General features: G+C 48.6%; 45 protein-coding genes and 1 riboswitch (1 of these 46 running past the window's edge). Of the genes, 39 read left to right on the forward strand and 6 right to left on the reverse strand.

From position 1 onward, the window contains the following. Positions 1-105 precede the first annotated feature (105 nt). Positions 106-912 carry a hypothetical protein gene (locus MKY85_RS01080; protein ID WP_342571579.1) on the forward strand — a complete coding sequence of 269 codons (807 nt, stop codon included), beginning with the start codon at positions 106-108 and terminating at the stop codon, positions 910-912. 214 nt (positions 913-1,126) lie between these two features. Here the strand turns inward: MKY85_RS01080 and pdxA are convergent, their stop codons facing one another. From pdxA to MKY85_RS01100, 4 genes are all read right to left on the reverse strand, one after another. After that, positions 1,127-2,128, reverse strand: a complete 1,002-nt coding sequence (gene pdxA / locus MKY85_RS01085; protein ID WP_192136204.1) for a 4-hydroxythreonine-4-phosphate dehydrogenase PdxA — start codon at positions 2,126-2,128, stop codon at positions 1,127-1,129. Then, positions 2,125-3,420, reverse strand: coding sequence for a four-carbon acid sugar kinase family protein (locus MKY85_RS01090; protein ID WP_339239050.1), 1,296 nt, complete (start codon positions 3,418-3,420; stop codon positions 2,125-2,127). Before MKY85_RS01090 ends, pdxA begins: the two co-directional genes overlap by 4 nt. 89 nt (positions 3,421-3,509) lie before the next feature. Further along, positions 3,510-4,496 carry a 2-keto-3-deoxygluconate permease gene (locus MKY85_RS01095; protein ID WP_339239051.1) on the reverse strand — a complete coding sequence of 329 codons (987 nt, stop codon included), beginning with the start codon at positions 4,494-4,496 and terminating at the stop codon, positions 3,510-3,512. 167 nt (positions 4,497-4,663) lie between these two features. Further along, entirely contained in the window at positions 4,664-6,346 is a 1,683-nt protein-coding gene (locus MKY85_RS01100; protein ID WP_342571580.1) for a PrpR N-terminal domain-containing protein, read from the reverse strand. A gap of 225 nt (positions 6,347-6,571) precedes the next feature. Here MKY85_RS01100 and MKY85_RS01105 point away from each other — a divergent pair, with 225 nt between their 5' ends. The 29 genes from MKY85_RS01105 (at position 6,572) to MKY85_RS01245 (ending at position 43,047) form a co-directional block, all read left to right on the forward strand. Then, positions 6,572-6,790, forward strand: coding sequence for a hypothetical protein (locus MKY85_RS01105; RefSeq protein ID WP_342571581.1), 219 nt, complete (start codon positions 6,572-6,574; stop codon positions 6,788-6,790). Positions 6,791-6,892: 102 nt separating this feature from the next. Next, positions 6,893-7,846 carry an alpha/beta hydrolase gene (locus MKY85_RS01110; RefSeq protein ID WP_342571582.1) on the forward strand — a complete coding sequence of 318 codons (954 nt, stop codon included), beginning with the start codon at positions 6,893-6,895 and terminating at the stop codon, positions 7,844-7,846. Between the two features lie 197 nt (positions 7,847-8,043). Further along, on the forward strand, positions 8,044-8,748 hold the full coding sequence (locus MKY85_RS01115; RefSeq protein WP_339258287.1) for a PspA/IM30 family protein: 705 nt from the start codon (positions 8,044-8,046) through the stop codon (positions 8,746-8,748). 36 nt (positions 8,749-8,784) lie between these two features. Beyond that, a complete protein-coding gene (locus MKY85_RS01120) occupies positions 8,785-9,816 on the forward strand; it encodes a TFIIB-type zinc ribbon-containing protein (protein WP_342571583.1) in 1,032 nt (343 codons plus the stop codon). Next, positions 9,813-10,610 (forward strand): TPM domain-containing protein, encoded by a 798-nt coding sequence (locus MKY85_RS01125; RefSeq protein WP_342571584.1) that lies wholly within the window; start codon positions 9,813-9,815, stop codon positions 10,608-10,610. The genes MKY85_RS01120 and MKY85_RS01125 overlap by 4 nt, the downstream gene beginning before the upstream one ends. A gap of 47 nt (positions 10,611-10,657) precedes the next feature. Continuing rightward, positions 10,658-11,698, forward strand: coding sequence for an SPFH domain-containing protein (locus MKY85_RS01130; protein WP_339258291.1), 1,041 nt, complete (start codon positions 10,658-10,660; stop codon positions 11,696-11,698). Positions 11,699-11,946: 248 nt separating this feature from the next. After that, a complete protein-coding gene (locus tag MKY85_RS01135) occupies positions 11,947-12,174 on the forward strand; it encodes a DUF896 domain-containing protein (RefSeq protein ID WP_339242865.1) in 228 nt (75 codons plus the stop codon). A 148-nt stretch (positions 12,175-12,322) separates the two neighbouring features. Continuing rightward, entirely contained in the window at positions 12,323-13,279 is a 957-nt protein-coding gene (locus tag MKY85_RS01140) for a ring-cleaving dioxygenase (protein WP_339239059.1), read from the forward strand. 40 nt (positions 13,280-13,319) lie between these two features. Then, positions 13,320-14,408: a low temperature requirement protein A gene (locus tag MKY85_RS01145; RefSeq protein ID WP_339239061.1), complete on the forward strand. Its 1,089-nt coding sequence runs from the start codon at positions 13,320-13,322 to the stop codon at positions 14,406-14,408. Between the two features lie 227 nt (positions 14,409-14,635). Then, positions 14,636-17,419 (forward strand): glycoside hydrolase family 3 C-terminal domain-containing protein, encoded by a 2,784-nt coding sequence (locus tag MKY85_RS01150; RefSeq protein WP_342571585.1) that lies wholly within the window; start codon positions 14,636-14,638, stop codon positions 17,417-17,419. 187 nt (positions 17,420-17,606) lie between these two features. Next, positions 17,607-17,798 (forward strand): hypothetical protein, encoded by a 192-nt coding sequence (locus tag MKY85_RS01155; protein ID WP_339239064.1) that lies wholly within the window; start codon positions 17,607-17,609, stop codon positions 17,796-17,798. A gap of 225 nt (positions 17,799-18,023) precedes the next feature. Continuing rightward, positions 18,024-19,064 (forward strand): sialidase family protein, encoded by a 1,041-nt coding sequence (locus MKY85_RS01160; RefSeq protein ID WP_342571586.1) that lies wholly within the window; start codon positions 18,024-18,026, stop codon positions 19,062-19,064. A 173-nt stretch (positions 19,065-19,237) separates the two neighbouring features. Then, complete coding sequence (locus MKY85_RS01165) at positions 19,238-19,966, forward strand: copper homeostasis protein CutC (RefSeq protein ID WP_342571587.1); 729 nt, start codon at positions 19,238-19,240, stop codon at positions 19,964-19,966. 77 nt (positions 19,967-20,043) lie between these two features. Beyond that, positions 20,044-21,525 carry an alpha-L-fucosidase gene (locus MKY85_RS01170; RefSeq protein ID WP_342571588.1) on the forward strand — a complete coding sequence of 494 codons (1,482 nt, stop codon included), beginning with the start codon at positions 20,044-20,046 and terminating at the stop codon, positions 21,523-21,525. After that, the gene (locus MKY85_RS01175; RefSeq protein WP_342571589.1) at positions 21,506-23,287 is read left to right on the forward strand and encodes a beta-galactosidase; all 1,782 of its coding nucleotides are present in this window, start codon (positions 21,506-21,508) and stop codon (positions 23,285-23,287) included. Before MKY85_RS01170 ends, MKY85_RS01175 begins: the two co-directional genes overlap by 20 nt. A gap of 105 nt (positions 23,288-23,392) precedes the next feature. Further along, on the forward strand, positions 23,393-24,259 hold the full coding sequence (locus MKY85_RS01180; RefSeq protein ID WP_342571590.1) for a sugar phosphate isomerase/epimerase: 867 nt from the start codon (positions 23,393-23,395) through the stop codon (positions 24,257-24,259). 255 nt (positions 24,260-24,514) lie between these two features. After that, a complete protein-coding gene (locus MKY85_RS01185; RefSeq protein WP_342571591.1) occupies positions 24,515-25,573 on the forward strand; it encodes a Gfo/Idh/MocA family oxidoreductase in 1,059 nt (352 codons plus the stop codon). Positions 25,574-26,293: 720 nt separating this feature from the next. After that, positions 26,294-27,706 (forward strand): alpha-L-fucosidase, encoded by a 1,413-nt coding sequence (locus tag MKY85_RS01190; protein WP_342571592.1) that lies wholly within the window; start codon positions 26,294-26,296, stop codon positions 27,704-27,706. 379 nt (positions 27,707-28,085) lie between these two features. Next, positions 28,086-29,063 (forward strand): ABC transporter permease subunit, encoded by a 978-nt coding sequence (locus MKY85_RS01195; protein ID WP_339239074.1) that lies wholly within the window; start codon positions 28,086-28,088, stop codon positions 29,061-29,063. Between the two features lie 15 nt (positions 29,064-29,078). Beyond that, entirely contained in the window at positions 29,079-29,987 is a 909-nt protein-coding gene (locus MKY85_RS01200) for a carbohydrate ABC transporter permease (protein WP_339239075.1), read from the forward strand. Positions 29,988-30,115: 128 nt separating this feature from the next. Beyond that, positions 30,116-31,753 (forward strand): ABC transporter substrate-binding protein, encoded by a 1,638-nt coding sequence (locus tag MKY85_RS01205; protein WP_339239076.1) that lies wholly within the window; start codon positions 30,116-30,118, stop codon positions 31,751-31,753. Between the two features lie 178 nt (positions 31,754-31,931). Next, a complete protein-coding gene (locus tag MKY85_RS01210) occupies positions 31,932-34,151 on the forward strand; it encodes a helix-turn-helix domain-containing protein (protein WP_342571593.1) in 2,220 nt (739 codons plus the stop codon). A gap of 50 nt (positions 34,152-34,201) precedes the next feature. Beyond that, the gene (locus tag MKY85_RS01215; protein ID WP_342571594.1) at positions 34,202-36,514 is read left to right on the forward strand and encodes a glycoside hydrolase family 3 N-terminal domain-containing protein; all 2,313 of its coding nucleotides are present in this window, start codon (positions 34,202-34,204) and stop codon (positions 36,512-36,514) included. Continuing rightward, complete coding sequence (locus MKY85_RS01220; protein WP_342571595.1) at positions 36,511-39,618, forward strand: alpha-mannosidase; 3,108 nt, start codon at positions 36,511-36,513, stop codon at positions 39,616-39,618. Before MKY85_RS01215 ends, MKY85_RS01220 begins: the two co-directional genes overlap by 4 nt. 17 nt (positions 39,619-39,635) lie before the next feature. Next, on the forward strand, positions 39,636-40,511 hold the full coding sequence (locus tag MKY85_RS01225; protein ID WP_342571596.1) for a sugar phosphate isomerase/epimerase family protein: 876 nt from the start codon (positions 39,636-39,638) through the stop codon (positions 40,509-40,511). A 12-nt stretch (positions 40,512-40,523) separates the two neighbouring features. Beyond that, positions 40,524-41,396: a sugar phosphate isomerase/epimerase gene (locus tag MKY85_RS01230; protein ID WP_339239081.1), complete on the forward strand. Its 873-nt coding sequence runs from the start codon at positions 40,524-40,526 to the stop codon at positions 41,394-41,396. Positions 41,397-41,583: 187 nt separating this feature from the next. Further along, on the forward strand, positions 41,584-41,811 hold the full coding sequence (locus MKY85_RS01235; RefSeq protein WP_062837704.1) for a hypothetical protein: 228 nt from the start codon (positions 41,584-41,586) through the stop codon (positions 41,809-41,811). Positions 41,812-41,890: 79 nt separating this feature from the next. Then, positions 41,891-42,451: a hypothetical protein gene (locus MKY85_RS01240; protein WP_339239083.1), complete on the forward strand. Its 561-nt coding sequence runs from the start codon at positions 41,891-41,893 to the stop codon at positions 42,449-42,451. Positions 42,452-42,618: 167 nt separating this feature from the next. After that, complete coding sequence (locus MKY85_RS01245; protein WP_339258317.1) at positions 42,619-43,047, forward strand: VOC family protein; 429 nt, start codon at positions 42,619-42,621, stop codon at positions 43,045-43,047. 100 nt (positions 43,048-43,147) lie between these two features. Here MKY85_RS01245 and MKY85_RS01250 read toward each other — a convergent pair whose 3' ends face one another. Continuing rightward, positions 43,148-44,005, reverse strand: a complete 858-nt coding sequence (locus MKY85_RS01250; protein ID WP_342571597.1) for a hypothetical protein — start codon at positions 44,003-44,005, stop codon at positions 43,148-43,150. Between the two features lie 223 nt (positions 44,006-44,228). On the opposite strand from MKY85_RS01250, the gene ytxJ reads away from it, so the two are divergent. The 7 genes from ytxJ to MKY85_RS01285 all read left to right on the forward strand — a co-directional run bounded on the left by ytxJ (position 44,229) and on the right by MKY85_RS01285 (position 54,471). After that, entirely contained in the window at positions 44,229-44,768 is a 540-nt protein-coding gene (gene ytxJ / locus MKY85_RS01255) for a bacillithiol system redox-active protein YtxJ (protein ID WP_339239087.1), read from the forward strand. Between the two features lie 417 nt (positions 44,769-45,185). Beyond that, positions 45,186-46,865 carry a potassium-transporting ATPase subunit KdpA gene (kdpA, locus tag MKY85_RS01260; protein ID WP_342571598.1) on the forward strand — a complete coding sequence of 560 codons (1,680 nt, stop codon included), beginning with the start codon at positions 45,186-45,188 and terminating at the stop codon, positions 46,863-46,865. Between the two features lie 208 nt (positions 46,866-47,073). Beyond that, positions 47,074-49,074, forward strand: a complete 2,001-nt coding sequence (gene kdpB, locus MKY85_RS01265) for a potassium-transporting ATPase subunit KdpB (RefSeq protein ID WP_342573242.1) — start codon at positions 47,074-47,076, stop codon at positions 49,072-49,074. A gap of 99 nt (positions 49,075-49,173) precedes the next feature. Further along, on the forward strand, positions 49,174-49,734 hold the full coding sequence (kdpC, locus tag MKY85_RS01270; protein ID WP_339258323.1) for a potassium-transporting ATPase subunit KdpC: 561 nt from the start codon (positions 49,174-49,176) through the stop codon (positions 49,732-49,734). A 94-nt stretch (positions 49,735-49,828) separates the two neighbouring features. Further along, positions 49,829-52,168, forward strand: a complete 2,340-nt coding sequence (locus MKY85_RS01275; RefSeq protein ID WP_342571599.1) for a histidine kinase — start codon at positions 49,829-49,831, stop codon at positions 52,166-52,168. Between the two features lie 4 nt (positions 52,169-52,172). Beyond that, on the forward strand, positions 52,173-53,768 hold the full coding sequence (locus MKY85_RS01280) for an ATP-binding protein (RefSeq protein WP_339258327.1): 1,596 nt from the start codon (positions 52,173-52,175) through the stop codon (positions 53,766-53,768). A gap of 1 nt (position 53,769) precedes the next feature. Beyond that, positions 53,770-54,471, forward strand: coding sequence for a response regulator (locus tag MKY85_RS01285; protein ID WP_339258329.1), 702 nt, complete (start codon positions 53,770-53,772; stop codon positions 54,469-54,471). Between the two features lie 115 nt (positions 54,472-54,586). Here the strand turns inward: MKY85_RS01285 and MKY85_RS01290 are convergent, their stop codons facing one another. Further along, a complete protein-coding gene (locus MKY85_RS01290) occupies positions 54,587-55,888 on the reverse strand; it encodes an alpha-glucosidase/alpha-galactosidase (protein ID WP_339304760.1) in 1,302 nt (433 codons plus the stop codon). Between the two features lie 204 nt (positions 55,889-56,092). Here MKY85_RS01290 and MKY85_RS01295 point away from each other — a divergent pair, with 204 nt between their 5' ends. Both MKY85_RS01295 and nikB read left to right on the forward strand, forming a co-directional pair. After that, a complete protein-coding gene (locus tag MKY85_RS01295) occupies positions 56,093-56,920 on the forward strand; it encodes an AraC family ligand binding domain-containing protein (RefSeq protein ID WP_339239094.1) in 828 nt (275 codons plus the stop codon). A gap of 77 nt (positions 56,921-56,997) precedes the next feature. Continuing rightward, positions 56,998-57,191: riboswitch (cobalamin riboswitch) on the forward strand. Positions 57,192-57,357: 166 nt separating this feature from the next. Next, positions 57,358-57,671 carry the 5' end (the start) of a nickel ABC transporter permease gene (gene nikB, locus MKY85_RS01300; protein WP_339239095.1) on the forward strand. The gene runs 625 nt beyond the window's last position, so the window shows 314 of its 939 coding nt (coding positions 1-314); it begins with the start codon at positions 57,358-57,360; its stop codon lies off the right edge, out of view.

Raw genomic sequence — 57,671 nt, forward strand, 5'->3', positions numbered from 1 at the left:
CACCCCTGTCCCTGTCAGGGTAAAAATAATCACTTCCCATAATGCTTGTAACTTGTAACAAAGGAGTGAAGATAAATCGTTTATAAAGCAGCACCTTATCTACTTATGTTAGGTATTTTTATCGTCATTTTGGATGGGTTGTGGATCGTGGATGTAGCTGACTCTTATGATCTCTACCCTGGATCAGCATGGGCCCTTTTGGCAATCGGATTATGCATGATGATATTCGCTTATATCATGATTCAGCATAAACGGAAGCAAGAAGCTCCAATGAAGGATGAAGTTCAAGAAATACATGCTGAGAGGGTGCCTGCACAGCAATTCGTGAATCGAATGTGGAAAGACCGAGAGGCTGTAGGCGGCAGACTGATTTTGTCTCTCCTAATCATCCATGCAATTATCGCTGTCTTTCACCTCGGTCTGGCTTTACGTATGGTACAGATCACCATATTCGTGGGCATCATTTGCTTCTCGTTTTTCTACATTATGAATGATGACAGGGGAGACCTGAAGGAGCAAGAGGCGGATTTAAAGCCTGAAAGTCATTTTATGCAAACCTTTATGCGTCTGATTGATTACAGGCAACATCCTTTTAGTCTAGGACTTCTTGTGTTTCTACTCATTGTGCTTACATTCCTGATTTCAAAATGGTTCGGGTGGGAGATCAGCTTTGATACAGGTGGGAATCCGCTCTATGTCATGAGTCTACCGACTTCTGCCGTTATATTATCAGGTCTAGCCTTTGCTTGCGGACTGATTTATATCAATCAGCATTGTGATTTCTTCGGGCTTCGCCAAACAGATCAGGGTGCGTACAGGCTGTTTCAGATTCATTTCTATGAAATTATTGCTTGCGGGGCTTCCTTTTTCATCTGGCTGGGAATTATTATTCTAAGTTGGTTTTTTGCCTAGATGGTTGGGGTTGGATACGGTGGGTGATAAAAATAGCGTATGTTCCCTTGAGATAGGTTGGCGTGGATGACACATACAAAAAGGCAAACCCATGAACTAACAAAGGGTTTGCCTTTTTCTTTCTATTTATCGAATACCAACGATATACCGATACATCTGCAATTGATCTTACGATCACGATCAGACTCACGCATGTACCGGATGAATCTTGGTGTTATCCCTGATCCTTCGGTGCCAGCTCGATGGCGGAGCGGATGGCAGCCAGCATGCTTTTGTCATCGGCGATGTTCTTACCCGCGATGTCGAAGGCTGTACCATGATCGACCGACGTACGAATGATGCCGCCCTTCAGACCAACGGTGATGTTCACGCCTTCCTCGATGCCCATTACCTTAATTGGCGCATGGCCTTGGTCGTGATAGCAAGCTACAACGATATCGAAGTCGCCGCGGCCAGCGCGGAAGAAGAGTGTGTCCGCCGGGAGTGGACCAACAACGTTAATGCCTTCCTGCTGCGCACGCTCAATGCCGGGCTGCAGTTTCTCTTCTTCCTCTCCGTTGCCGAACAGTCCGTTCTCTCCGGCATGAGGATTGATTCCGCATACGGCTACGCGCGGATTCTCAAAGCCTGCTTTTTTCAACGTATCATGGGCAAGCTTCACAACGGTGTAGGTTCTTTCCGGGTTAATACTCGCGATGGCATCAATCAGACCCATGTGTGTCGTCAGGTGAATGACTCTCAGATTAGGCGTCGTCAGCATCATCGAGAAGTCCTGCGTATCCGTCAGGTCCGCCAGAATTTCGGTGTGGCCTGGATATAGGTGCCCTCCTTGATGCAGGGCTTCCTTGTTCAAAGGTGCTGTGCAGATGGAGTGAATCTGGTGTTTTTTGGCCAGATCAATGGCTTTGGCGAGAAACTGGAATGCTGCATCCCCAGCCACGGCAGATACTTTGCCGTATTCCAAGTCCGCAGGGACAAGGTTCAAATCAATCACATCTACAGTACCGAATTCATACTTGGCTTCGGAAGGCTCTTGAATCGCGTTAACGTTCAGACTTGAGCCGATGATCGGCAGTACGCGCTCCAGAATCTTCGCATCACCGATCACGAGTGGGTTGCACTGATCATACATCTCTTGATGACCCAGTGCTTTCATAATAATCTCCGGTCCAATACCTGCTGCGTCGCCCATCGTAATTCCGATTGTAGGTTTCATACGAGAATACCTCCTTTTAATTTTTGAATCGCATGGATAAAGACATCTGGTTTGCCGAATCCGCCTGCCTTGGTAATCACATGCAGATCATCAATGCCTATGAACTTGGAGATCGGCACGCCGATTTCAAGCTCGTCCAGCAGCTCGAAGCCGCTAATATTCCATTTCAGACAGATTTGTTTTGCCGTATCGCCACCAGTCATGGAGACACCCTTGAACAGTCCCTCTTCCAATAGTCTGGCACAGATCTCACCCATTGCGAGTACAATTTCATTGCTAACTTCGGTGTGATTAAGTCCCCGAACTTCGCCCGTGGCACGAGCCAATTCAATATCAATCTGTTCAGCGGTGGAGTAAAGGACGACATCTTGTCCTTCCAGCGCTTTGTCGCGGACCTCGTTATAGACACGTTCCATCTCTTCTGCACGGTCTGCGGTCGCGGATACCGCTTTGAAGGAGTGGAAGGAGACAGAAGCCACGCGGGATTTGCGCAGCAAGCGACTCAACTGCTCGCGCGAATTTTTGTTTACACTGCCCACCACCGTCAGGATTGGACCCGGATTCTCGGGTATGGTTAGCGCGGTAGACTTGGATTCAAGTGCAAAGTGAGCAGGGAGGTAGTTGGCAATACCCGCTGAGCCTGCCCAGGCAAAGGTATAATCCAACTCGCGAGTCATCTGTAGTACCAGCTCCAGATGGCTTTCCTCGGTGGAGTCTACCAGGACGTAAGGAGTATTGTTTTCCTTCAACTGTTTCAGCTTGGCACAAAGATGATGCTGGCCGGCTTCCAGATCGGCGACGGTGATCTCGCCAACTTCGTACTTGGTTTGAAGTTTCAATAAGTCCGGAAGGTAGGAAATCGTTACAGGTGTCTTCGGATCATGGGCAATTTCAGTATCTGCCAGTGGAACGCCATTCAGGTAATGAATTCCGTCCAGAATAGTCCGGTTATTTTTCGGATATCCTGGAGCAATCATCATAAAATCAGGCTTAACTACATCATACACAGCATCAATCTCGATGCCGATATTGCCGCGCATGGTGGAGTCCATCTTTTTGAAAATCGTCTCAAATCCATTATTCGTTAGCAACTCAGCAGCCCGATATACACGTTCATACGCTTCCTGCGGAGATATGGAACGACTATCTGTATCAAAGACGACAGCATCGTATTGTGTAAGAGGTTCTTCATTCATATTAAAAAGAACACTGGTTTTCAAGCCATGGCGGGCAAGCTGCACCCCGCTGTCATTGGCACCGGTCAAATCATCTGCAATAATGGCTAATTTCATGCAGTCATCCCTCCTTGTAAGCACAATTTTATAAAAAGTCCGTTCGGATTAGATTGTCAATTAAATTCATCAGATCAGATCAAAATCATTTATGTGGTTGGTCGTTGATTGTATTTCTCGACGCCACCTGATTTCTCCAGTCGTTTGGAGAGGAACCCGATGAAGATCGGTAACAGGATAGCTGTCGTTACAACGCTCGCCGCAATTTGCACCGTAGCAATCTCCGCAATCGGGCCAAATGAAGCATTAGCAGCCACGATGGCAGCAGGTGTACCTACCGCATTGCCGGCTGTTGAACCTTCGGAAGCACCAACAATCGGGTTCCAGCCAATGGCTTTGAACAAGAAGTATCCGATTCCGCCTGTGAGAAGCACGGTTAGAACACCAAGCAGAATGCCACCTAGACCACCTTGGATGATGGAGGAGAAGTTGATTCCCATACCCAGGGAGAATGCAAAGAACGGAACAAGTTTGTCACTGCCTTTGTAAAGCCAATCCCCCAGATTACGGTCCAGATTACCAATAATGACACCAACGATGAGTGGAAGCAATACAGCAACGAATGCCATCGGGGAGAACATGCCGTTCGCAAAGCCCATTGCACCAAAGATCGAGAGCGCTACCATGGTCAGGAATGGACCATCACTGAGCGCGAGGAAAGGGTAAGCTGCCTTGTCATCTTCTTTACCGTATTGACCAGCGAGTGCGATGTAAAGACCACCGTTAGAGTTGGTCATCGCAGCGATAATGGCAAGTGGGGCCAGACCCAGGAATAAACCGCTTGAATCCGCAAACAAAATAGCGATAAAACCAAGGCCTGCACCAATCACCCATTTGAACGTAAGCAAGGTCAAACCTTTGCCGACAGATGAACCTGCCGTTTTGAACGTAATCTGTGTACCGGCAATTAACAGGAACAGCGCAATCAGCGTACTGGCACTATTAACGAAGAGAGCTTCCGTGAATCCACCAATGCGCAGAGCATTCGGGAAGAATGTATTGATCGTTGCACCAAGCAGCAGGGGGACAACCATCATACCGCCAGGGATGCGATCTAAAGTTGCTTTAATGTTCATAGTAGTTAGCTCCTTATGAAGTAATCGTTTTTATGAAGCGCTTGCAGGGATTATATTATCCCATATCGTTTAATATAGCAACAATAAATTATTGTAAATTTTAAATAAGTATTATAGTGTTTAAAAATGCAACACAACAAGGCGATAAAAAAGACGCAAACTTAAAGTTAATCTTTAAGTTTACGCCATAATGTGGCCCGGTTAATCCCCAGACGCTCCGCAGCCTTCGATTGATTGTTGTTTTCCTCCTGAAGCACAATCTGAATCACTTCTTTTTCGATCTCCTTCAACGTACCGTTCAACTTCATTGGACTTGAAGAAGGTTGCTGATCCAGCAAGCGGGATAAGGTAGCGGTGGAGATGACATACTCCTGCTCATTGAGTGTAGCCTGCTTGATCAGATGTTTCAATTGGTTGACATTCATATGTGTGACCTGTTCTTGGATCAGCTGCAGTGCATCTTCTTTTATTCTAACCGCAGTAGTTCCGTACTTCTGGTAATATCCCGTAAGAAAATGCTGCATCAGTGGGGCCAGATCTTCTGGTCTATCCGCAAGATTTGGCATCATGATCGTATTAAGCTCCAGATCGAGTGACCAATGTGGGTTCAATGCCTGCTCCCCGAGTATAAACACCCCAATCCGGTTATGAAGGCAGCTCTGGATAAAGGAGAGCAACTCCGGATCTTCCATACGTGTCTCCATGTGGTTAATCTCTACATTTCGAACCTTGGCGAGTGGTATCTTGTGCAAATGACCGGAAGGCACTTGTGAGAGATCGATCTGTAATAACAGTCCGCCGGCAGAGTACATCTGATGAATATGTTTGACTAGAAAAGATTTACCGGAATCCGCTTCACCTAGCAGATAGATCGGTTCATGATTCTCGTAAAGTGCCCGAATGTTCTTTAATACCGCCTGCATGGCAGGGGATTCGGCAACGATAGGCTCCATCGATGCGTCCGTGAACGTTGTTATGCCGAATTGTGCAAAGGCATAGGGTTGTCCTTTTTCCAGCATGTATACCTTGTAGTTCTTGTTGTCCAGGGTCGTTTCATAGGCGTTAACCGTGAGCTGGTAATCGTCCACCATGAACACATTTTGGACCTGGGATTGGTGGAATTCCAGACTCGTGTTGGTCAGATACATGTGATTTTCGGTCAGCGGATTGTTCTCAAAGTCGGTCAGGTTCTCGAATACGACTTCATTCCGTTCATTTAAAATAAGCAAATTCGGATGTTCCCGTGTAACCAGGTCATTCAGTATGATCGATATCGCATGATTTTTGCTCAAATAACGGTAGACCAACTGCGCATCTGCCATTGCTCTAAGGATGGATTCCTGACCGGATTGGATTAACAATCCCTCCAGACCATAGGTCTTCGCGGTGTTGACGGTGATCACATCCCCGACAATCTGGCGGTACCCAGAAGCTTTCAATTCCAAGAGCAATCGTGCCACATCTTCCGAGCTATGTATGGTATAGACCTTGAGAGGCAGATCCATCAGATCAATGATCGATTGTGCACCAGAGGTGATGTTGGAGAAACCAACGATCGCTGTCTGACCGTTAAACTGGCTTGCCAGGGTAAGTGAACGAATCATATCATAACCCGATAACTGCACATCAATGACGGGAATAGTTACTGCTTTTTTAATCAATTGGGCGGTACCGCCGCGGCTAATGATAATCTCTGCCCCATTTTTCTCAGCTTGGATTGCTAGCTCAACGCCTTTCGCCAAGTCGCCCACGTCTGTCTGAATGGTTAACTGGGGAAAACGGGGAATGCACTCTTGTATAATAGGAATCATCGATTCGTAGGGAGCAATAAAGTGAACTCGTGTACGCATAATTTTCCTGCCTTTATCGAAAACTTTGATCCCCTTATTATAGCCAACTTGCGAAGGAATGGCACCTATGGGCGAGAATCAACACGGCTACATCCGAAAAATGGATATGGATATGGCTTAACTCACCAAGTGAAATGTGATGAAGTGCACTGAATCGAATCCTTAACTATTTCAAAATTAATGGATCATTGCACACGCTAAGTATAAAGAAATGAGGAGTTTTATATGGGAGACATTCGTAAAGTGGCTGAGCCAGATCACATCATTAAGGATGTTGTCGCAAAGTTCCCGTGCAGAGTCCTGTGGAGTGAAGGCCGTCCATGTCTGGAGTATCAACGTGAAGAGGATTTAGCCCAGATCGAGGAATACATTCGTACAGTGTACAATGTTGAGCTGTTGGATGTGTTTTTCACCGCGGTGGAGAGCCTTCCGGTGGAGCTATAGATCGGTCAAGTATGATGATTTAGGCAAAGGGTTAAAGCGCCATACACCTTCCAAAATACATGGTAAAATAAATAGAAATGTTTATTATTTTGGGGGGAGCTCATGAGAATTGTGTTGAAGAGATTTGGGTATGGCGCCTTGGCAACATTAGGTATCATATTATTGTTCATTATAATTAGTTACACGAATCATACGATTAAACTCAGGAGTGAGTTGGCTATTCTGTTGCTACCAGGTGTAAAAGTTAACGTAAATAATCACCAGATGCACGTCTATACCGAAGGCGCTGGATCACAAACGTTGGTCTTTCTGTCGGGTGGTGGCACATCCGCACCTGTATTGGATTTTAAGGCGCTCTACTCCAGATTGTCGGAACAATACAAAATTGCTGTGATTGAGAAGGCGGGCTACGGCTTCAGTGAAACGGCGAAGGTGTCCCGTGATATAGATACGATATTGGAAGAAACCAGAACAGCTCTGACTTTGTCGGGTCAGAATCCACCGTATGTTTTGTTTCCACATTCCATGTCAGGCATTGAAGCCCTATATTGGGCACAACGGTATCCAAACGAAGTGAAGGCGATCATTGGATTGGATCCTACCATTCCAGAAGTATATGAAGCATATCCTTTGCCCTCGAGCGGTATGATGAGCGTTACAAGTTTGGGAGCACGAATGGGGATTACGCGCTTTTTCCCTGGGATTGTGGATTCATCCGCTGCAATTAAGGAGAATCATCTGTCTACTCAGGAAGAGGTAATGTATCGGGCATTGTTCTACAAGAACACCCAGACATCGAACATGAATGAAGAAGTTAGAATGATTAAACAGAATGCAGCAAAGGTTGCAAAGCTAGGAATTCCAGATGTACCGATGTATTTCTTTATATCTAATGGAAAAGAGTTGCCCGTTGAGAATTGGCAAACGTACTTAATAAGTTATATCGAGTCTGTAAAAATGGGACAATATCAGATTCTAGATAGCAATCATTATATACATAATACAGATCCAGATCGGATCGCAGAGGAGAGCATGAAATTCATTAATGAACTGTGAGTAGGGAAGAAGAGAGTTAGGAGAAAGTTTTCGGATCGTGAGACGACACTACAGGTGCTCGTCTTTTCTTATTTTGCGCTATGATCGTGTGAATTTGGATCGTATGGACTCCACTTGCCATCGTGAAATGTGAAACGTATGTGGGCGTATTCATGTATTATAGTATACATATGAACTTTTCGGAGGAGGAACACGTAATGGGAATCTTATCGAGGTTTAGAGACGTGATGAAAGCGAATGTGAACCACATGCTGTCTCGGGCAGAAGACCCGGAGAAGAGCGTGAATGAGTATATGCGCAACCTGAGCAGTGATCTGGGGCAGGTGAAGGCCGAGACGACGGCGGTGTTGTCGGATGAGAGCCGGGCGAAGCGAGCACTGGATGAGTGCAGCGCCGAGGTCAAGAAGTTACAGCGGTACGCAGAGAAATCGGCGGAGTCCGGAGACGAAGACAAGGCACGTAATTTTCTGGAGAAGAAAGTGAAGCTGGCTGACAAATTAAACGAATTACAGGCTGCCTATGAACGTGCTTCCGCCAAAGCCAAGATGATGAAGCATATGAACGATAAGCTGGTTGCCGATCTGGGGCAACTGGAAGCGCGGCATGCCGAACTGAAAGGACGCATGGCAGATGCGAAGGCGCAGCAACAGACCAATGAACGGAATGCATCTGCGGGCAAGGCTGATGCCGCATTGAAGGCCATGGAAGACAAGGCCAACCAGGCATTGAACGAAGCAGAAGCGTTGGCAGAACTGCGTGCTGGAGCACAGGAAGATGATCTGGACGAATTAATCGCCCAGCTTGAGAGGGACATGAACGCAGATGCGGGTAATAATGAACATGCTTCGCCAAGTGCGGATGAAGAACTCGCAGCGATTCAGGAGAAGCTGAAGAATAAATAATACGTTACACCATTTCGTTAACATTGAGGTGAGCAGATGCCGGTTATTGAATATAAATGTCCCAACTGCGGCAGTGGTATGATCTTTGACAGTGTGTCAGGTGCACTATCCTGTCCCAGCTGCGGCCGCCAGGACAACATAGAGCAGATCCCCGATCCATTGAAGAGACAGGTATTCACCGAAGATGAGGTCAAGGAATACCACTGTAACAGCTGCGGAGCTGACATTGTGACAGAGCCGGAGACGAGTGCGACGACATGCAGTTTCTGCGGTGCAGCGGTTGTACTCAGTGATCGGCTGACGGGCAATCTGGCCCCCGCGATGGTGATTCCCTTTTCGATCAACAAGGATCAAGCCAAACAGGCTTTCAAAAAGTGGTGCAAAAACGGCCTATTAACGCCAAGTGGCTTCATGTCCGCCGATCGAATTCAGAGCATTACCGGCATGTACGTACCGTTCTGGTTGTATGAGTTACATAACAAGATCGAAGTGCATGGCCGTGGCACCAAGGTCAGATCCTACACCCAGGGCGACTACCATTACACGGAAACACAGCATTTCGATATATATCGCCGAATTCGGCTGAATTACGTGAATCTGCCCATCGATGCATCGGAGAAAATGAAGGATGAACTGATGGATAAGCTGGAGCCTTTTCCATATAATCAGCTGAAATCGTTCAAGACCCCGTATCTGGCGGGGTATATTGCGGAAAAATATAGCTATACGGACGAGGAACTTTTTCCACGGGCCAAGGATAAGACGAGATCTTACATTGATTCTTATATTGCCTCAACCGTATCTGGTTATAGCAGCGTGAGCTATACAGATAAACAGATTGATACCACGCTCAAACATGCGGACTATGTGCTGCTCCCGGTGTGGATGGTCAACTATGACTACAATCGGGCACAGTATACCTTTGCCATGAATGGACAGACAGGTAAAGTGGTCGGTAAACCGCCGATCAGCAAAGCCAAAGTGGCTGGATGGTTCGCAGGAGTATCTGCCGTCTCGTTGCTGTCACTGAAGCTGGTTTCCTGGATGATGGGAGGTGGATTCTTATGAGAAAAAGAACCCCTCTGGTTGTCGTGATGGCTACACTCATTTTACTAATGGTAACGCTTGTCGCTCCGTTGGTTCCCATGTCATCGGCATCCGCAGCGGAGAGCAAAAATCTCATCTACGATGAGGCCAACCTGCTAAGTGAGCAGGATAAGGTTGAGCTGAATGCACTTGCGAATCAGTATGGCGCGGAACGGCAGACGGACTTTGTTATTTTGACAACAAATAATATAGAGAATCAGGATGTTGTGCTTTTAACAGAAGATTTTTATGATAAGCAGGGGCTAGGGTACGATAAGAAATTTGGTAATGCTGTCATATTGACGATGGATATGAATAATCGCGAAGTGTACCTGGCTGGATTTTATAAGGCAAAAGAATATCTGAGTGATCAGCGGCTGGATTCTATCCGTAACCGGATTACCTCTGAATTGTCCAGTGGGGATTATAAACTTGCATTTGAGAAATATATTGAGCTCTCATACAAATATATGGGGTATGAACCTGGTGTGAATCCGAACAATATTTTGTTTAACGGATGGTTTCAGTTAGGAGTCTCGGTCGTTCTTGGGGGGATTGTTGTTGGTATTATGACCTATCGTTCCGGCGGACGTGTCACAGTCAATCGTGCGACTTATGAGGATTCAAGCAATTCCAGTGTAATAGATCGTCAGGATCGTTATATCCGTACAACCGTAACCAAGCGCAAAATCGAGAAGAACAATAACAATGGTGGCGGCGGAGGCGGTACATCGCGAGGTGGCCACTCACATAGTGGAAGTAGAGGATCATTTTAATAACTACTTAGTATACGGATTTTCTAATAGAAGGGATGGGAACAAGTATGGGATTTTTCAGAAATCAGTTTTCGAATGTGGTGGAATGGGAAGAGTTTAGAGATGACATGATATTTTGGAAGTGGAGCAACCGGGAGATCAAGAAGGGGAGTAAACTTATCATCCGTTCTGGTCAGGACGCCATTTTCCTGAATAACGGTAAAGTGGAAGGGATTTTTGAGGACGAAGGATCATTTAATATCGATTCCGAGATCATTCCGTTTCTTTCTACCTTAAAAGGGTTCAAGTTCGGATTCAACAGCGGTATGCGGGTGGAGGTATTGTTTGTAAATACCAAAGAGTTTACCGTGCGCTGGGGCACGCAAAGTCCGGTATTAATTCCGACACCACAACTCCCGGGTGGAATGCCGATTCGGGCCAACGGTACGTTTAACTTCAAAGTGAGTGACTATGTGACCTTGATTGATAAGATTGCAGGCATCAAGCAGAGCTATTTGGTCGAGGATGTCAAAATCCGAATCACTTCCGTGCTGGATCAGCTTCTAATGAAGTGGATTAGCCGTGAAGGGAAGGATATGTTTAACCTGCAGGCCAATGCATCGGATATTGCCAAAGGGATTCAGGAAGATCTGGATATGCAGATGATGGACATCGGCATTGGGATTACCGGTTTCCAGGTAATGAGCTTCAATTATCCAAAAGAGATTCAGGATATGATTACGAAGACCGCTTCGCATGAGATGATTGGTAATCTGCAAAAGTATCAGCAGGTCAGCATGACAGACGGTATCTCATCCGGTAAAGTACAGGGCGGCGGCGCGGCCTCGGATATGGCAGGCATGATGATGGGTATGAACATGGCCAATGAAATGATGAAGAACATGAACCAGAACCAGAACCAGAACAACAATAATGCCAATTCGTCTCAGAATCAGAACGCGGACCAGAAGCCAGCGGGCAATAGCAACGGTGATGCAGGTAACTCTCCATCTACAGAGGGCAACAAGAAGCCTAACTTCTGTCCGAACTGTGGAGCTAAGAATGAAGGAGCCAATTTCTGTCCAAACTGTGGTCAAAAGCTGGGTTAATAAAATAAACACAGGTAGGGGTTAGGTTCGCAGGAAGTGAAATTACTGCGGAGCTAGCCCTTTTTTTTGGATGCATAGTTATTACAACAGGGTGATGAGCGGCAAGCCAATTTATTTATTGTAGTTTAGATAAAACAGTTGACAACTAATAACAAATCATTTATCTTTAAATTAAGATATTTAATTTGAGTATAAAAACCAACACAAACAAATATCTTTAATCCATTACATGAGGAGCGATCAAGATGATGATCCCAACATTGACCAGAATTAATGAACTTGCAAGAAAAGCCAAAGAGGGCGGATTGACGGAGATGGAGAAAGAGGAACAGGTTAATCTTCGCCAGGAATATCTGCAAACTTTTCGCGGTTCGGTCAACGACATTCTCTTGAATGCAACCATCTATGATCCGAACGGCGATGACGTGACTCCTGATAAATTGAAACAAGAACAGGCCAATCAAAATAACAAATAGAAATCATTCACCAGACTATATATCTTAATTTAAAGATAATACAAACTTACTATAAATGAATCAACGATCTAAACTATCTCATTTATCAAATGATCTCTGACACCTAGCAGATTCCAAACATGCTTACCAAACCAAGGAGGAATTAATCATGACTATTCAAACAGCAGGTATCCACCATATTACAGCTTTCGCAGGAGATCCACAGGCCAACGTTGACTTTTATGCCGGAGTTCTGGGACTGCGTCTCGTGAAAAAAACAATCAATTTCGATGCACCTGATGTATACCACCTGTATTTTGGAGACGAACATGGAAGCCCAGGTACCATCATTACCTTCTTCCCATCCGCTGGATCACCACGGGGCAAAATTGGCGGAGGACAGGTCGGTATCACTTCCTATGTCATTCCTCCTGGGTCGATTGGCTTCTGGCAGAACCGGCTGGAACAGTATAACATTGAGGTAACTCAGACAACTCGCTTCAATGAAGAGCTGCTTCAATTCGAAGATAGTGAAGGCCTGCGGCTTGAGCTTGTTGAACGGGAAGAGGGAGCAACCAGCACTTGGGCACACGAAGGAATTCCAACAGATAAAGCCATCAAAGGCTTTGGCGGTGCTGTCCTGTTCAGTGTAAACCCGCAGAGAACGATGGATGCGCTTGAGAAAATTTTGGGATTTGTCAAAGTGGGTGAAAATGAAGAGTATGCCCGTTTCCGGTCGAGTGGAGACATCGGTAATGTTGTGGATGTTCCGGTGACCCGTATACCTCTGGGCATGGGTGGAGCTGGAACGGTGCATCATATTGCATGGCGCGCCACTGATGACGTGGAGCATGCACAGTGGAGTGAAGCTGTACGTGATTACGGGTATCAACCGACTCCAGTTCGGGATCGTCAGTACTTTAACGCGATCTACTTCAGAGAAGCTGGCGGTATCCTGTTCGAGATTGCTACCGATCCTCCGGGCTTTGCCAAAGATGAACCTGCAGATTCGCTCGGACAAAAATTGATGCTGCCAGAGTGGTTCGAGAAATACCGCGCTCAAATCGAGGACAATCTGCAACCAATCGTGGTAAGAACACTCGAACCTGCTACAACTGCGAAATAAGAAGAGTTCTATTACTATAAAATCTAAGGAGCAACGAAGGATGATGGAGAAAAAGGTTACATGGCTGGAGCTGTTTTACGATCTGCTCTTCGTAGCTGCGGTCTCCAAGGCGGGTCATGTCTTGTTACATGCCGAACACGGAGTAATTACGTTTGAATACTTAATGAAGTTTGTGCTTATTTTCATCCCTGTTTGGTGGGCATGGGTTGGTCAGACCTTGTTTATTAACCGCTATGGTCAAGACATCCTGATTCATAGAATATTTCTCATCCTTCAACTCCTGTCCGTGATGGTCATGACGGCGAGCCTGTCTACCCATTTTGACCAATACTACCTGTCCTTCTTCGTGGGTTATATCGGTTCACGGGCGTTTACGGCGATACAGTATCTGACGGTTCACAAGTCGAAAAGTGAGCATCAACAGCAAGCCGCCCGGTACTTGGGCACATGTTTCCTCATTGGTATATTGATCTCATCAGGTTCACTATTCTTCGATTCCTGGCTGCGCTACTTGATTTTGTATGCAGGAATTGCAGTGGACATTGTGCTTCCGTTGATCGGACGTAAAAATCTGGTGAAAGTACCTGTTCAGACTCATCATTTGTTGGAACGTTTTGCGTTATTTACACTCATCCTGCTGGGTGAATCGGTAGTTAGTATTATCGCTGTGCTGCAAGCCGATCATTGGGATATGAAATCTATCCTGTTTGCCGCATTTACGTCCATCTTTGTCATTGCGATATGGTGGCAGTACTTTGACAACGTGGAGAAAAAGGTCAGCAAAGAGATTCAGACTGCCGGACAAGCGATCATATACGGCCATCTGTTCATCTACATCTCCATGAGTATGATCGCTGCTTCAATTCAGCTGTTATATCAGAACCAGTTAAACTATGTGTTCATGCTAGGGTTTGTGTTTGGATCGGCGCTACTGTATTTCTTGTCGACCTCACTTGTGTTCCATCGTTATAGACACGCACATCTGCGACTGGGTCCGCGTCATCTGGCGTTCATGGTAGGGTTACTGGTGGCATTTGTCCTTGTGGATCTGGTCTACCGGGTTCCGGGTTATGTCATCATGGGCGAAGACATGTTATTCTTCCTGGTGTATGCGAAACTTACGACTTGATACGAGTCATCTCAACTGAAGAAAAGTCACGGACAACAGGCGTCCGTGGCTTTTTGTTATGCAGCAAATTCCGGGCAAGACTTAATAATATAAATAAAGCACAAATCTAATTTAATTTCTTCTATGGAATCTGTTAATATGAGACTATGTACAAGTGAATCTACCAGATCATATGGAATGGTCTTATTCGTTCGTAGATATGGGGATGACAATCAGGAGGGAAATCATTGAGCACACATCAAATCGGAGTTCCATTGGAAGGGTTTGCAGAGTTTAGTCGTACGGTTGCCGCTGAAGGAGCCGTTTTACTCAAAAATGAAGGGCAAGTGCTTCCACTTCGTGAAAACGAAAACGTTTCAGTTTTTGGACGAATTCAAGTGAATTATTATCGCAGCGGCACGGGTTCAGGCGGTAGTGTACATGTAGCCTACACAACCAATCTGCTCGATGGTCTGCGCAGCAAAAAGAATATAACGGTGAACGAAGAGCTGGCAGCTGTCTATGAGAAGTGGATTGAAGAGAATCCATTTGATGATGGCGGAAAAGTATGGGCGGCCGAGCCATGGAATCAGAAAGAAATGCCTTTGACGGATGAACTGGTTGCACAGGCAAGAAGCAAATCCAGCAAAGCCATTATCGTAATTGGACGTACAGCAGGAGAAGATCAGGATAATGCGGATGCGCCAGGAAGTTACCAACTGACCGAAGATGAGAAAGCGATGCTGAAGCAAGTCACTGCGCAGTTTGAACATACAATCGTAGTGCTGAATGTCTCGAATATCATCGACATGAGCTGGTTAAACGAAACGTATCTACATCCAATCCAAGGCGTAATTTACTCCTGGCATGGCGGTATGGAGGGTGGGAACGCGATTGCTGATGTGCTGGCGGGCGACGTTACACCAAGCGGTAAACTGACAGATACGATTGCATATTCCATCGAAGATTATCCTTCGACAAGCAACTACGGCAATGAGTTCAAGAACCTGTATCAGGAAGATATCTATGTAGGTTATCGTTATTTCGAAACGTTTCGACCTGAGCGTGTTCAGTTTGAATTCGGTTACGGCCTGTCTTATACGACGTTTTTGGCCCAGCATGAAGAAGCGAAATCTGTGTCCAAAGACGGCGAAACCTACATTGAAGTTTGTGTCAATGTGACCAACTCAGGTACAACATATGCGGGCAAAGAGGTTGTACAAGTCTATTATGAAGCACCACAAGGCAAACTGGGACAACCGGTGAAGGCTTTGGTTGCTTTTGGCAAGACAGGATTGTTACAGCCGGGTGAGTCAGAAATTCTGACGATCAGCTTCCCGATCCATGACATGGCATCCTACGATGATGCGGGTGTTACAGGTCATGCTTCCGCATACGTTCTGGAAGAAGGCACATATCGACTGCATGTAGGAACCAGTGTGAAACAAGTGCAGCACGTTAGCATCGATGGCCAGGATGGATATGTGATTGAATCCCTTCAATTGGTGGAGCAGCTGCAAGAAGCGATGGCCCCAACGGAAGATTTTACACGGATGAAACCAGGTGCGCGCAAGGAAGATGGATCATATGAACTGACTTATGCAGAAGTACCGAAACGTAAGATATCCATGGCGAACCGGATCGAGCAGAATCTCCCGCAAACGCTGGAGCAGACGGGGAACCAGGGCCACAAGCTGAGTGACGTTAAAGCTGGCAAAGTGAGTCTGGAAGCCTTCATCGCTCAATTGAATGATCAGGATCTGGCAGCGATTGTCCGTGGCGAAGGCATGAGCAGTCCACTCGTTACTTCGGGAACGGCATCTGCATTTGGGGGTGTCAGCGACAGCCTGTTCAACTACGGTATTCCGGTAGCATGTACGGCAGATGGCCCGTCCGGTATTCGTATGGACAGTGGAGAGAAAGCAACCCAGGTATCCATTGGTACGTTGCTTGCGGCGACATGGAACAAGGAGCTTGTTGAAGAGTTGTATGTGATGGAAGGACAGGAACTGCTCAGAAATCAGGTGGATACCCTGCTCGGACCTGGTCTGAATATCCGCCGGAGCCCGCTTAATGGTCGGAACTTTGAGTACTTCTCTGAAGATCCACTGATCTCGGGTGTATTTGCCGCAGCGTGTACGAAAGGTATTATGAAGGGTGGTTCCAATGCCACACTGAAACACTTTGCCTGCAACAACCAGGAGAAACACCGCAGTAAAGTGGATGCTGTTGTCTCCGAACGTGCACTGCGTGAAATTTACCTGAAAGGGTTCGAAATCGCTGTAAAAGAAGGCGGAGCGAACTCCATTATGACCTCCTACAACCCGATTAACGGACACTGGGCGGCATCGAACTACGACCTGAATACCACAATTTTGCGCGGCGAGTGGAATTTTGAGGGTATCGTCATGACCGACTGGTGGGCCATTATGAACGATGTGACCGAAGGTGGAGAAGCGGATCGCAAATACACGAACTGGATGATTCGTGCGCAGAATGATCTCTACATGGTTGTACCGAACTACGGCGCAGAGATCAACGGCTGGGACGATAACACGATTGAATCCTTGGAAAATGGAACATTGACTCGCGGAGAACTGCAACGCTCGGCAATCAACATCTGCAGATTCATCATGAATGCACCGGTGTCCGATAGAAAACACGAGATCGTGGAGAACGTAGCTTCGTTCCAAGCGAATGCCTCCCTATCGGCTGCACAGGCCCAGGTTCTGGTTGAGAATGCACAGGTGAAACCTGCGGTAGCTGAACCGGTTTATATGAAAGTGGACGAGCCTGGCCATTATCGGATTATTGTACAGATCATGTCCCCTGAGCCGGAACTGGCTCAAAGTGCATGTAACCTGCTCCTGAATGACCAGTTGGTAACCACCATTCAAACGAATGGTACGGAAGGCAAATGGATCAGACAGAAGCTTGTCAAAGTAGACCTTGAAGCAGGACTGTATGAATTGAAACTGGACTTCACCAAACCAGGTCTCCAGATTGATTGGATCGAATTCAAGCAGGTGTAGAGATAATCAGAAATATCTTGTGATAGCAGCAATCATAAGATTGTTCTTCATCCAAAGCAGAATACGTGGGTACATGACAAAGGACACTGCTCGCGGTGTCCTTTGTTGTAACACGGAATAGCTGCTGTTATGATAGTGTTATGGGATTTTGGAGTTCTGAACAATGGGGTCAGGGGTGTTGCGAAGAATGAGAAATTATAATTTTATGAGTCCGATCCTGTTAGTTGTGGTGGCGCTGATTGTAAGAGGTCTGGTGACTAACCTGGGCGTTCTTTTTGGCTTATCACAAGAAGTGGCAAGTAATATTGCCATGATTGCCATGATCATTGCGGCACTGATTATGTTTAATCGAATGACGAAGGCTCGGCGTAAAAAATAGAAAAGCTCGGATAATCTTAAGTTTATCCGAGACATGAAGACACCCTAAGGGTGTCTTTTTTTGTATTGACGTTCTGAACCTAACGTTTTAGACTATTGCTAATTGATAATAACATTGTAAATAACAAAAATAACAAAAATAACAAAATGATTCAACGAAGCACTTAAAATACGTTGCACTCTCTATTTGCTAACCCATTCCGGTCCCCCAAAGGAGAATCCATTCATGAAGATCATTGCGGACAAACAATTTATCTTTCAGGAAGGTCAGCCTTTTCAGAGCAGTCATGCGTCCACGGTTGCTGTGTTACCAGATGGTGATCTGCTGGTTGCTTGGTTTGCAGGTCAGCATGAGAAGGCGAGTGATGTAGCGATTTGGCTCGCAAGGCAGAGTGGTAACGGAGCGTGGTCTGTTCCATGCAAAGTTGCAGATGAGGAAGGTATAGCTCACTGGAACCCGGTGCTATATGCACAGAATGATTCACTGATGCTCTTTTATAAAGTAGGGCATGAAATTACGGACTGGCATACCCGCTTCATTCAATCAGTAGACGGTGGGTACACGTGGACAGCTTCTCGGGAGCTGGTGCCCGGAGATATTGGTGGCCGTGGGCCGGTTCGGAACAAACCTATTCAGTTGGCGGATGGAACAATACTGGCTCCTGCATCGATTGAACGATTGGACCCTGAGGTATCAGGCAAGCAGATCTGGGAGTCATTTGTCGATATCTCTACAGATCACGGGGGAACATGGACGAAGAGTGCGCATGTGCCGATGGATCTGTCCACCTATGTTGGGTCTGAGCATTGGTTTGCCAAGGGGCTGATCCAGCCTGCATTATGGTCTTCTGGTGGAGAGCGCGTTCACATGCTTCTGCGCAGTACGGAAGGGTTTATTTATCGCAGTGATTCGCTAGATGGTGGACGCACATGGTGCGAAGCTTACGCTACAGAACTACCCAATAACAATAGTGGGATTGATGCCATACGCATGGAGTATGGCTTGCTTGCGCTTGTCTACAATCCAATCCGTGGATACACAACGGAGAGTCCTCGAACTCCGCTGGTGATTACTTTTTCAAGGGACAATGGTCAGACCTGGAGTGATGAATATGTGCTGGAGAATGAACCGGGGGAATACTCGTATCCGGCAATCGTATCCAAGGGGAAGGTTCTATATGTCACCTATACGTGGAAAAGGGATCGGATTGCATGTTGGAAGCTGACCGTCACTCATAACGATGAAGAAGGGCCGCAGGAGCGCTGATGATGCACTTTGTCGGTCCTATATGTCATGGAGAGATGCCATGTACCCATACAATAATGTTCATGGATGGTGGAACGGTCAGATGAGAAAGAGGGCTAACCATTTCCAATGTGCGCATGTCCTACGAATACGTATCATCCCTACATTTTATATGAAAGAAGGGAGTGAACTTTATGAGCAGACAGCCTGTATTGGAAGTCATTGCTGTGGATGTGGAAGATGCCAAGGCAGCTGAGGAGGGAGGCGCCGATCGGATTGAGCTGGTGTCTGCGATGTCTGAAGGGGGACTTACCCCCAGTTATGGCGTTATGGCGCATGTGTTGTCCCAGGTATCCATTCCGGTGTATGTGATGATTCGTCCCCATAGCCGCTCGTTCCGCTATAGTGCAGATGACATGCACGCCATGACCCGCGATGTTCGGGTGGCGAAGGAACTGGGAGCCGCTGGCATCGTAATCGGCGCCCTCACGGGAGATGGTGAAGTAGATCTCCTCAGCTTGCAATCATGTATGGCTGAAGCTGAGGGTATGGGCGTTACGTTTCATCGTGCAATTGATGTGAGCGCAAGTCTGACTGAGGCGCTCAAGGCCATTAACACATTGGACAATGTGGAGCGTGTGCTTACATCGGGAGGGAAACGGACAGCACCTGAAGCCATACTGGAGCTGAAACAGCTTCAGAATTTGGGGCAAACCTTGAACATCGCTGTCATGGCAGGGTCGGGAGTTACTTTAGAGGGAATTGAAACGTTAGTGAGTCAGACGGGCATCACGGAGATCCATATGGGATCAGGTGTACGCCGTGAAGGAAGCTTTGACCATCCCGCAGATTCGAAGCTTATCGCTCAAGCCAAGCAGCAGTTATTACAGGCATCACTGCCATTTATGGACAGTAATGCGTAATGCAATCCGTAACGGCCCAAAAAGCAAGGGTGGTCCAGTGACATAGAAATGCACGAAATAAAAGGAGGGATAACACCATGAACCAGGACATGCAAGCAGCCGAATGGATCAAGTTCGCAGCAGAGGTCAGCCCATCCGAACGCCAGTTGAAATGGCAGGAGATGGAGTTTTACGCGTTTATTCATTTTACGGTAAATACATTCACGGATCGGGAATGGGGCACTGGGGAGGAAGAACCGTTGATCTTCAATCCTTCTGAACTAAGCGCAGCGCAATGGGTGCAGGCGTGCAAGGCTGCCGGGATGAAGGGGCTGATTTTGACGTGTAAGCATCATGATGGATTTTGTTTGTGGCCAAGCCAGTATACAGCGCATACGGTCGCGGCCAGTCCATGGAGGAACGGTGCGGGTGATTTGGTTCGGGAAGTCGCCGATGCCTGCCGTGAGGGTGGATTGAAGTTCGGCGTGTACCTGTCTCCTTGGGATCGGCATGAAGCCACTTATGGAGATTCCGAGAGGTATAACGAGTTTTTCCTCCATCAGTTACGTGAGCTGCTTACGAATTATGGCGATATCTTCTGTGTATGGTTCGATGGCGCGTGTGGTGAGGGTCCGAATGGCAAAAGGCAGGTCTATGACTGGGACGCCTATTATGCGCTTATTCGTGAACTTCAGCCCGATGCTGTCATCTCGGTATGTGGACCGGATGTTCGTTGGTGCGGCAATGAGGCGGGGCATACACGGGAATCGGAATGGAGCGTTGTGCCCGCGCATATGCAGGATAATGAGAAGATTCAGGAGCAATCGCAGCAGGTGGATGATGGCGAGTTTGCCACAAGGATCAATACACAGGACCGTGATTTGGGAAGCCGAGAGGTCATTCGTTCCCAAGGTGAGCAATTGATCTGGTACCCTGCTGAGGTGAATACCTCGATTCGCCCGGGATGGTTCTATCATGCAAGTGAGGATGATCAGGTCAAAACATTGGAAGAACTGCTCGCCGTCTATTACGGCGCAGTGGGAGGCAATGCGACCTTTTTGCTCAATCTGCCACCGGATACGCGTGGTCTCATTCATGAACGGGATGTAGAGCGACTACAGGAATTAGGAGATTCGCTACGTACCATTTTTCAGGAAAATTTGGCCTTGCAGGCGCTGGTAAAAGCATCGGAGACGATGGATGAACAACATGCCGTATCAGAGGTGCTGACGGAACGACGGGATACGTATTGGTGTCCTCATGAAAGAACGGAGCAGGCTTGGATCGAGCTGGATTTGCAGGAGGAAACGACGTTTGACCGGGTGGTGCTGATGGAACATATCGAGACAGGCCAACGGATTGAGCGTTTTACACTGGAGTCACAGAGGGCAGATGGGGGTTGGGAGGCGTTCTACACGGGGACTGTGGTGGGGTATAAACGAATTTGCTGTTTCCCCCAGGTCACATTAAGAAGGATGCGATTAACCATTCATGAATCCAGATGGTATCCTACGTTGTCCGGGTTAGGCATATATCTGAGCGAGCAGGGAGGGATGCCAAATGCCGCTGCTAACGTATAAAGGTTCACAATTCATGTATGATGGCGAGCCCATTCGGATTTTGTCGGGTGCCATTCATTATTTTAGAGTGGTCCCCGAATATTGGGAGGATCGGCTACTCAAGTTGAAAGCCTGCGGCTTCAACACAGTAGAAACGTATGTGCCGTGGAATGTTCATGAGCCGCAGCCGGGGCAGTATTGTTTTGAAGGCATGGCTGATCTGGAACGTTTTATTCGTATTGCGGGAGATGTGGGTCTGCATGTGATTGTACGCCCAAGTCCTTATATATGTGCGGAGTGGGAGTTTGGCGGATTACCTTCCTGGCTGCTTGCAGCTGATGATGTCCGTCTTCGGTGTAATGATGTAACATTTCTGGCGAATGTGGATCGTTATTATGATGTGCTTTTGCCCAAATTGAAACCCCTTCTTAGCACGCATGGTGGGCCGATCATCGCGATGCAAATTGAAAATGAGTACGGCAGTTTCGGCAATGACGCGAGTTATCTGCAATATTTACGGGATGGCATGGTAGAGCGGGGGATGGATGTGTTGTTATTTACCTCTGACGGACCGACAGACCCTATGTTGCAAGCAGGTTCGGTGTCAGGGCATCTGGCTACAGTTAACTTTGGATCAGGGACGCAAGGAGCGTTCGCCAAGCTGCGTGAATATCAGGCAGAAGAACCTTTGATGTGCATGGAGTATTGGAACGGCTGGTTCGATCATTGGGGTGAGTCGCATCATACCCGGGAAGCCGCAGATGTAGCAGATGTATTTGAAGAGATGCTTCGGGCAGGTGCTTCGGTTAATTTTTACATGTTCCACGGGGGAACGAACTTTGGATTTTATAACGGAGCGAACTGTCAGCAGAAAGATCAATATGAACCCACCATTACAAGTTACGATTACGATTCACTGCTCAGTGAATCCGGGGAGCCAACAGCAAAATTCCATGCCGTACGTGATCTTATTGCTCGGTATAGCGATGAAGATCTGGGTGAGCTCGTGTTGCCAGAATCGAAGGGGACATTCGCCTATGGGCGCGTGGAGTTGAACCAGCAGGCGTTATTACTGCCACAGTTGGACCGGATATCAGCCCCGGTGCAACGCACGAGTCCGGAACCGATGGAGAAACTGGGTCAGGATTATGGATTTATTTGTTATCAAACCCGAATATCCGGGCCTAGGGAGCGACAGGAATTGGCGGTTCAGGAGGTGCGTGACCGTGCACTTGTGTTTGTTGATGGGCAATTTCAGGGCGTGCTGGAACGGGGGAATACAGCAGTATCGATTTCGTTTGAAGTGCCGCCAGAGGGCGCAGATCTATTGATCCTTGTTGAAAATATGGGGCGAATCAACTATGGCCCGTATTTGAGAGATCCAAAGGGGATTACGGAGGGAGTGCGACATGGCTTTCAATTTTTATTCGATTGGACGATTCATTGTCTGCCTTTAACCGACCTGTCGTGTCTAAAATTTAGCGAGAAATTTTCGGCAGGGGATGAAGAAGGAGAGAGAGTGGGGGGAGGGCCAGCCTTTTACCAGGGAAGTTTTCAAGTAACGGGTGTAAGAGATACTTTTCTGCGTCTGGATAACTGGACCAAAGGTGTTGCCTTTGTAAACGGATTCAATCTGGGTCGCTACTGGAATAAAGGACCGCAAAAAACATTATACGTACCTGCGCCACTCCTTCGCGAAGGTGAGAATGAAATTACTGTATTTGAACTCCACGAGACGGCTGATCTGGCCGTTACGTTCGTGGATACACCGGATTTGGACTAGGAAAAGGAAAATAGGTGAGCCATACGATTATTGGCAATTGTCGTGTCTGCCGGAAAAAGGTATACGTTGGGTATGGACAGCAACTACAGGAGAGGATGAGGAAAAATGAAAGTTGGACTCAGCACCTACAGTCTGCAACAAGCACTGGATCGTAAAGAATTAACCGTACCGGATGCCATTCGCTGGATCGCTGATCAGGGCGGGGAACATGTGGAGATTGTACCGATGGGATTCAGTCTGATCGAACATCCGGAGTTGATTGATGAGATTAAAGCTGTGGCAAACGAGGTCGGGATCGATATTTCCAATTATGCTATCGGCGCTAACTTTGCTGTACAGGAGGACGCCGAAGCATTAGAGCAAGAGATCCAGAATGTGATGCGACATGTGGATGTGGCTGCTGCTTTGGGTGTAAAACTGATGCGGCATGACGTGGCTTTCCGTCCCTCACCGGAAGGAACCGTAGCACAGTTCGAGATCGACCTGCCTGTACTGGTGAAGGCTTGTCAGCGGATAGCCGATTATGCAGCGGATTTTGGGATTACAACAAGTGTGGAGAACCATGGGTACTATGTGCAGTCGAGTGAGCGAATTCAACGTTTGCTCCACGAAACGGCGCGGAATAACTTCAAAACCACCCTGGATGTCGGGAATTTCCTCTGTGTGGATGAAGATCCGGTGAGTGCTGTGAAAAATAATATTCCGTACGCGTCGATTGTGCATGCCAAAGACTTCTATTGGAGACCTTCCTACCGGAACCCCGGTGAAGGCTGGTTCCAAACCTCGCATGGCAATTACCTGCGCGGTGCCATTGTGGGCCATGGCGATATCAACATGCCTGAAGTTATCCGTGTGTTAAAACAATCCGGGTATGACGGATATATCTCGGTCGAATTTGAAGGCATGGAGGATTGCAAAACTGCCTCACGCATTGCCATGGATAACGTCCGCCGCCTATGGGAAGAGGCATAGGGCTGAGTGCTTGTTTTAAATGAATAAAATTGAATCAAATTCTAAAGAAGGCGTGGGTAACAGAGGGGAAGCTTGGAACTGTAGGAGCGTTAGCGACCGCCTTTGTCTGCGGATATTTCAACTGCTAGAGCGGTCAAAAAAAGAAATTTGCAGACAACAGCGGCCGAAAGTCCAAGCATTCACCGTCGTTACGTTAAGCCGAATATTATAATTTCTTGAGTCAATTCATATGAAAACGATGGAGGAATCAACACTATGTCCAAATTGAAAGTCGCCGTCATCGGTGCCGGATCCATATCCGATTGCCACTTGCAAGCCTATGCCAGTAATCCTGACGTTGAGATATACGCTATCTGCGACCTGAATGCAGAACGTGCCGCAGAAGTGGCGAAGCAATATAATGCACCTCATGTGTTTACCGATTACAAAGAATTGCTCGCACTGCCCGAGATCCATTCCGTCAGCATCTGTACATGGAACGACTCCCATGCCGAGATTAGCATTGCTGCGCTGGACGCGGGAAAAAACGTGTTATGTGAAAAACCACTCTGCCAGACGGTGGAGGATGCCCTCGAGGTAGAGAAGGCCGTTCATCGCAGTGGGAAGCTGCTGCAGGTTGGTTTTGTTCGCCGCTATAGTGACAATGCACAGATTCTGAAGAGGTTCATCGACGAGGGTGAACTGGGCGAGATCTATTATGCCAAAGCCTCCAGTCTGCGTCGTTTGGGCAACCCGGGTGGCTGGTTCTCGGATATCAACCGCTCCGGCGGCGGACCACTAATCGATATCGGGGTGCATGTAATCGACATTTGCTGGTATCTGATGGGCAGACCGAAGGTGAAATCCGTCTCCGCTAACGTGTCCAATCGATTGGGGAACCGCTCGAACATTAACAATCTGTCGTTCTACAAAGCGGCGGACTATGACGCGCAGCAGAATACTGTTGAGGATATGGCAAATGCCCTGATTCGTTTCGAGAATGGTACGAGCCTGCTCGTGGAGGTCAGCTTCACGCTCCATGCCAAAGCAGATGAGACTTCGGTCAAGCTATATGGTGACAAAGGCGGTGCCGAGCTGGAGCCGGAAATTTCGATTATTGGCGAGAAATTCAACACCATTTTAAACATGACCCCACAGGTGGATTTCAAATCATTCGACTTTATGGGCTCGTTCCGCAATGAAATCAACCATTTTATCGATAGTACACAGGGCCGCAAAGAAACACTTAGCCCAGTTGAGGATGGTGTCGAAGTAATGAAAATGCTCTGTGCCATCTACGAATCAGCCCGTCTGGGACGCGAAATTTCGTTGTAAATAGTGGTATTGTATCGCGTGGATGTGGGTGCTCCATGTAGCTACTTCACGTTGATACTTAATTACTCCCATGGCATTAAAGGTTATGAGCATTTCGCTCCCTTCTCAATGAAAAGCTCCACTCCGGGCGAGATTCGGAGTCGTCCTATCCGCTTGCATTTGGAGCAGAGAGCAGGGTAGGGAGCGAGTGCTAACGAATCTGATCCGTCTTATTTAAGGATATGGAGCGCGAGCAGAAACCTAAAGAACCTGAGACACCCTATATAAGAATAAACAGCAGTTTGCAGCATTATTATCAGCTAATTCCGGGAAATAACGTGTCTAAAGTTCCTTACGATTTAAAAAGAGGATCAAAAGGCTGAATAAGGCGCCCTGAGTTCCTTAGAAAATTTCCTGCCGATTCGCGAAGGTCAGCCAGTTTATATTCCTCTGGAGTCAAGCGAAGAATGTGGGATTCATAGGAATTGAAGATGGCACCGCAATCGAAATAACAGAGTTACTACGCCCCATAATAGTTAAACGTAGCGTTTACGCCAAAACGGAGAGTGCAGAACCAATCTGAAGAAGCGGAGCGCTCGCCTTTATCCCCGGATTTTCCCTCTAGGAAAATAATCAAAAAATCTGGGGATAACAGCGATCGAAAGATGGTACTGCACTCGGAGTGACCAGGCGTAACATGCAAGGTTTATCTTTTATTCTAATCCGAGGAGATGAATCAGGATGAGCGAAACCAAAGAAACCGTACTGGAGCAGGAAGAGCAGATTGTTGAAGCCGGGGTGCACAATTTTAGCAAAGAGGAAGAGTGGATCAGACCGGAGGATCCGCTGCTGAATGAACGGCTGGAGTGGTTCAAGGATCAGAAGCTGGGGCTGATGATGCATTGGGGACCGTATTCCCAGCTTGGTCTCGTCGAGTCCTGGGCGCTGAGTGATGAGGATGGCGATTGGTCGCGTGATGACATCGACTGGACGGATGACATGGAAGACTTCAAACGGGAATACTTCGATCTCAACAAAACCTTCAATCCGATTCGTTTCCAGCCTGAGGAATGGGCGCAGATGGCGGCAGATAATGGGTTCAAATACTTCCTGTTCACCACCAAGCACCATGACGGATTTTGCATGTGGGATACCAAAACGACGGATTACCGGATTACGGGCAAAGACACCCCTTTTCATACCCATAAGTACGCGGACATCTGTCGAGCATTATTTGACGCTTTTCGGGCTAAAGGGCTGGGCATCTCAGCGTATTTCTCCAAAGCGGACTGGCATACCCCGTATTACTGGGCACCCGGTATGGAACGTGGGCGCCATATGTGGCGCGGTCCCTCGTATGATCCCCATAAGTATCCATGGCTGTGGGAACAATTCGTAGAGTTCACACATGAGCAGATCATGGAGCTACTGACGAATTACGGACGGATCGAGTGTCTGTGGCTGGATGCCGGCTGGGTGCGCGAAGGTCGCCATGGGCAGGATATCAGGCTTGGAGAAGTTGTGGAACGTGCACGTCAGACCACACAACCGTGGCTCCTGTCCGCAGATCGCACCGTGGGTGGGCCGTATGAGAATATCGTTACCCCCGAGCAGACCATACCGGAACATCCGATGAACATTCCATGGGAGAGCTGTATTACCGTGGGCAACTCCTTTGCCTTCGGATTCGATGATCAGTATAAAACGGGAAGACAGCTGGCACATATTCTACTCGAAGTCGTGTCCAAGGGTGGTAACCTGGCGCTGAATGTAGGACCACAACCCGATGGGCGTCTGCCCAAAGGGGCAATTCGAGGCATCAAGGGCCTCGGTGAATGGCTGGGTACTCATGGAGAAGGGGTCTATGGAACCCGGATCTGCGGGCCATATTTTACGAAAGATTGGGCCTTCACGCAGAAGGAAGAGATCAACACCGTATATGCCTTCCGTTTATACCGAAACGAACATGAGAGCGTACAACCACAGCTAGTCATTCCTTATCTGGAAAAGGTAGAGCGGGTCGAACTCATCGGTAGCAATGACGTACTTACGTATCAGCATACGGAAGACGGACTTCTCGTGGAACTTCCACAATCGGTTACAACCAGTGCATTACCCATCACACATACGTTCAGATTGATCACAAGCGCATAGAGATTGTTCCAGTGTGTTCCCCTTCTCGGTGCTGAATCGGTAACTTTTTGAACATGCATGTACAGAACGCCATGTCAATTCCGGGGGAGATCTAACCACCTCCGGGATTTTTTTATTCATACATAAGGAACATAAATTCCACCCAAAACAGCTCGTAATCGCTTGCTATACAAGGGTTTATGGAATAAAGAGAAGTCGGAGAAAATTGCAAATTGATAAAAGTTTACCGTGCGATGTACTATCAAATCAAGAAAGCGCTACCTGATATGAATGTTTACATCAATTATGTTTTACAAGGAAATAAGATCAGGAAAAAGGATGTTTAAGGGATGTAAATGTAATGTATTATTACACTTGAGGTGTAGAAGGAGTGACGCAAATGAGTCGAGTTACGGAAAGCATACCCGCTAAGTTGGAACTCCAGCAGAGGAAACATGTGGAGCCCAAGCGGCAGCATCCATTCATCAAAAGCCTCAAGAAGCACTGGGAGCTCTACCTGCTCGTGCTGCCTCCCGTGTTGTATCTGTTGATCTTCAAGTACATCCCTATGGTGGGTGTCCAGATCGCCTTCAAGGACTTCAGTGTAGTCAAAGGAATCTGGGGAAGCCCCTGGGTTGGTTTCAAACACTTCGAAGCCTTCTTCCAGTCTCCAAACTTCTGGCTGTTGATCAAGAACACGATAGGCATCAGTTTCTATTCCTTAATTGCGGGTTTCCCCATTCCAATCCTGCTGGCGCTGGCGCTGAATGAGATTCGTACGGGTTACTTCAAGAAGACCGTGCAGATGGTCACTTACGCTCCGCATTTTATCTCCACCGTTGTCATGGTATCCATTATCATTCTGATGCTCTCCCCACATGTGGGCGTGGTAGACAAGCTGTTCACACTGCTCGGCTTCCCAATGACCAACTTCATGGGCATTCCGGAATACTTCAAATCGATCTACGTTTGGTCAGGTGTGTGGCAGGGAATGGGATATTCATCCATCATATATATCGCAGCTCTTGCTGGTGTTGACCCATCTCTGTATGAAGCAGCGAAGATGGACGGCGCATCAAGACTTCGGAAAATCTGGCACATTGACCTTCCAACACTCGTTCCAGTCACCGTCATCATGCTGATTCTGAGTCTGGGCAGCATTATGGGCGTGGGCTTCGAGAAAATATACCTAATGCAGAATCCGCTCAACACAAGCGCTTCAGAGGTCATCTCCACGTATGTGTACAAGGTGGGTCTGATTGGTGCGAATTTCAGTTTCTCCTCGGCAGTAGGGTTATTCAACTCCATTATCAACCTGATTCTGCTGGTTATCGTCAACGGCATATCGCGCAAAGTATCCCAGAACAGCTTGTGGTAAAGGAGGAGCTTATTCATGTTCAACCTGATTAATCGGAACCGGATCAAGGACCCGCTTGGTGACCGCATTTTTATGACACTTAACTATATCTTTCTGTTTGCCATACTGCTAACGGTGTTTTATCCGCTCTTGTATATCATCAGTTCTTCGTTCAGCTCTTCACGGGCCGTCACATCCGGTCAGGTGTGGCTGTTCCCGGTCGATTTTAACATCAAGGCATATATCTCCATATTCAAAAGCCAACAGCTGATGCTCGGTTTCTACAACACGATCATCTACACCGTGGTGGGCACGTTCATTAACGTGGCACTGACCGTCATGCTGGCGTATCCCTTGTCACGCAAGTCATTCTATGGACGAGGTGCCATTATCATTTTCATGATGATCACGATGTTCTTTGATGGCGGTCTGATTCCCACCTATCTCCTGATGAAGGACTTGCACCTGCTGGATACACGTTGGGCGATGTGGTTGCCCGGGGCGCTCGCGGTGTTCCAAGTCATTGTAGCAAGGACGTTCTTCCAATCTTCCATTCCGGAAGAGCTTGGAGAGGCCGCAGAGATGGATGGTTGCCGGGATATCCGGTATCTGATCAGCGTGGTTCTTCCTTTATCAAAGCCTATTCTGGCGGTCATGACACTCATGTATGCCGTAGGTCACTGGAATGCGTACTTTGATGCACTGATCTACCTGCGTTCTGAGAAATTGTTCCCTCTCCAGTACGTGCTGCGCAATCTGCTTATCCTGAACGCGGCTGATCCGGCGATGCTTGCCAATACCAGCCAACAGTTGCGGGATCAAGGGTTTGAGCAGGTGTTGAAATATGCACTGATCGTTGTCGCGAGTATCCCCATTCTGATCATGTATCCATTTGTACAGAAGCATTTTGTTAAAGGAGTCATGGTTGGTTCCCTCAAAGGTTAATCCTTGTGAGTTAAGCCCGGTTGCCTCTTGAAAGGAGGTGGAAGGAACACGCCGGCTTCCGGGAGTGATTGGATACGTGTGCACTACAACCAATGGTTTGCCGTTATGAACAAAAAGGAGGAGTCAGATTGAGAAAATCTTGGATTTCGATGTTGTTTCTGGTCTTTGCTTCGATGGCTTTGTTGTCCGCATGTAGTTCATCCGAGGAATCGGGTGGAAGTAGCGACGGTAGCGGGGAGAGCGGCGGTCCTGTAACCATGACCTTCTTTGCTCCGCAAGGCAAAGCGTCCATGGAAGAGAATGAATTTACCCAATTTATCGAAGACAAGTTCGACGTTACCCTAAAATGGGATCTGGCCCCTACAGACGCCTTGCAGGATCGCAGACAATTGCTGCTGGCCAGTGGTGATTATCCGGAAGTGTTTCTTCACGGCAAGTTCACCACTTCAGACCTTCAAACCTATGGAAAACAGGGCGTGTTCCTTCCGCTACAAGATCTGATTAAGGAGTATGGTCCGAACCTGACCAAGATTATGGAAGAGAAGCCATATTTCAAAGAAGCCATTACAGCACCGGATGGCAACATCTATGCACTGCCGATCTTCAATGAATGTTACCACTGTACGTATGCACAGAAATACTGGATCAACACAGAGTGGCTCGATAATCTGGGTCTGAAAATGCCAACAACAACCGATGAACTGTATACCGTTCTGAAGGCGTTTAAGACACAGGATCCCAACGGTAACGGGAAAGCGGACGAGATTCCACTTACGGGTGCACCGAACAAGTATGTATGGAATGGCAACATTGATGCCTATCTGATGAATAGTTTCATATACAATGACAACGACAAATACCTGATCGTGAACGATGGCAAGGTGAGTTTTGCCGCCAATCAGGAAGGATGGAAGAAAGGGCTGGAGTACATGAACAAGCTGTATGCAGATGGCCTGATTGATCCAGCTTCCTTCACGCAGAACGATCAGGCGATTGGACAACTGGGCAACAAAGAAGGCGATGAGGTGGTCGGCTCCATTACAACGGCGCTGGTCAGCTATCTCGTAAATACCTATGACAAAGACATCACTCGTCACCAGCACTGGGATATTGTCCCTCCATTGAAAGGGCCGGATGGCGTGCAGACAACAGGCGCCACGCAGAGCGTCGGTGAGTTTGAGTTTGCCATTACCAACAAAGCGACAGAAGCACAGCAGATTGCAGCCATCAAAATTGTGGACTACATGTTCAGTGAAGAAGGTGCACTATACGCGGAGTATGGACCAACCGAAGGCAAGGGCTGGAAAAAGGCAGATGCCGATGAGAAAAACATCAATGGCGAGCCTGCCAAATATAGTTACTACAACCTGCCTGAGCGTGATCCAAACGTTGTTGTGAATGAGAGCTGGTCACAGATCGGAGCGCATGACTTGTCCAACACATTCCGTAATCTGTTTGCCGAAGGGCAGAACCCTTTGGAAGCAGAGGGTTATGGTACACGTCTGGCTCAAGCTACCAATGTGTATGAACCCTATGCACCAAAAGAAGTATATCCTGCGAACGTGTTTATCCGTCCAGAGGATACGGAATCAGCTGCACAATTGACTACGGCCATCAAGGATTATGTGCAGACGAATATGGCACAGTTCATTATCGGTAGCAAGAGCATTGATAAGGAATGGGATGCATATGTCAAAGGTTTTGATGGTCTTGGGCTGAGTAATTACCTTGAGATCTACCAGCGCGCCATCGAGAAGAATCAATAATTGTTGAAGGATTCCATATAGAGGCTGTCCCGTCTGTCACCCGTGACCGGGACAGTCTTCTCCTATGACAACCCCACGTCATCCGATATAATGTACTGAATATTTATGGGAAATTAGCGATCAGCACAAATGATTGTCGTCATTCAGCATGAACAGTAATGGTGGGGGGATCTCGGAGATGAACAACAATTGGTTTAGACGTTTGCTGTTATCGTATCTGCCAGTTTTCTTTATTGTGACGACCATTCTATTCTTTATTTTTTTCCAGGTCTTCAATGAACAGAACCGTAGAGAAGCGCTTAAGGCCAATGAATTCCTGGCCTCACAGGTCACACAATATCTGGACAACTCTCTGCGCTCCATTGATTTTAAGGTACTACGTGAGATTTTGACCAACCCTAACTTGAAGAATTATTTCTCGGTATCTGGCAGCGATGATGTGTATGCCGGCATTCAGGCGGTCCAGGTGGTTGATGAATTGAAAATAGAGTATCCGCTGATTGATTCGATATATCTCGTTCGATATGGAGATGGCACGGTCTTCAGTAACGGGAAGGCTGTTCCGATTGAAGAATTCCCGGATGCAGACTTTATTGCAGATAGCCGGACGAGGGATGAACAAAAGTGGGCAGGGGCACGAGCATTCCGGGCTTTCCCTTCACAAGCAACGGAGCAGGTAATTACGATTGTGCGAAGTGTAGGGAATGGCAAAGGACTTGTAGTCACCAACGTAGATCTGAGTACCCTGAGGAAGTCCATCATGCAGATGTATGATCCGGAATTTACGTTTGTGAACATCTTCAACCGTTCGGGCGGCAATCTTTGGGATAGCAGCAGACCAGAAGGGATTACAGCTTCCACTAAAACCACGTCGGGAGAAGTCTTCTCTGAATTTACGTCGAGTTATAGCGGCTGGAAGGTGCAGACGGGACTTAATAACGGCAAAATCGTCAAATGGGCTCTGCAATTTTATAATATCTGGTTTGCCTTTGCTGTAGTGGTTGTGTTGATTGGCGTGGTGTGGGTGATCTATGTGACCCGCAGAAACTACAAGCCGATTCAGCAGATTGTCACGTTAATTCAGACCGTCTCTTCGCAGAAGCAATCCGGACTGAACTATGGCAAAGAGAATGAGTTCCGCTTCATCCATGCCACGCTGGAACGCATGATTGATCAGACGAGACAATATCAGGAGGAGCATGAAGAGAATCTGATTTTGCAGAAAAGGATGTTCTTTCAGGAGTTGCTGGAAGGTACACGAGACTTTACGAGCACGGAGCTGACAGCAGAGATGAAGAAGTTCAAACTGCCTGAGCTGGAGCATCGTTGGGCCGTCATGGTAATTGAAATGGATCGGTATGATGCATTTGCGACGGAGTATCATCATCAGGACCAATCCCTCCTGAAATTTGTGTTGTCCAGTATTCTGCAAGAGAGTGCACGCCATGAAGGAACGGAAGTATGGGCTGAATGGATCTCCGATCAGCGTCTGTACGCCATCCTCTGGATGCCGGATATGGAACAGGCCGAGGAGATGGAGCATCGATTGCTGGCTGGTTATCTGGATAGAATCGATCAGTATCTCAACTTCACCGTAACCATTGGTGTGGGTCGAGTTGCTGTCGATATTCGGGGATTGAGAGCTTCATTGAAAGAAGCGGTGCACGCGCTGGAGTACAAGGCTGTACTGGGAATAAATCGCATCATTCCGTGTAGCGATGTGCCGAATTCGACCAATGATGTGTATGAGTTCCTGAAAACCATCTCACTGCTGGTACAGGCAATGCGTTTATCGGACGATGTCTGGGAAAAGCATTTTGAAAGACTGTTTGAACAAATCAGTGAGTCCGTCTTGTCCCGCCAGGAGATTATGAATACGATCCAATTGTTATTTCAACATTACAATCGGGAGTTCGCCGAACTTCCACGGGAGTACCAGGATTCGTGGGCCGCTATATTCACCCCGCTTCTCCCAAGGCTTGAGGGCTGGGAGACGTTAGACGATTTGCGTGAGCTGTGCTGGGAAGGGTTCCGGGAACTGGCCCTACAGATGAAGACGCTGCAATGTTCGCGTAAACACAGATCTCATATTCTAGAGATTCGCAAATACATCGAAGAGCATTACAATAATCCCGATCTGTCGCTGAACTACCTTAGTGATCGATTCGATATTAATCCGAAGTATCTGAGCAAGCTTTTCAAGGATGAGATTGGGGAGAAGTTCGTGGATCTGCTCATTAGTCATCGCATCGAAAAAGCCAAATTGCTCATGCAGGAGACCGATAAGGCTATTCAGGAAATCAGTGAAGAAGTGGGATATACCAACTATAATTCCTTCAATCGGGCTTTCAAAAACGTGGTGGGTGTAGCGCCAAGTGACTACCGTAAGGCCATGTGATGTAAGTGCACGAGCCTAACTAATTCCGAACGCATAAGGAGAATGTGCATATGGACTACAAAGATGCTTCGCTTCCCATTCAGGAGCGGGTTCAGGATCTGATCGGACGGATGACAACGGCAGAGAAGATTGGACAACTCATACAGCCGATGGGCTGGAAGACGTATGTGAAGGCAGCAGAGGGCACAGTACAGGTCACGGAAGAGTTCGAAGCGGACATGGAACAGGGCGGAGTCGGTTCTCTGTATGGTGTGCTTCGGGCCGATCCATGGACTGAAGTAACGCTGGAGACAGGTCTGACACCACGACAAGGAGCCGTTGCCACGAATGTCATCCAGCAGTATGCCTTGGAGCATTCCCGACTGGGCATTCCCATTCTGTTCGGGGAAGAGTGCTCCCACGGTCATATGGCGATTGGGGCGACTGTATTTCCGGTACCTTTAACCGTGGGCAGCACGTGGAATATGGAATTATACCGCAAGATGTGTGAAGCCATCGCTGTGGAGACCCGGAGCCAGGGGGGAGCGGCAACGTATTCCCCGGTGCTTGATGTCGTGCGTGACCCGAGATGGGGGCGGACGGAGGAATGTTTTGCCGAAGATCCATACCTGATTGGTGAATTCGCAGTAGAAGCCATGAAGGGACTACAGGGTGACCGCCTCGATTCCAACCAGACGATTGTAGCTACACTCAAGCATTTTGCGGCTTATGGCAGTTCAGAGGGTGGGCGCAATGCCGCACCAGTGCATATGGGATTACGTGAATTGCATGAAATAGATCTATTGCCGTTCAAAAAGGCAGTGGAAGCCGGGGCTTGCTCCGTGATGACCGCTTATAACGAGATTGATGGCGTACCGTGTACGTCCAGTACGTATCTGCTGAATGACCTGCTGCGCGAGGAGTGGGGTTTTGATGGATTCGTCATTACTGATTTTGGCGCCATTCAGATGCTGGTCCATGGACATAACACAGCCGAGAACGGGGAGCAGGCCGTAGCGCAGTCCCTTCAGGCAGGTGTGGACATGGAGATGTCCGGTTACATGTACCGCAAACATCTCGGTCAGGCGCTGGAGCAGGGACTGATCGAAGAGAAAGATCTGGACTTGGCTGTGTGGCGGGTGCTGGAGATGAAATTCAGACTCGGGTTATTCGAACAGCCTTTTGTAGATCCTGACTTTGCAGAACGGGTCATCGGATGTGAAGATCATGTGCGGCTGGCGAGGGAAGTTGCGCAAGAGGGGATTATTTTACTGAAAAATGAAGGGGCGACATTGCCACTCTCCAAAACTGGCACGAAGCTGGCTGTCATTGGTCCGAATGCGAACCATATCTATAACCAGCTTGGGGACTACACCTCGCCACAGCCGAGAGAACAGATCGTCACCGTACTGGATGGCATTACGCGCAAGCTTGGCGCGGAATCGGGTCAGGTGCTGTACGCACCGGGTTGCCGGATTAAAGGCGATTCCAGAGAGGGCTTTGCACAAGCGCTCGCCTGTGCGGAACAGGCCGATGTCATCGTGATGGTGATGGGTGGTTCCAGCGCCCGCGATTTTGGTGAAGGCACGATCGACTTGCGGACAGGAGCGTCTGTGGTAACGGATGACCCATGGAATGATATGGAGTGCGGCGAGGGCATTGACCGGGCTTCCCTGAATCTCATGGGTGTTCAATTGGAGCTGGTGCAGGAGGTACATAAGCTGGGTAAACCGGTTATCGTAGTGTATATCAACGGTCGTCCCATTGCTGAACCTTGGATTGATGAGCATGTTCATGCCATTGTGGAGGCTTGGTACCCAGGACAGGAAGGTGGTAACGCGATCGCAGATATTCTGTTTGGCGATGTGAATCCATCTGGCCGTCTTACGGTTTCCATTCCCAAGCATGTTGGGCAACTTCCGGTCTATTATCATGCCAAACGCACGCGTGGCAAGCGGTATCTGGAGATGGATCTTGCGCCACAGTATCCGTTCGGATATGGACTGAGCTACACCGAATTCACATATGAGCATGTACGGGTAGTGCCGGAAGTGATTGGTCCGGAAGATGAAGCACAAGTGATGGTTGAAGTCACAAATACCGGAGCGGCTGCGGGAAGTGAGGTTGTACAGTTGTATATCACGGATGTGTCGGCTTCAGTCACTCGGGCTGAAATGTCGTTGAAGGGTTTTCGTAAAATCCATCTGGAGCCAGGACAGACCCAGACCGTGACATTCCCTGTGCAAAAAGAACACCTCGCACTGATCGACTCCCGTCTCCAGTCTGTTGTGGAACCAGGTGAATTCAGACTCATGGTTGGCCGCAATTCTGCTGACTGGACCGCTTGCAGTCTGCACATTCAGAAGGTGGGGGTGGAGGTATGATTCGAATTCAACGATTCATTGAGGATATGAACCGGTCGCAGTGGCTGGATACGATTGAGCTTCCAACGTGGGAGATGCAGAAGGCCAGATACATTCGGCCAGGGGAATACGAGTATGAGCAGGCGGACAAGGCAATGCAGAGCTTGAATCCGCTGAACAGCGTACACGGAACGACGTATTTTCTGAGTAAATGTATGGAGATTCCAGACAGTTGGCAGGATCAAGCCATTGGGTTGATTTTTGAGACTGGAGGAGAAGGGTTACTGAAGGTGAATGGCTTGCCTTATCACGGACTGGATCGGAATCACGGATTCGTACCTCTTCCGAGAAGTCGAGTAGGCAATGCGCCGCAGTTGGAGATTGAACTCTACGACCCGATCCCGGAGCCACATGATCCACTCAATCGACAAGCTGTGATTCAGCCGCCTATTCAGGGCATTCGCACAGCCCTGGTTCATATCAATCAGCCCTTGCAGAGCCTGATGTACAGCGTGACGGTACTCGCCGAGTCACTCCGGGCATATAACGAGAAGGAGCCCAAGCGGATGGCACTTGTTCAGGCCATTCACCAGGTGATGGATGAGATGTACAATAATCCGGACCGCTGGACGGATGCGGCATGGATACAGAATTTTGAACATGGACTGGTACAGTCAGTGCAGCAGGAAGACCCGGAGGAGTATCGAAGTGGCTTCATGCATCTGGTTGGACAATCCCACATTGATATTGCTTGGCTGTGGCCTGTGCGAGAGACGGTTCGCAAGTCCAGTCGCACGTTCTCGACCATGTGTACCTTGATGGACACGTATCCGGATTTTGTGTATTCCCAGAGCCAGCCGCAGCTGTATGCCTTCGTCAAGGAGCATTACCCGGAGCTGTACGAGCGAGTTAAAGCACGCATTGCTGAAGGTCGCTGGGAGTTGGTTGGAGGCATGTGGGTGGAGCCGGATCTGAACATTCCGAGTGGCGAGTCGCTCGTCCGGCAGATTCTGTATGGACAGAACTTCTACCAGGCGGAGTTTGGCAAACGCTCCAACATCGAGTGGCTGCCCGATACCTTTGGCTACTGTGCTTCCTTGCCGCAGATGTTAAAGCTTGCGAATATTCCTTATTTTATGACGACCAAGCTGAATTGGAATGACACCAACGCGTTTCCTTATGACCTCTTCGACTGGGTAGGCATTGATGGAACTTCAGTGCTGGCCTATCTGAATCATGGTGTGAATGAGCATACGCGGCCCAAAGATGTGGATGAACATTGGCAATCGTACAAGCAGAAGGATGTGCATCCTGAGCAGATGTTGCTCTACGGACATGGCGATGGTGGCGGCGGTGTGACGAATGAGATGGTGGAGTTTGCGGAGCGATCCCATTTGATGGTCGGGCAGCCAATCAGCAAATTCAGCACGGCAGGTGCTTTTTTTGAAGACATATCGTCCAATAATCCAACGTTGCCGAAGTGGCACGGGGACTTGTACCTGGAGTTACACCGGGGAACCTATACGACCCATGCGAGGAACAAACGTAGCAATCGAAAGGCAGAGGTATTGTACCGGGAAGCGGAGATCTGGGGGCAATTTGCCGGAGCTTGCGCTGCACACACGAAGAATGATCTGGATGAAGGCTGGAAGCTGATCATGCTCAACCAATTCCATGACATTATTCCGGGAACATCGATTCCTGAAGTATATGTAACGTCTACCGAGGAGTACACGAAAGTATTTACATTAGGTACATCCGCCTTGCGGGAAACGCTGGATATCCTTGCGGAGAACATTGCAACCGATGAAGTTGAGGGTCTTCCCTACATTATATTCAACAGCCTCGGTTGGGAACGTGGAGAAAATATCACCATTACAGGCGATGAACACCTCGCCGGGATGGCCGCATTCGATCGTCAAGGAAACCGTCTGGCCAGTGATCTGGAGCAAAAAGAAGACAAGTATACGCTGCTTGTGCATGTTCCATCGATTCCTGCTTTTGGATATACAACCATATGGCTGCGCGAGGCACCGGATGTTATCCTTCCAGGAATGGAAGAAGAACCCTTCCCTTCAACATGGGAAACTGAATTTTACACACTTGAGTTCAATGACTTGGGAGAGATCACCAAGTGGTATGACAAAACGGTAGGACGCGACTGGCTGAAGCCCGGTGATCGGGCGAATGAGTGGCAGTTTTTCCACGATAAGCCGACGTACTGGGATGCCTGGGATATCGATCCACGGTTTGAATCCCAGCGGGCAGGTGCGGTGCAGTTGGTCTCCAGAGAGGTTGTACAGCGCGGAGCTACGCGAGATGTGCTGCGTTATGTGTGGAAGCTGAATCAATCGGAGATCAGCCAGGATATTATTTTGCATCACCACCAGCGGCGTGTTGATTTCCATACGAAAGTGAACTGGAATGAGAGTCATAAGCTGCTCAAGGTGGCATTTCCGGTGGATCTGGTGGCAGCCAAAGCAGCCTATGAGATTCCGTTTGGAGCATTGGAGCGTCCAACCCATAACAACACCAGTTGGGAGCAGGCGCAGTTCGAGGTCTGCGGGCATCGCTGGGCGGATATCTCAGAAGGCAATAGTGGTGTCAGTTTGCTGAATGATTGCAAGTATGGATACGACATCAAGGATCGGACGATTCGCCTGTCCCTGCTTCGTGCACCCAAATGGCCGGATGAACATGCTGATCAGGGCAACCATGAATTCACATATTCGTTCCTGCCACATCAGGGGGATTGGCGACAAGCTGCTGTCGTTCGCCGCGCGATGGAGCTTAATCATCCGGTGGAAGTTGTTGCAGTGAGTCCGTCTTCGGGTCACTTGCCGTCTGAACACGCTTGGGTTCAGTTCCATAGTGAGCATGTCATTCTGGATGCAATCAAGCCCGCTGAAGATGGCTCGGGAACGGTGCTGCGTTTCTACGAATCTTCAGGAGGTCGGGAAACGGTACATGTCGAATGGGTTAAAAGGGAAATTAAGGCGTCTGTCATTAATCTGCTGGAGGATGAGATCCATCCGTTGGCTTGTCCGAACGGTACATTCGAACTGACATTTAAACCGTATGAAATTAAGTCAGTGAAACTTGTTCCAGTGAATCCAAATACGTAATCTTCAGGAGGTATGACATGAAATTAACGAATAAGATCGGTGTCATCGTGGATAGCTTTGGCGTAGGTGTACGGGAAGGGTTGAACAAGGCGAAGGATGTAGGTGCAGAAGGTGTGCAGATATACGCCGTCAAGGGAGAGATGGATCCTGAAAATTTGTCACCTGCGGCGCGCAAGGAGCTGAAGAGTTACATCGATTCGTTGGGCCTCGAAATTTCAGCACTGGTTGGTGACCTAGGCGGACATGGTTTTCAGGTCAAGGAAGATAATCCGTGGAAAGTGGAGAAATCGAAGCGGATCGTGGATCTGGCCCTCGATCTGGGTACCAACATCGTCACGACACATATCGGCATTGTTCCACATGACCCTTCATCGGAAGTCTACGCTACGCTGCATGCTTCTTGTGAGGAACTGGGCCAGTACGCCAAAAGTGTTGGCGCATATTTTGCCATTGAGACAGGTCCGGAAACGGCAGCTGACTTGAAAGGATTCCTGGATACACTGTCGACCAACGGGGTATCGGTGAATTTTGACCCGGCAAATATGGTGATGGTGACTGGAGATGATCCGGCGCAGGGCGTTCGTCTGCTTAAGGATTACATCGTACATACCCATGTGAAGGATGGTGTGCGGTTGAAGGAAGTCGACCCACGAGACGTATACGGAGCGGTCGGTTATGCGCCTATGGATCACGAAAAAATTGCCGAGATGGTCTCATCCGGGACGTTCTTCCGTGAAGTGCCACTGGGCGAAGGTGGTGTTGATTTTGACGGATACTTTGCAGCGCTTCAGGAGATTGGTTACACCGGTTATCTGACGATTGAGCGCGAGGTAGGCAATCAGCCGGAGGAGGATATTCGCAAGGCGGTTCGATTCATTCAACAATATCGATAGGGAGCTGAGCAGATGAAAGTGGGCCTGAGCACGTACAGTTTGTTGAACGATTTGAATTCCGGTGAGATGACGGTGCTGGATGTGATTGACTGGATTGCGGCAAACGGCGGAGAGCATATGGAGATGGTACCTTACGGTTACACCGTGGAGGACAATCACGATCTGGCGGATGCGATTCGGGAACGGGCAGCGTCTGCAGGTATTGAACTGTCCAACTATTCGATGCCAGCCAATTTCGTGCAGGAGACGGAAAAGGCGTTTGAAGAAGAGATGGCTCGGGTCAAAAGGCATGTGGATGTCGTACACCGGATGGGTGTACAACATATGCGTCATGACGTCACGGCGTTTACTCTGCCAAAGGAGAAAATGACCATCGCCTGGTTCGAGGAGCATCTGCCTCTGATGGTACGGGGAAGCCAGATCATTGCGGACTATGCAGCGCAGTTTGGTATCACCACAACCATTGAGAACCATGGCTTCAGTGTGCAGGCGAGTGACCGGGTGCAGCGTGTACTGCATGCGGTGGATCGTCCCAACTTCAAGACAACACTCGATATTGGTAACTTCATGTGTGTGGATGAGAACCCGATCATTGGTGTCATGAAAAATCTGCCGTACGCTTCTCTGGTTCATTTCAAAGATTTCTACTTCCGTCCTTATGATGAGCATCCGGGTGAGGGGGAATGGTTCACGACAGCTTACGGCAACTTCCTGCGTGGGGCCATCGTTGGGCAAGGGGATATTCCGATCCGCAAAATTGTAAAGCTGATCAAAGACTCCGGTTATGATGGCCACATTACAGTGGAATTCGAGGGCATGGAGGAATGCAAATCTGCATCCAAAATTGCCATGGACAACCTGCGTCGCTTCTGGGAAGAGGCGTAACGAACATCATGGAGAGCAATCAAGGGCCGCGTCCAGACGTGGCTCTTTTTCTCATACTACAGCAAGTGAAAAAGCCTATCAGAATATGGTTCTGCGCAAGGATTAAGTTACGAGCATCCCAAGTGTGGTATACTGGATATATTCAGCCTGATAATAACTGGCTATGGATAGGAGAGGTCACTGATCTATGCAGGTATTCGAGGACTGGAATCAGAAGGTAAAGAAGACGTTTAATGCTACGAACCCAGAGGTAGTATTGACGGTATCGGAAGCTGGAAGTTTGCTTGGATTGACCAAAGACCAGATGAAACTGTACGTGGACAAGAACAAACTTACGAAGGTCCCGATCATGAGAAGTGTTCACCGATACCTCTTATTGAAAAGTGAAATAGATAACATCGTTCAAGCACGATAACTTCATAGGATTGAACACAACCATTTGACCGACAGGCTTCGGGAGAGTGGTCCTTTTTTTATCGGAAAGGGGACAGAACGTGCTCAAGAAAGTGTCAGACTGGTTCTATCAAAGGGTAAACTGGTTTTGGGTTGTAGCTGCGGTTGTTGTATTTGCCTGCTTTATTGCATTTATACTGCCTTGGCAGGCGGCAAAGTCGGAGGAAGCCACAGGTGGCGGGCAGTCCCCGGATTCCTCTTTTTTGTACACTGCGGATGATCTATATCAGATGGCTGAGCAGTATGGTGAAGCAGGGCGGAGCGCCTATATCCATGCACGGTTCACATTTGACCTCATATGGCCGTTGGCCTATCTGTTGTTATTGGTTGTTCTCTTATCCGTACTCTATCGGGTGCTTCCGGTAAAGAGTCGCTGGCGCTGGGTGAATCTCATTCCAGTCTTGGGTTGGGCTATGGACATGTTTGAAAATGTAGGTGCATCCCTGATCATGTATCGTTATCCTGAACGTACGCCTGTGCTTGCTGAACTCACTCCGATATTTACCTTGTTGAAATGGTGTCTGATCTATGCCAGTTTTGCAGCACTGGTTCCGGGTGTTCTGATCCGTGTTCTCTACTATATACGCAAGCGAAAGAACTAGTGGAGAGAGGGATGGATTAAGAATATGTTGGTAACCCTAATCGTGTAAAAGTCGCCAGAGATGAGTGCAGAAATATACGCTTGTCAAAGGACAACCTGTTCATATATACTCATGTCGCAAGTGGCGTGAATTGTATAATTACATGAGCCCAAGGAGATGAAGAACGCATGTCGATCAGCTTGAATGTGTATGTGATAACAGACGGTAATGGACGTGAAGCGGTAGATTTTTATCAAAAGGCATTTGGAGCGGAAGTGCTCGCACTTCAAACATTTGGTGACGGTCCATCTGACCCGAATCATCCCATCCCGCCAGAAGCGAAAGACCGTATTATGCATGCTTCTTTGCAGATTGGCAGCTCGGTATTAATGTTGTCCGATACATTTCCAGGCATGCCGTACACTATAGGCAATCATGTTAGTATTACTGTGAACACGGATACCGTGGATGAAGCCAAAGCTATTTTCAGCCAACTGGAAGATGGCGGCGTAGTGGAAATGGCGATACAAGAGACGTTCTGGAGTCCAGCCTACGGCACGGTTGTCGACAAATTCGGCGTACATTTTCAAGTCAGTGCTAAACCGGGACAAGCTTAAGGGCGTACTCTTCGCTAATATAGCCAACAAACGGCAAAACCTCCGCGATCTGCTTTGAGCAGTTCTGGAGGTTTTTTGTTTTTCCCTATACGGCGTGGGATCAGCCTTCCTTCTGGATCTTGGAAGGGTTGTTGATTTTATAAGGAACCGGGTTACGAGTCAGCTTTTTCTTGATAATTTTGGCTTCAAACGTGATAACGTCTCCCACTTCGAGTTCTTGTTTCTTAACGGTGGCACTGTGGCTCGACCAGGCTTCCCCAACGTCAATGACGTCTGGCTCCGTGATGGTAACTGCTTCATAGATGATGACTTCATCGTCATTGTCAGAGAAGTGATTCGGCACAGTGGTGAATTCTTTGACAACGGCGCTCATCTTCACTTTGCCTTCTGGCAGATCAATCTTAACGGTCTTGGCCTTGCTCGCTGTTTTGGCTTTGGGTTTGGCTTCACCGGATGCCCCGGACTGAGGTCCAACATACGCTTCTACTAATCCATCCGGATCACCCTTCATCCCCGAGGAGAAATCATCGGTGTCCGTGTCGTCCGAATCATCCAGATTAGCCGGAATTTCATCCGGGTTAACCAGCGTATCTTCTGGAGTTGGCGTAACATCAGCAGAGACTGGTGCGATTGTATCCGAAGTTGACGATTCTGTGCTGCGATCTGACCCCGCATTACTTACGCTTCTGGCGCTGTAACTGGACGCTTGCATTTCCTTTAGATACGACGGGTGAATGCAATGTTTTTGTCCATTATCCAGTTGAATGACGGCTGCCATGTGATCGACATATCCAATGATGGTGCACGGCATATTTAATCCGTTTCCTTTATAATAGAACGTTTTGAGTTTGGTTGCTTTACCGGAAAGCAGGCCCCACTCCTGACATTTCTCAATCAGTTCATCTTCATTATCCAGCGTGATAAAATCCTGTGGTTCAATCATAAACGCGTATGTCATATGGAATTTCCGCCCTTCCAATCCATTCTTCATGTTCATCGTTTCCAAATTACAACCAGTGTATCACAAATGAGCATTTTGCTTAAATCCAATCACTGAAATCTGTACCTCGGAGACGAAGATTATCTACGCCTGCTCACAGAGGCCTATGCTATAATTTGATCAGAATGTAAGGTGGGAAGGTATAGCCTTGATATACATATTTCGTGAAGGGAAGATCTGTATGGATAAAAAGGTAAATCATCAAGCCGTATGGCTTGCTATAGGTGTTGCCCTGGGAGTCAGCATTGGTACGGCTACACAGCAACTTGGACTTGGGATTGCTTTTGGCTTGGCGCTTGGCATTGTCATTGGTTCGGTGGTTAGCAAACGTGCGGGTTCGGACCAGGAAGATATGCTCAGCGAACATGTTCGAGAATTGCACAAACCGGGTGATTGGCAAGAGGCCCTTCAACGCTCGCAGGATCATCCGGTGCTTATCCTGAAGCACAGCACAACGTGTCCAATAAGTGCGAGAGCGTACAGAGAATTTATCGCGTTTGTAGGCACCAATGCGTCAGATCCCAAACATCCCATGGATTACCGCATCGTCAAAGTGATTGAAAATCGCTCTTTGTCCCGCCATATTGCGGAAGAGACAGAGATTCACCATGAGTCACCACAGGTACTTCTGCTCGATCAGGGGCAAGTTGTTAAACATACCTCCCATGGCAAAATCACGAAAAAGAGATTATTGCAGTGGGCACAGCATCCGTTTGGATAAATAGATACCCTTCAAAGACCCGTTCTTTTCAGCCCATAGCTGAGAAGTGCGGGTCTTTTTTACGCTTTTTTTACACCTGTGGAGGTATTTCTTTACCCCTTTTTTACAGCGATTCATATTACGATTTTACATGTAGCAGGTGCAGAGAACGGTAGAGAGAGGGAGGAAGGGCGCATGGTGAATGATGCCACGATGATTGGATTGGTTGTGCTGCTGTTTGTGGTGTTCTGGGGATTTGTGAAATTCTGCGAAAAGGCTTGAGGGTAGAGAGGGGGAGCAGAATGATTGCCATCGGCATGATTGTACTCGCACTGGTGATTTATCTCGGTTACGTGCTGTTGAAGCCAGAGAAATTCTGATGCTGACACTGTACGTAATGCGGAACAAGGGAACGTCGAATAGGGAGGAAATGCGGATATGGGTATCGGTGTAGTGCAAGTAGCGGTAACGCTGCTGATCATCCTGCTACTGGTGAAGCCGGTGGGAAAATATGTAGTGAATGTGTTCGATGGACAGCGAACGGGACTGGATCGGTTTTTTGGCCGGCCGGAGCGACTGCTCTATCGCGTGATGGGGGTACGGGAGAATGAGTCCATGGGGTGGAAAAAGTACCTCACGGCCGTTCTCCTCTCCAACTTCGTAATGTTGGTGTTGATGTTTCTAGTACTGCGACTGCAAAAATATTTACCGCTCAATCCGGATGGGATTGACAATATGCCAGCGGCGCAGGCATTTAATACAGCCGTTTCGTTCATGACCAATACGAACTGGCAGTCTTATACGGGCGAGAACGCCCTGTCGTACCTGTCACAGATGCTGGCCGTGACATTCCCGATGTTTACGTCGGCAGCGACGGGATTCGCGGTAGCCATTGCGTTCATTCGCGGGCTGGTAGGCCGCCGGGATGAACTGGGGAACTTTTACGTCGACCTTGTACGGTCGATTACACGTATTTTTTTACCGCTGAGCTTCATCGTGGCCCTGTTCCTCGTGTTCCAGGGTGTGCCTCAGACGCTTGCGGGAGCGGTGAACGCCACCACGCTGGAAGGCGCCCAGCAGACGATTACACGTGGACTGGTCGCCTCACTGGAGTCGATCAAACACATTGGCACCAACGGTGGTGGCTGGTTTGGAACCAATGCTTCGCATCCCTTCGAGAATCCAACGGCCCTGAGCAATTTGGTGCATATCGTCTGCATGATGCTGTTGCCAACTGCGTTAGTCTACGCCTTCGGCTTGATGGTCAATAACCGGAAGCAGGGTTGGGCCTTGTTCGCAGCAATGAGTTTTCTTTTCCTTGTGATGTTGACCACGGTATTTGTCTCGGAATATCGCGGTGTACCTGCGCTGGATGCAGCGGGTCTGCAGGGCAATATGGAAGGCAAAGAGGTCAGGTTCGGCATACCCGAGTCTGCTTTATTTACGGCAGTAACGACAGCGGCTACTACAGGTTCAGTCAACAATATGCACGAATCGCTCACTCCACTTGGAGGCATGGTATCGCTGGCCCAGATGATGCTCAATAACGTGTTTGGCGGTAAAGGGGTAGGGCTAATCAACGGACTGTTGTATGTGATTCTGGCTGTGTTTATCTGTGGATTGATGGTGGGGCGTACACCGGAGTTCCTGGGCAAAAAAATCGAGGGCAAAGAAGTGAAGCTCGCATCCATCGCCTTGCTCATTCATCCTTTGATTATTCTTGCGCCAACGGCAATCGCGCTTATGCGGCCTGAAGCCATTGTGTCCATCTCGAACGGGGGCATGCATGGCCTGACCGAAGTTCTCTATGCTTTTGCCTCGGGTGCAGCCAATAATGGATCGGCCTTTGCCGGACTGAATGCCAATACAGACTTTTACAACATCGCGATTGGTATCGTTATGCTGCTGGGAAGGTACGTTTCCATGCTCGCCATGCTCGCTATTGCCGGTTCGCTTGCCACCAAACGAGTTGTACCGGTAACCACAGGTACATTGCGGACACACACACCTCTCTTTGCGGGCATTCTGGTCATGATGATTGTTGTTGTCGGCGCACTCACGTTCTTTCCGTCGCTTGCCCTTGGACCGATTGCAGAGCATCTGGCGATGATTCAATGAGGGATATGACAGAGGGATTACAGCGGAATTGGTGTAAGGACGTAACGTATGGAGGTGGCAATGCACGATGAATGCAGTCGAACGAAAGAAGGAGCAGAAGATGCAACACATGGATACAGAAATGCTTAGATCGAAGGGCAATGAGCCGGATAACAATCACGGTCATATTCAACGTGATCCCGGATCGAAACGGTCGCTAAGCAAGGATATGATACTTCAGGCTTCACGGGATGCGTTCAAGAAGCTTAATCCAGTGGTCATGATCAAAAATCCGGTCATGTTCATTGTGGAGGTTGGCACGTTCATCACGCTCTTATTGTGTATCAATCCGGATCTCTTCACCGCATCCGAGGCGGGGCGCGGGTACAACATCGCCGTGTTTTTCATTTTGCTGTTCACGCTGCTGTTTGCCAACTTCGCGGAGGCACTAGCTGAAGGTAGAGGTAAAGCCCAGGCGGATACGTTACGCAAGACGAAGTCGGACACCATGGCCAATCTGGTGCAGAAGGATGGAACCATCCGACACGTGTCTTCGACCCAGTTGAAAAAGGGTGATATGGTCCGCGTGGAAGTCGGTGAACTGATCCCGACGGACGGTGAGATTATAGAGGGCTTGGCCTCCATTGATGAATCGGCTATTACGGGAGAATCTGCCCCGGTTATCAAGGAGGCAGGTGGCGATTTCTCCTCCGTTACCGGAGGTACAAGGGTCGTATCCGATTACATTGTCATGCGTGTTCAGACCGATCCGGGGGAGTCATTCCTTGATCGGATGATCTCTCTGGTTGAAGGTGCACAGCGCCAGAAAACACCCAATGAAATTGCGCTGACAACCCTGCTCGCCGTATTAACGCTGATCTTCCTGATCGTCATACTCACAATGGTTCCGATGGCGAATTACCTGGGTATTCGACTGGATCTGGCGACCCTGATCGCACTGCTCGTCTGCCTGATCCCAACCACCATTGGTGGGTTACTGTCTGCCATTGGTATTGCCGGGATGGACCGTGTGACGCAGTTCAATGTGCTCGCCATGTCGGGTAAAGCGGTGGAAGCGGCAGGGGATATCGATACGTTGATTCTGGACAAAACAGGAACGATCACCTACGGCAACCGCATGGCATCTGAGTTTATTCCCGTTCAGGGCATTACTTCGTCAGAGATGACGCAAGCTGCTTTACAGGCCTCTGTGCGAGATGAGACCCCGGAAGGGCGTTCTGTTGTAGAACTGGCAGGCAGACAAGGCCAGAGCTGGCCGGAGACGGAGTATGCACACGCGGAAAATGTGGAATTTACGGCAGAGACCCGGATGTCCGGTCTTAATCTGAGTAGCGGAATGAAGATACGCAAAGGCGCGGTAGATGCGATCAAAAGATATATCGCTTCCGAAGGAGGCCGTATACCGGGGGATCTGGATGAGATCGCAAATCGAATTGCAAAGGCCGGAGGTACGCCGCTTGCTGTAGCCATCGATGATCGCATCTATGGTGTGATCTATCTGAAAGACACTGTGAAGCCAGGGCTGAAAGAGAAGTTCGCTGAGATGCGCGCCATGGGCATCAAGACCATTATGTGTACAGGCGACAATCCGTTAACCGCAGCGACCATCGCCCTGGAAGCGGGTGTGGATGATTTTATTGCCGAAGCAAAGCCCGAGGATAAGATTACGGCGATCAAAAAAGAGCAGCAGGAAGGCAAACTCGTCGCCATGACCGGCGACGGTACGAACGATGCTCCTGCTCTGGCGCAGGCCGATGTGGGCCTGGCGATGAATTCGGGCACCATGGCGGCCAAGGAAGCGGCTAACATGATTGACCTGGATTCCGACCCGACCAAGCTATTGTCGGTCGTCTCCATTGGCAAGCAGCTGCTGATTACACGCGGTGCACTTACAACCTTTTCGATATCCAATGATATCGCGAAATATTTTGCCATCATCCCAGCCATGTTTATTCTCGCCATGCCGCAGCTTCAGGCGTTAAATATTATGAATCTGGCTTCACCGCAGTCCGCAATCCTGTCGGCGCTCATCTTCAACGCCATTATCATTCCGCTACTCATTCCTATCGCAATGAAAGGGGTCAAGTATCGGGCGATGTCAGCCGAGAGACTGCTTGGGCGCAATGTGTTCATCTATGGTGTAGGTGGTGTAATTGTCCCTTTTATCGGCATTAAGCTGATTGATATGGTTCTTTCGGGGATTCTTTGAGCAGACGATGTGATCTTGAAACCCTGAACTAAAGAGTGATACACCGCAACGCTTATCAACATTATTCTTTTATCCTAATGAATTCAGGAAGTGATCTGTATGAACATGTTCTTACCCGCCGTACGGCTATCCGTCGTGCTGATGCTGATCTGCGGTCTAATCTACCCGCTTGTAACCACTGGCGTAGCCCAACTTCTCTTCCCTGCGCAGGCGAATGGCAGTCTGATTACGCAAAATGAGAAAATTATTGGCTCGTCACTGCTGGCGCAGGAAATTCAATCACCGGGGCTGTTCCAGCCCCGGGCATCAAGTGCCGGTTATGACCCAACGGCTTCAGCCGGTTCGAATCGCGCTGTAGCTTCAGAGGAGTATATTAGCGAGATGAAGGAAAAGATGGCTAAGCTTCAGCAGGAAAACCCCGGATTAAAGCAAATTCCTGCTGACCTCGTGACGGGTTCAGGCTCTGGACTTGATCCGGATCTCTCTCCCGAAGCCGCTGAGGCACAGATCCCGCGTATTAGCGAAGCTACTGGGCTTAGTGAACAGCAGCTTGTACAACTTGTACATGAGTATACGGAAGGCCGTCAGATGGGTATATTTGGGGAACCTCGTGTGAATGTAACGGCTCTGAATCTGGCGCTGACAGCCGAACTGAACTAACGAGTTAACATATTAGCCTGCTCACGACATATCGTGAGGGGCTTTCTCCGTTTTTTTTTTAATCCTATTATAAAGGGAAGGGGAAGAGAGACGGATGGAAGACAGCTTCAAGCGCAAGTCACCGGAAGAGATGCTGAAGATGATTAAGAAGCTGCAGCAGGGTACGCTCAAAATCTACATCGGACCCGTCAGTGGATCGGGCAAAACGTATCACATGTTACGTGAAGGAAATACGTTGCGCGAGCAGGGCATTGATGTGGTCATCTGTGCCGTATCAACGATGCGCAGACCGGAAACGGTAGAGCAGCTTGGCGCACTCGAACGAATTCCAAGCATTCACTGGTTGCGCCAGAGTGATGATGCAGAGATGAAGGATCTGAACCTGGATGCACTGTTGGTGCGTAATCCTGAGGTTGTGCTGGTAGATGGTTTGGCACATCACAACCGGGAAGGCGCCCGGCATGCTACCCGGCTGGAGGACATTCAGTTTTTGCTCCGACACAATATCAGTGTCATGACAACGGTGAATGTGTATGAGCTGGAAGGGTATACCGAGCTGGCACGGCAGCTCACAGGTATCGCAGCAGAACATACCGTACCCGCGGATACACTGGAACTTGCGGATGAGGTCAAGCTGATTGACGTCACGCCGGAAACCATACTGAGCCGTTTGGCAGAAGGTCATTTGAAGGGGCATGAGGGAGAAGCTGTATTTCGCCAAGGCAATCTGGGTATTCTGCGCGAACTGGCCCTGAGACTGGTTGCAGAAGGGGTGAATGAATCCCTGCGTGAGCATCGGGAGGAGATGGGAATTACCGTCACAACAGGCATTCTGGAACGTATTCTGGTGTCCACGCAATATCATTGGAACGGCTCCATCTATATCCGGCGTGGGCAACAGATTGCCAAACGGCTGAATGGTGATCTGTCCGCGGTGGTTTTTCGGAATATGAAGCAGCCATTAACCAAGGAGGCAATCGTATTTCGGCGCAATATGATCAAGCTGGTGGAGAAGTTTGGCGGCCATATGGAGGAGTTGTCTATATTACACCGTCGCAACATCCCATCTACGCTGGCGCGTTACGCAATGGAGCACCAGATTACCCGGATTGTGATGGGACATTCCCGGCATACGCGCTGGCAGGAATTGTGGCAAGGGTCCGTTGTTAACTCACTGCTACGCAGATTACGTGGTGTGGATCTGTTTCTGGTTGCTGATCGAGCGGCCCGCGAGGGTGAACGTGTGGTCCCGGCCAAAGTAAACGAAGTGGAGTCACTGACATATCGCAGACTAAGTGAGCAGGAAATGAAGGAACAGATTGGCCAGATTCAGCGCGGCACATTCAAAATATATATTGGAGCCGCACCAGGTGTAGGCAAAACCTACATGATGCTGCGGGAAGGCAATGATTTGCTCCGAAAGGGCATCGATGTGCAGATCGGCTTGCTGGAGACACATGGACGGGCAGAAACCGTGGAGCAGATGGGCAACCTGTCTGTGATCCCTCGCACGAAGCGCGTTTATCAGGAAACTCGTCTGGAAGAGATGGACACAGAGGCCATTCTGCATCTTTGCCCAGAAGTGGTGCTTGTGGATGAACTGGCACATACGAATATACCCGGGAGTGTCCGGCAAAAGCGTTATGAAGATGTCCTGCTCCTGCTGAATGCAGGCATCTCGGTGATTACCACAATGAACGTACAGCATCTCGAAAGTCTAAATGATGCCGTTGAACATATTACAGGTGTTCGTGTCCGCGAGACCGTACCCGATCGGATCATTCAGATGGCGGATGAGGTGCAGCTGATTGATGTGGCGCCCCAGGCCTTGCGGCAGCGCATGAGGGAGGGTAAAATCTATGCAACTGCCAAGGTCGAGCAAGCCCTTGTGAATTTCTTCAAAATCGGTAATTTGATTGCCTTGCGGGAACTTGCCCTGCGGGAACTCGCGGACGATGTCGATGAACGGCTTGAAACACAGCAAGCTAAAATTGCACTTCGAGGACCTTGGCGCAGACAGGAAGCGGTCTTTGTATGTGTAAGCAGTGATCATCATGCCGAGCGGCTGATCCGGCGCGGATTCCGCATGGCTTTCCGTCTAAAAGCCATCTGGCATGTACATCATATCCACATCGGTGAGTCCATGAGTGACGAAGTGAAGTGCCATCTGGAAGTATTGGAACAGCTGACGATTCGGCTTGGTGGTCAATTTCATATTCATCATAGTCCGAGGCTGCGGAATGTACCTGAAATTCTGGCAAGAAAGGCATCGGAGGCGAGAGCAACCCAGTTGGTGGTCGGGCAGGCAAGACGGGTGTGGTGGCTGAATGGCTACCGCGGCTCAGGTTCGGTGGTCAGCCGACTTGTACGGTTGTCGCGGCATCTGGATGTATTAATCGTTGCAGATTACGATTATGAACGGAACGGGATGTGAATAGATGTTGTCTGAACGAATAAAAAAAGAAATGCAGGCATCCCATGGAAAACGGGTTCCGGCATATGTATGGGTGACCCTTGGGGTGACGCTGCTAACTTTGCTGCTTCATGCCATTGGCATGAGTGGTGATCTGGTTAACGTAGCGCTTGTATACCTGTTTCCCGTTCTGGTGAGTGCTGTGTATTGGGGAATGGGTCCTGCTGTATATGCCGCGAGTTTTAGTGTCATTATGTTTGACTTCTTTTTTGTACCGCCATATCTGAGCTTTACGGTCGAGGATTTGAGATATCTCATCTCTTTTGTCGTGTATCTTGCGGTGGCGATCCTGACAGCAAGTCTTGCAGGTCGGTTGCGACAACAACTGGAGATGGTAAAAGCACGTGAAGCCACAACTAACTCCCTGTACGCATTGAGTCGTCAGATGACAGCCATTACCGATCTGAATACGCTACAGGTGAATATAGCAACCCAGGTTTCGCTCACCTTGGGCAAACCAGCAGCGGTGTATCTTCCCGATGGTCAGGGGGACCTACTGGTTACAAGCTCTTCTTCACCCGCATTAGAAGGGGAAATGGATAGCTGGGGGGGGGGAGAGTCGGAGATTGCCATTGCCAAATGGGTGTATCATCACGGACAGATCGCAGGTAAGGGATCATCCGCTTTACGGGAATCTCCCGGACTATATGTGCCGCTGCGTACAGAGGAGCAGATACATGGCGCGCTCGCCGTGAGCATGGACGCTGGCGAGTCTCATGAGCAGCAAGAACAGCTTCGTCTGTTGGAGGCATGCGGTGGACTGGCGGCAAGTGCCATTGCCCGAGTGAAGCTGGCGGAAGAGGCCCGATTGGCGCAGATCACTGCTGAATCAGAGCGTATACGCACAGCGCTGCTGGACTCTGTCTCTCATGAATTGCGTACGCCCCTAACTGCCATTATCGGTTCGGCTACGGGATTGTTGGAGAATGATACTCTATTTACACCCGAGGATCGGAGAGAATTAACAGGCAACATTCGGGATGGGGCCTTGCGCATGAATCGTCTTGTCACGAATTTGCTGGGTATGGTTCGGCTGGAGAGCGGCATGTTGCAACTGAACCGGAAATGGTGTGACGTGGGAGACATAATTAGCGTTGTACTGACACAAGTTCGGGAATTCAGTCCACATCGCAACATTCAAGTTGAACTGCCTGATGATCCGGCCTTCATCTACGGAGATGAAGTCTTGCTGGAGCAGGTGCTGGTCAATATCGTCAGCAACGCCATCAAATATTCGCCCGATGAGAGCCAGATTGTTATCACTGTGACGAGTAATAAGAGTCCAATTCAATTGACGATCCGGGTAGATGATCAAGGTGTCGGTATACCGGAAGCGGAAAGAATACGTATATTTGATAAGTTCTATCGCTCAGAGTCTACTCGGCATGTCACAGGAACAGGGCTTGGTCTGGCGATCTGCAAAGGCATTGTGGAAGTCCACGGAGGTACCATTGTGGCAGAGCCGAATCCGGGCGGGGGAACGAGAATGCGCATAGAACTCCCCATGGAGGCCCACGGATCGCGGTTTCCCTATTCAGAACAAGGAGAGGTTGAAGAATAACATGAATGCACCACTAGGGGCTCGCATACTGGTGATCGATGATGAGCCGCAGATTCGCAAATTGCTCAAGGTCACTCTTCAGGCACATCAATTCGAACTCCACGAGTGTGGAGAGGGTGAAGAGGGTGTTATTCAGGCAAGTATTGTACATCCGGATCTGATCATCCTTGATCTCGGTTTGCCAGGCATGTCTGGCATGGAGGTACTTCGCCGCATTCGCGAATGGTCGCAAGTGCCCATTATCGTGCTGACAGCGAAGGATCAGGAGGGAGACAAAATTGCCGCGTTGGATGGTGGTGCAGATGATTATGTGACCAAACCATTCGGGATGGGTGAGTTGGTCGCCCGTATTCGGGTGGCGCTACGTCATGTAGCCAAAACGACAGATGAGCCGATACTGCGCTTCGGATCACTCACAATTGATCTGGCCCAAAGGCAAGTCGAACTGGAGGGGACTTTGGTCAAATTAACCCCAACGGAATATGAGATGCTGAAGGTGCTCGCCTCGAATGCGGGGAAGATCATCACCCAGCGTCAGCTTTTGCAGCAAGTATGGGGAGGGCATCATCATGAGTCCGATAGCCATTATCTTCGGGTATATGTGGGACATCTGCGCAAGAAATTAAATGAAGATCCAACCAAGCCCCGGTATATTCAGACGGAGCCTGGCATTGGTTATCGCTTTTTGCTTCCTGCCGAATAAGGTTTAAGGGGGCGAGACATTTCATAATAGTGATGTGATGCACGCCTCAGTGGATGAGCGTTATTGAAGAGCAAAACACCGTCCCCTTTGGCTGCAAAGGAACGGTGCTTTTATATTATGACGTGTATTTTGGCAACCAATCGCCGTGAGCTTCAATCAGCTCATCACACATCGCTACGATGTCATCGATAGACAGCTCGGCAGCCGTGTGTGGATCAAGCATGGCCGCATGATAGATATGTTCCTTTTTGCCGGTGATTGCCGCTTCAATGGTCAGCAGTTGCGTGTTGATGTTTGTCCGGTTCAATGCCGCGAGTTGTGGAGGCAGATCCCCAATGTAGGTAGGACTGATTCCTGATCCATCGACCAGACAAGGTACTTCGACACATGCCTCACGCGGCAGGTTCGTAATCAGTCCGTTGTTCATGACGTTGCCGCCAATCTTGTACGGGTTATTCGTCTCCATGGCTTCAATAATATGCGATGCGTATTCACGGCTGCGGGTATGTTCAATATTTTCGCTGGCAAACAGCTTGGTACGCATTTCTTTCCAACCTTCAATCTGGTTCACACAGCGGCGTGGATACTCATCCAGTGGAATGTTGAAGCGTTCAATCAGCTCCGGGTAATTCCGCTTGATGAAGTAAGGGTGGTACTCGGCATTATGCTCGGACGATTCCGTTACATAATAGCCAAATCGCTGCATCAATTCATAACGAACCATGTCGTCATGCTGTTCTTTCTGTTTTTCCTTCGCCAGACGTTTAATCTCGGGGTACAGATCCTGCCCGTCTTTTGTAACTTCGAGCAGCCACGCCATGTGGTTGATCCCTGCAATTTTAGCGACAACACCTGTCTGATCGATCCCCAGTGCATCAAACAGATGTGGTACACATACCTGCACACTATGACACAAACCTACGGTTTTGATCCCGCCATGCACATTCATGACGTTGGTAAGCACGGCCATCGGGTTGGTGTAATTCAGGAACCATGCATCCGGACACACTTCCTGCATATCCCGGGCAAAATCCAGCATGACCGGAATCGTCCGCAAATTACGGAAAATTCCACCGATACCTAGGGTATCTGCAATCGTTTGACGTAGTCCGTATTTTTTCGGAATCTCAAAGTCCGTAATGGTACATGGATCATATCCACCGACCTGGATGGCGTTGATGACATATTTGGCCCCGCGCAGCGCTTCTTTGCGGTCCTGATATACGTTCACGACGCAACGACTTCCGAGTGAACGGGCCAGACTGGTCAGCAAACGCTCTGAATCGCTCAGACGTTCAGCATCGATATCGAACAATGCCAGCTCAAAATCCTGAAGTGCTTCGGTCATCATGACATCACCCAATACATTTTTGACAAAGACGGTGCTTCCCGCACCGAGAAACGTAATTTTGTTCATCTTAAATTCAGCCTCCCTGAAAAATGTTGTACCCCAACTATAGGCCGATTCGGCACATATAACTATGGCTCAACCCCTCTCAAACATGGCATAATCCCATTTTTGTTTCCGTTTTCAACTAATATTTATGTCCTTTAGCTGTTATAATTTAATTAGACATACAGATGGTGAGCCTCGGAAGGAAACAAGGAGGGAGGGCATAAAATGAGAAAAATAGAGATGAATGTGGTAGCCACGGACTGGACACAGATGGAACTTGTCTTGTTGTTCTTCGGGTGGGAGGCGTGTGAACCCGCCCATTATTGGGGACCGGGTGTACGTGATTCCTATATTGTGCATTACATCCATGAAGGACGGGGCATCGTGTACATGGGGGACCAGGAATACAAGCTTAGCGAGGGACAGGGTTTTATCATTTTCCCGGATACGCTTATTCATTATGAGGCAGATCCCAAGGAGCCCTGGACGTATTCGTGGTTCGGTTTCAAAGGTGTACAAGCCAAAGCATTCATGCAACGTGCCCAACTGAGCCCGGAGCGCCCGATATATGATGTCCATGATACGATTACGATGGAACAGTTGTATACGGAGATGGTCCAAGCTTCCACGCGACCGGAAGGTGATGTGTTGAACCAGAGTCTCTTGTACCGCTTGATGGCAGAATTAATCTCTTCTTCACCTGTGAAGGAAGAGGTCGGGCAGCTCCTTTCAAACAAAGAAACATACATCCGGCAGGCGGTGCAATTTATGGAGAACAGGTACAGTCAGCGAACCTCCATACTGGATATTGCCCAAGCCGTGGGGCTGGATCGCACATATCTATCGGGATTATTCAAAGAGCGATATGGCATGTCGCTACAGTCATTTTTTCTGGAGTACCGTATGAATCGTGCTGCCGAACTTCTTCAGAATCCAGGGCTGTCGGTCAGTGAAGTGGCCCATTCTGTCGGTTATACGGACCCATTATTGTTTTCCAAGATGTTTAAGCGTGTGACGGGCGTATCTCCGAAGGGGTCGAGAATTCGCGATTAGACGCACCTAGTGTTTCAAATTTGAAAGAAAAGTTTTGATCATTAAACGTTGTCCCGCTATACTGATACAGAAGTGTAATTGAATATGTGGAACTTGGTGCTTTGCCCGTCAGGGTGAAAGCTTAATAGGGAAGTCCGGTGTAATACCGGCGCGGTCCCGCCACTGTAACAGAGGAGTTAGGTAGCGATAATCCACTGGTTTAGACCGGGAAGGAGCTGCAAGTGACGATGATTCTGGAGCCAGGAGACCTGCCAGGTTTAACAAACACAGTAGTACCCTACGGGAGATAGGAAGGTGTTTAGAGAGCATGATTTTTTCTGAAAATCTGTTTATTTAAGGCGTCCTCATCCAGTAACACGGAGAGGGACGCCTTTTTTGCTATGGACGGAGAACATCATGGCATATACATAAAGTTTTGGGGAAGGACGTTTGAACACGTGAGCAGATATATCATTAAACGATTAATGCAACTGGTAGTCGTATTGTTCGGCATCACGTTCCTGACGTTCCTGCTAACCTACCTGTCTCCTGGAGATCCAGCCAGACTTATGCTTATGTCTACAGGGGTAACGCCATCTGATGAGCTGGTCAGGCAGGTGAGGTCGGAGCTTGGATTGGACGAGCCCTTTCTCTATCGGTACGGGACTTGGTTGGGACAGGTGATGACTGGGGACTTCGGTACATCATATAAATACAATCGTCCAGTGCTGGACGTGCTGATGGCACGGCTCCCGGCAACGCTTTGGCTAAC

The organism is Paenibacillus sp. FSL R5-0749, from assembly GCF_038595085.1.
Lineage (GTDB): Bacteria > Bacillota > Bacilli > Paenibacillales > Paenibacillaceae > Paenibacillus.

Coding starts and splice junctions, on each gene's coding strand:
- MKY85_RS01285 (WP_339258329.1), top strand. CDS start 53,770: ATGAATGCACCACTAGGGGCTCGCATACTGGTGATCGATGATGAGCCG.
- MKY85_RS01160 (WP_342571586.1), top strand. CDS start 18,024: ATGAAGATCATTGCGGACAAACAATTTATCTTTCAGGAAGGTCAGCCT.
- MKY85_RS01245 (WP_339258317.1), top strand. CDS start 42,619: ATGTCGATCAGCTTGAATGTGTATGTGATAACAGACGGTAATGGACGT.
- MKY85_RS01225 (WP_342571596.1), top strand. CDS start 39,636: ATGAAATTAACGAATAAGATCGGTGTCATCGTGGATAGCTTTGGCGTA.
- MKY85_RS01290 (WP_339304760.1), bottom strand. CDS start 55,888: ATGAACAAAATTACGTTTCTCGGTGCGGGAAGCACCGTCTTTGTCAAA.
- MKY85_RS01170 (WP_342571588.1), top strand. CDS start 20,044: ATGAACCAGGACATGCAAGCAGCCGAATGGATCAAGTTCGCAGCAGAG.
- MKY85_RS01110 (WP_342571582.1), top strand. CDS start 6,893: ATGAGAATTGTGTTGAAGAGATTTGGGTATGGCGCCTTGGCAACATTA.
- MKY85_RS01275 (WP_342571599.1), top strand. CDS start 49,829: ATGGAAGACAGCTTCAAGCGCAAGTCACCGGAAGAGATGCTGAAGATG.
- MKY85_RS01105 (WP_342571581.1), top strand. CDS start 6,572: ATGGGAGACATTCGTAAAGTGGCTGAGCCAGATCACATCATTAAGGAT.
- MKY85_RS01080 (WP_342571579.1), top strand. CDS start 106: ATGTTAGGTATTTTTATCGTCATTTTGGATGGGTTGTGGATCGTGGAT.
- MKY85_RS01210 (WP_342571593.1), top strand. CDS start 31,932: ATGAACAACAATTGGTTTAGACGTTTGCTGTTATCGTATCTGCCAGTT.
- MKY85_RS01180 (WP_342571590.1), top strand. CDS start 23,393: ATGAAAGTTGGACTCAGCACCTACAGTCTGCAACAAGCACTGGATCGT.
- MKY85_RS01090 (WP_339239050.1), bottom strand. CDS start 3,420: ATGAAATTAGCCATTATTGCAGATGATTTGACCGGTGCCAATGACAGC.
- MKY85_RS01280 (WP_339258327.1), top strand. CDS start 52,173: ATGTTGTCTGAACGAATAAAAAAAGAAATGCAGGCATCCCATGGAAAA.
- MKY85_RS01140 (WP_339239059.1), top strand. CDS start 12,323: ATGACTATTCAAACAGCAGGTATCCACCATATTACAGCTTTCGCAGGA.
- MKY85_RS01195 (WP_339239074.1), top strand. CDS start 28,086: ATGAGTCGAGTTACGGAAAGCATACCCGCTAAGTTGGAACTCCAGCAG.
- pdxA (WP_192136204.1), bottom strand. CDS start 2,128: ATGAAACCTACAATCGGAATTACGATGGGCGACGCAGCAGGTATTGGA.
- MKY85_RS01125 (WP_342571584.1), top strand. CDS start 9,813: ATGAGAAAAAGAACCCCTCTGGTTGTCGTGATGGCTACACTCATTTTA.
- MKY85_RS01165 (WP_342571587.1), top strand. CDS start 19,238: ATGAGCAGACAGCCTGTATTGGAAGTCATTGCTGTGGATGTGGAAGAT.
- ytxJ (WP_339239087.1), top strand. CDS start 44,229: ATGGATAAAAAGGTAAATCATCAAGCCGTATGGCTTGCTATAGGTGTT.
- MKY85_RS01120 (WP_342571583.1), top strand. CDS start 8,785: ATGCCGGTTATTGAATATAAATGTCCCAACTGCGGCAGTGGTATGATC.
- MKY85_RS01185 (WP_342571591.1), top strand. CDS start 24,515: ATGTCCAAATTGAAAGTCGCCGTCATCGGTGCCGGATCCATATCCGAT.
- MKY85_RS01220 (WP_342571595.1), top strand. CDS start 36,511: ATGATTCGAATTCAACGATTCATTGAGGATATGAACCGGTCGCAGTGG.
- MKY85_RS01155 (WP_339239064.1), top strand. CDS start 17,607: ATGAGAAATTATAATTTTATGAGTCCGATCCTGTTAGTTGTGGTGGCG.
- MKY85_RS01175 (WP_342571589.1), top strand. CDS start 21,506: ATGCCGCTGCTAACGTATAAAGGTTCACAATTCATGTATGATGGCGAG.
- kdpB (WP_342573242.1), top strand. CDS start 47,074: ATGATACTTCAGGCTTCACGGGATGCGTTCAAGAAGCTTAATCCAGTG.
- kdpA (WP_342571598.1), top strand. CDS start 45,186: ATGGGTATCGGTGTAGTGCAAGTAGCGGTAACGCTGCTGATCATCCTG.
- MKY85_RS01130 (WP_339258291.1), top strand. CDS start 10,658: ATGGGATTTTTCAGAAATCAGTTTTCGAATGTGGTGGAATGGGAAGAG.
- MKY85_RS01215 (WP_342571594.1), top strand. CDS start 34,202: ATGGACTACAAAGATGCTTCGCTTCCCATTCAGGAGCGGGTTCAGGAT.
- MKY85_RS01095 (WP_339239051.1), bottom strand. CDS start 4,496: ATGAACATTAAAGCAACTTTAGATCGCATCCCTGGCGGTATGATGGTT.
- MKY85_RS01190 (WP_342571592.1), top strand. CDS start 26,294: ATGAGCGAAACCAAAGAAACCGTACTGGAGCAGGAAGAGCAGATTGTT.
- MKY85_RS01100 (WP_342571580.1), bottom strand. CDS start 6,346: ATGCGTACACGAGTTCACTTTATTGCTCCCTACGAATCGATGATTCCT.
- MKY85_RS01115 (WP_339258287.1), top strand. CDS start 8,044: ATGGGAATCTTATCGAGGTTTAGAGACGTGATGAAAGCGAATGTGAAC.
- MKY85_RS01250 (WP_342571597.1), bottom strand. CDS start 44,005: ATGACATACGCGTTTATGATTGAACCACAGGATTTTATCACGCTGGAT.
- MKY85_RS01145 (WP_339239061.1), top strand. CDS start 13,320: ATGATGGAGAAAAAGGTTACATGGCTGGAGCTGTTTTACGATCTGCTC.
- MKY85_RS01235 (WP_062837704.1), top strand. CDS start 41,584: ATGCAGGTATTCGAGGACTGGAATCAGAAGGTAAAGAAGACGTTTAAT.
- kdpC (WP_339258323.1), top strand. CDS start 49,174: ATGAACATGTTCTTACCCGCCGTACGGCTATCCGTCGTGCTGATGCTG.
- MKY85_RS01135 (WP_339242865.1), top strand. CDS start 11,947: ATGATCCCAACATTGACCAGAATTAATGAACTTGCAAGAAAAGCCAAA.
- MKY85_RS01200 (WP_339239075.1), top strand. CDS start 29,079: ATGTTCAACCTGATTAATCGGAACCGGATCAAGGACCCGCTTGGTGAC.
- MKY85_RS01230 (WP_339239081.1), top strand. CDS start 40,524: ATGAAAGTGGGCCTGAGCACGTACAGTTTGTTGAACGATTTGAATTCC.
- MKY85_RS01295 (WP_339239094.1), top strand. CDS start 56,093: ATGAGAAAAATAGAGATGAATGTGGTAGCCACGGACTGGACACAGATG.